Source organism: Streptomyces sp. NPDC002787 (assembly GCF_053592095.1).
This window is the reverse complement of the sequence record NZ_JBSFVC010000050.1, coordinates 1-40,723: the sequence shown is the minus strand read 5'-3', so window position 1 is coordinate 40,723 and position 40,723 is coordinate 1. Positions and strand designations below refer to the sequence as shown.

Annotated in this window: 30 protein-coding genes and 1 pseudogene; 13 read left to right on the top strand and 18 right to left on the bottom strand. The window is 69.7% G+C overall.

Features of this window, described 5'->3' with window-relative positions; translation table 11 throughout:
• Positions 1 to 298: 298 nt before the first annotated feature.
• From ACWD26_RS40795 to thyX, 3 genes are all read right to left on the bottom strand, one after another.
• On the bottom strand, positions 299 to 1,984 hold the full coding sequence (locus tag ACWD26_RS40795) for a ribonuclease J (protein ID WP_451278275.1): 1,686 nt from the start codon (positions 1,982 to 1,984) through the stop codon (positions 299 to 301).
• A 151-nt stretch (positions 1,985 to 2,135) separates the two neighbouring features.
• Complete coding sequence (gene dapA, locus ACWD26_RS40790; RefSeq protein ID WP_451278273.1) at positions 2,136 to 3,035, bottom strand: 4-hydroxy-tetrahydrodipicolinate synthase; 900 nt, start codon at positions 3,033 to 3,035, stop codon at positions 2,136 to 2,138.
• A gap of 211 nt (positions 3,036 to 3,246) precedes the next feature.
• Entirely contained in the window at positions 3,247 to 3,987 is a 741-nt protein-coding gene (thyX, locus tag ACWD26_RS40785) for an FAD-dependent thymidylate synthase (protein ID WP_451278271.1), read from the bottom strand.
• 188 nt (positions 3,988 to 4,175) lie between these two features.
• On the opposite strand from thyX, the gene ACWD26_RS40780 reads away from it, so the two are divergent.
• Positions 4,176 to 4,733 (top strand): hypothetical protein, encoded by a 558-nt coding sequence (locus tag ACWD26_RS40780; protein ID WP_451278269.1) that lies wholly within the window; start codon positions 4,176 to 4,178, stop codon positions 4,731 to 4,733.
• 69 nt (positions 4,734 to 4,802) lie between these two features.
• On the opposite strand, the gene ACWD26_RS40775 is transcribed toward ACWD26_RS40780, so the two are convergent.
• The 6 genes from ACWD26_RS40775 to eccD all read right to left on the bottom strand — a co-directional run bounded on the left by ACWD26_RS40775 (position 4,803) and on the right by eccD (position 11,996).
• The gene (locus tag ACWD26_RS40775; RefSeq protein ID WP_451278267.1) at positions 4,803 to 5,258 is read right to left on the bottom strand and encodes a hypothetical protein; all 456 of its coding nucleotides are present in this window, start codon (positions 5,256 to 5,258) and stop codon (positions 4,803 to 4,805) included.
• A 39-nt stretch (positions 5,259 to 5,297) separates the two neighbouring features.
• Positions 5,298 to 6,050, bottom strand: coding sequence for a 4-hydroxy-tetrahydrodipicolinate reductase (gene dapB, locus ACWD26_RS40770; RefSeq protein WP_451278265.1), 753 nt, complete (start codon positions 6,048 to 6,050; stop codon positions 5,298 to 5,300).
• Between the two features lie 23 nt (positions 6,051 to 6,073).
• Positions 6,074 to 7,453: a M16 family metallopeptidase gene (locus tag ACWD26_RS40765; protein WP_451278263.1), complete on the bottom strand. Its 1,380-nt coding sequence runs from the start codon at positions 7,451 to 7,453 to the stop codon at positions 6,074 to 6,076.
• Complete coding sequence (locus ACWD26_RS40760) at positions 7,450 to 9,669, bottom strand: polyribonucleotide nucleotidyltransferase (RefSeq protein ID WP_451278262.1); 2,220 nt, start codon at positions 9,667 to 9,669, stop codon at positions 7,450 to 7,452. The genes ACWD26_RS40765 and ACWD26_RS40760 overlap by 4 nt, the downstream gene beginning before the upstream one ends.
• Positions 9,670 to 10,042: 373 nt before the next feature.
• A complete protein-coding gene (gene rpsO / locus ACWD26_RS40755; RefSeq protein WP_030041128.1) occupies positions 10,043 to 10,330 on the bottom strand; it encodes a 30S ribosomal protein S15 in 288 nt (95 codons plus the stop codon).
• A 196-nt stretch (positions 10,331 to 10,526) separates the two neighbouring features.
• Positions 10,527 to 11,996 carry a type VII secretion integral membrane protein EccD gene (eccD, locus tag ACWD26_RS40750; protein ID WP_451278259.1) on the bottom strand — a complete coding sequence of 490 codons (1,470 nt, stop codon included), beginning with the start codon at positions 11,994 to 11,996 and terminating at the stop codon, positions 10,527 to 10,529.
• A gap of 163 nt (positions 11,997 to 12,159) precedes the next feature.
• Here eccD and eccCa point away from each other — a divergent pair, with 163 nt between their 5' ends.
• From eccCa to ACWD26_RS40715, 7 genes are all read left to right on the top strand, one after another.
• Positions 12,160 to 16,119 carry a type VII secretion protein EccCa gene (gene eccCa, locus ACWD26_RS40745; RefSeq protein ID WP_451278257.1) on the top strand — a complete coding sequence of 1,320 codons (3,960 nt, stop codon included), beginning with the start codon at positions 12,160 to 12,162 and terminating at the stop codon, positions 16,117 to 16,119.
• Between the two features lie 79 nt (positions 16,120 to 16,198).
• Complete coding sequence (locus tag ACWD26_RS40740) at positions 16,199 to 16,726, top strand: hypothetical protein (RefSeq protein ID WP_451278255.1); 528 nt, start codon at positions 16,199 to 16,201, stop codon at positions 16,724 to 16,726.
• Positions 16,726 to 18,252 carry a WXG100 family type VII secretion target gene (locus ACWD26_RS40735; protein ID WP_451278253.1) on the top strand — a complete coding sequence of 509 codons (1,527 nt, stop codon included), beginning with the start codon at positions 16,726 to 16,728 and terminating at the stop codon, positions 18,250 to 18,252. The genes ACWD26_RS40740 and ACWD26_RS40735 overlap by 1 nt, the downstream gene beginning before the upstream one ends.
• A 31-nt stretch (positions 18,253 to 18,283) precedes the next feature.
• Positions 18,284 to 19,699: a type VII secretion-associated serine protease mycosin gene (gene mycP / locus ACWD26_RS40730; protein WP_451278251.1), complete on the top strand. Its 1,416-nt coding sequence runs from the start codon at positions 18,284 to 18,286 to the stop codon at positions 19,697 to 19,699.
• Positions 19,700 to 19,869: 170 nt separating this feature from the next.
• Complete coding sequence (locus tag ACWD26_RS40725) at positions 19,870 to 20,190, top strand: hypothetical protein (protein WP_451278249.1); 321 nt, start codon at positions 19,870 to 19,872, stop codon at positions 20,188 to 20,190.
• Positions 20,191 to 20,195: 5 nt separating this feature from the next.
• The gene (locus ACWD26_RS40720) at positions 20,196 to 21,974 is read left to right on the top strand and encodes an alpha/beta hydrolase (protein ID WP_451278247.1); all 1,779 of its coding nucleotides are present in this window, start codon (positions 20,196 to 20,198) and stop codon (positions 21,972 to 21,974) included.
• A gap of 14 nt (positions 21,975 to 21,988) precedes the next feature.
• Positions 21,989 to 22,543, top strand: a complete 555-nt coding sequence (locus tag ACWD26_RS40715) for a hypothetical protein (protein ID WP_451278245.1) — start codon at positions 21,989 to 21,991, stop codon at positions 22,541 to 22,543.
• 70 nt (positions 22,544 to 22,613) lie between these two features.
• Here the strand turns inward: ACWD26_RS40715 and ACWD26_RS40710 are convergent, their stop codons facing one another.
• Together ACWD26_RS40710 and ACWD26_RS40705 are read right to left on the bottom strand one after the other, a co-directional pair.
• Positions 22,614 to 22,925, bottom strand: a complete 312-nt coding sequence (locus ACWD26_RS40710; RefSeq protein ID WP_451278243.1) for a WXG100 family type VII secretion target — start codon at positions 22,923 to 22,925, stop codon at positions 22,614 to 22,616.
• A gap of 19 nt (positions 22,926 to 22,944) precedes the next feature.
• Positions 22,945 to 23,334 carry a WXG100 family type VII secretion target gene (locus ACWD26_RS40705; protein ID WP_451278241.1) on the bottom strand — a complete coding sequence of 130 codons (390 nt, stop codon included), beginning with the start codon at positions 23,332 to 23,334 and terminating at the stop codon, positions 22,945 to 22,947.
• A gap of 417 nt (positions 23,335 to 23,751) precedes the next feature.
• Between ACWD26_RS40705 and ACWD26_RS40700 the strand changes: the two genes are divergently transcribed.
• Positions 23,752 to 24,072 (top strand): DUF397 domain-containing protein, encoded by a 321-nt coding sequence (locus ACWD26_RS40700; RefSeq protein ID WP_451278239.1) that lies wholly within the window; start codon positions 23,752 to 23,754, stop codon positions 24,070 to 24,072.
• 177 nt (positions 24,073 to 24,249) lie between these two features.
• On the opposite strand, the gene mycP (ACWD26_RS40695) is transcribed toward ACWD26_RS40700, so the two are convergent.
• Both mycP (ACWD26_RS40695) and eccB read right to left on the bottom strand, forming a co-directional pair.
• A complete protein-coding gene (gene mycP / locus ACWD26_RS40695) occupies positions 24,250 to 25,491 on the bottom strand; it encodes a type VII secretion-associated serine protease mycosin (protein WP_451278237.1) in 1,242 nt (413 codons plus the stop codon).
• Between the two features lie 66 nt (positions 25,492 to 25,557).
• On the bottom strand, positions 25,558 to 27,096 hold the full coding sequence (gene eccB, locus ACWD26_RS40690; RefSeq protein ID WP_451278235.1) for a type VII secretion protein EccB: 1,539 nt from the start codon (positions 27,094 to 27,096) through the stop codon (positions 25,558 to 25,560).
• A 176-nt stretch (positions 27,097 to 27,272) separates the two neighbouring features.
• Here eccB and eccE point away from each other — a divergent pair, with 176 nt between their 5' ends.
• The 4 genes and pseudogenes from eccE to ACWD26_RS40670 all read left to right on the top strand — a co-directional run bounded on the left by eccE (position 27,273) and on the right by ACWD26_RS40670 (position 33,195).
• A complete protein-coding gene (gene eccE, locus ACWD26_RS40685) occupies positions 27,273 to 28,607 on the top strand; it encodes a type VII secretion protein EccE (protein WP_451278233.1) in 1,335 nt (444 codons plus the stop codon).
• A complete protein-coding gene (locus ACWD26_RS40680; protein ID WP_451278231.1) occupies positions 28,607 to 29,407 on the top strand; it encodes a hypothetical protein in 801 nt (266 codons plus the stop codon). Before eccE ends, ACWD26_RS40680 begins: the two co-directional genes overlap by 1 nt.
• Before the next feature lie 344 nt (positions 29,408 to 29,751).
• A pseudogene (locus ACWD26_RS40675) lies at positions 29,752 to 29,835 on the top strand (SCO5717 family growth-regulating ATPase); the annotation flags it as partial.
• 588 nt (positions 29,836 to 30,423) lie between these two features.
• Positions 30,424 to 33,195 carry a nucleotide-binding protein gene (locus ACWD26_RS40670; protein ID WP_451278277.1) on the top strand — a complete coding sequence of 924 codons (2,772 nt, stop codon included), beginning with the start codon at positions 30,424 to 30,426 and terminating at the stop codon, positions 33,193 to 33,195.
• Positions 33,196 to 33,324: 129 nt separating this feature from the next.
• Here ACWD26_RS40670 and ACWD26_RS40665 read toward each other — a convergent pair whose 3' ends face one another.
• From ACWD26_RS40665 to ACWD26_RS40645, 5 genes are all read right to left on the bottom strand, one after another.
• The gene (locus ACWD26_RS40665) at positions 33,325 to 34,278 is read right to left on the bottom strand and encodes a bifunctional riboflavin kinase/FAD synthetase (protein ID WP_451278229.1); all 954 of its coding nucleotides are present in this window, start codon (positions 34,276 to 34,278) and stop codon (positions 33,325 to 33,327) included.
• A 134-nt stretch (positions 34,279 to 34,412) separates the two neighbouring features.
• The gene (locus ACWD26_RS40660; RefSeq protein ID WP_451278227.1) at positions 34,413 to 38,306 is read right to left on the bottom strand and encodes a trypsin-like peptidase domain-containing protein; all 3,894 of its coding nucleotides are present in this window, start codon (positions 38,304 to 38,306) and stop codon (positions 34,413 to 34,415) included.
• A 396-nt stretch (positions 38,307 to 38,702) separates the two neighbouring features.
• On the bottom strand, positions 38,703 to 39,617 hold the full coding sequence (gene truB / locus ACWD26_RS40655; protein WP_451278225.1) for a tRNA pseudouridine(55) synthase TruB: 915 nt from the start codon (positions 39,615 to 39,617) through the stop codon (positions 38,703 to 38,705).
• On the bottom strand, positions 39,614 to 40,063 hold the full coding sequence (gene rbfA / locus ACWD26_RS40650) for a 30S ribosome-binding factor RbfA (RefSeq protein WP_451278223.1): 450 nt from the start codon (positions 40,061 to 40,063) through the stop codon (positions 39,614 to 39,616). Before rbfA ends, truB begins: the two co-directional genes overlap by 4 nt.
• Before the next feature lie 60 nt (positions 40,064 to 40,123).
• A complete protein-coding gene (locus ACWD26_RS40645) occupies positions 40,124 to 40,417 on the bottom strand; it encodes a DUF503 domain-containing protein (protein WP_451278221.1) in 294 nt (97 codons plus the stop codon).
• Positions 40,418 to 40,723: the final 306 nt, after the last annotated feature.

The following is a 40,723-nucleotide window of genomic DNA, read 5'->3' as shown; positions in this document are numbered from 1 at the left end:
ACCCGAGTCACTCTCGGGCTTTCCTCCGGGCGCTTCCCTTCGGTCTTGCGTTTCCGACTCTATCAGATCGTTTTCCGGTCCGATTTCCTCGGTGCTTTCCAGGTTCTCGCTTTCGCGTTTCCCTTTCCGGCGGTTCCGACTTTATCAGAGGTTCTGAGTCGGAATTTCCGCCCGGTCCGGGTGGCTCCTGACGCACAGTTGCGCCGGGTTCCCCCCTGGGCGGAGCCGTAAACGTACTGGAGCGGGGCGCCCCGATGCAAATCGAGGAGCCCCGCTCCAGGCGGGCCCTGACGGGAGGTCAGACCTCAACCACGACAGGCAGGATCATCGGCCTGCGCCGGTAGGTGTCGGAGACCCACTTGCCCAGGGTGCGGCGGATGAGCTGTTGCAGCTGGTGGGGCTCGACGACCCCGTCCTGTGCCGACCGCTCCAGGACCTCGGTGATCTTCGGGGCGACCGCGCTGAAGGCGGAGTCCTCGATGCCGGAGCCTCGGGCCTGGATGTGCGGGCCGCCGGTGATCTTGCCGGTTGAGGAGTCCACGACGACGAAGACCGAGATGATGCCCTCGTCGCCCAGGATCTTCCGGTCCTTGAGGGCCGGCTCGCCGACGTCGCCGACCGAGAGGCCGTCGACGTACACGTAACCGGCCTGGACCTTGCCGGAGATCTTCGCCTTGCCCTCGATGAGATCGACGACCACGCCGTCCTCCGCGATGACGATGCGGTCGTGCGGTACGCCCGTCAGGGCGCCCAGTTCGGCGTTGGCGCGCAGGTGGCGCCATTCGCCGTGGACCGGCATCAGGTTCTTCGGGCGGCAGATGTTGTAGAAGTACAGCAGCTCGCCGGCCGAGGCGTGCCCGGAGACGTGGACCTTGGCGTTGCCCTTGTGGACGACGTTGGCGCCCCAGCGGGTCAGGCCGTTGATGACGCGGTAGACCGCGTTCTCGTTGCCGGGGATCAGGGACGAGGCCAGGATCACCGTGTCGCCCTGGACGATACGGATCTGGTGGTCCCGGTTGGCCATACGGGACAGGGCCGCCATCGGTTCGCCCTGCGATCCGGTGCACACGAGGACGATCTCGTGGTCCGGGAGGTCGTCGAGGGTCTTGACGTCCACGACGAGGCCCGGCGGGACCTTCAGGTAGCCCAGGTCCCGGGCGATGCCCATGTTGCGGACCATCGAGCGGCCGACGAAGGCGACCCGGCGGCCGTACTCGTGGGCGGCGTCGAGGATCTGCTGGATGCGGTGGATGTGGCTGGCGAAGCTGGCCACGATGATCCGCTTCCGGGCGCCCGCGAAGACCTGCCGCAGGACATTGGAGATGTCGCGCTCCGGCGGAACGAACCCCGGCACTTCGGCGTTCGTGGAGTCGGAGAGCAGGAGGTCGATCCCCTCCTCGCTCAGCCGTGCGAACGCGTGCAGGTCCGTGAGGCGGTTGTCCAGCGGGAGCTGGTCCATCTTGAAGTCGCCCGTGTGGACCACCATGCCCGCGGGAGTGCGGATGGCCACGGCGAGGGCGTCAGGGATGGAGTGGTTGACCGCGACGAACTCGCAGTCGAAGGGGCCGATGCGCTCGCGGTTCCCCTCCGCCACCTCGAGGGTGTACGGGCGGATGCGGTGCTCCTGGAGCTTGGCCTCGATGAGGGCGAGGGTCAGCTTGGAGCCGATCAGCGGGATGTCGGGCTTCTCGCGCAGCAGGTACGGGACCGCGCCGATGTGGTCCTCGTGGCCGTGCGTGAGGACGATGCCCTCGATGTCGTCGAGGCGGTCCCTGACGGACGAGAAGTCCGGCAGGATCAGGTCGATTCCGGGCTGCTCCTCCTCGGGGAACAGCACGCCGCAGTCGACGATCAGCAGGCGGCCGCCGTACTCGAAGACGGTCATGTTCCGGCCGATCTCGCCGAGACCGCCCAGTGGGGTGACCCGCAGGCCGCCTGCGGGAAGCGGCGGCGGCGGGCCGAGTTCAGGATGCGGATGACTCAAAAGACTCTCCTCACCACGCGCGCCACGTACCTCTGTGGCACGTGGCGCGCATGACGTTCGTGCAAAAGCAGTTGTGGATATGGACCGCAGGCACTTTCGTCCTGCCTATTCAGTTGTGAAGTCTGGTTGTCGCGTCGTGCGAAGTCCGGTGCTAGAGCTGTACCCCGCCGGCGCCAAGATCGATCTTGAGCTGGGCGGTCTCCTCGGGCGAAAGCTCCACCATGGGGGCGCGCAGCGGTCCGGCGGGCAGACCCTGGAGGGCGAGCGCCGCCTTGGTGGTCATCACGCCCTGGGTGCGGAACATGCCGGTGAAGACCGGGAGCAGCTTCTGGTGGATCTCGGTGGCCTTCTGGACGTCACCGGAGACGTAGGCATCGACGAGGGCGCGCAGCTCGGGGGTGACGACGTGGCCGACGACCGAGACGAAGCCGACCGCGCCCACGGAGAGCAGCGGGAGGTTGAGCATGTCGTCGCCGGAGTACCAGGCGAGGCCGGAGCGGGCGATGGCCCAGCTGGCGCGGCCGAGGTCGCCCTTGGCGTCCTTGTTGGCGACGATGCGCGGGTGCTCGGCGAGCCGGACGATCGTCTCGGTGTCGATCGGGACACCGCTGCGGCCCGGGATGTCGTAGAGCATCACCGGCAGCTCGGCGGCGTCGGCGATGGCCTTGAAGTGCCGGTACAGGCCCTCCTGCGGGGGCTTGTTGTAGTACGGCGTGACGACGAGGAGGCCGTGGGCGCCGACCTTCTCCGCGGCGCGGGCCAGCTCCATGCTGTGGTGGGTGTCGTTCGTGCCGACGCCGGCGATGATGTGCGCGCGGTCGCCGACGGCCTCGAGGACAGCTCGTACCAGGTCCGATTTCTCCGCGTCACTGGTGGTGGGGGACTCGCCGGTGGTGCCGTTGATGACCAGGCCGTCGTTGCCTGCGTCCACCAGGTGGGCGGCGAGCCGCTGCGCGCCGTCGAGGTCGAGTGCGCCGTCCGCCGTGAAGGGCGTGACCATGGCGGTGAGGACCCGCCCGAAGGGGGTCTGCGGAGTCGAGGTCGGAGCCATGGGTAACACGCTACTCGCTGCTCAGGACGCGGTCTGCCCTCGGGGGGCGGGAAAAGTCAGGACAAATGCGGAGCCCGGCACTGCCTGCTCGGGGGTTCAAGCAGTGCCGGGTCCGTTTGATCAGGCTAGATGAACTTCGCGAAATGCCGCAATACGGACACTTCGCTCGGCTGACCCGTACATCTGTGCCTGGCCGGAAGTCGGCGGTGCGCTACGGCGCCACCCGGCCGTTCGCATTGAACGCGGCATGGGTGAGCGGCATGAGCCGGGACCACTCCGCCTCCATCTTCTCGCCGACCATCTCGATCTCCCGCTGCGGGAAGGACGGGACCTTCGCGAGCTCGTGCTGGGTGCGCAGACCGAGGAAGTGCATCAGCGAGCGGGCGTTGCAGGTGGCGTACATCGAGGAGAAGAGGCCGACCGGGAGGACCGCGCGAGCGACCTCGCGGGCGACACCGGCTGCGAGCATCTCCTGGTACGCCTCGTACGCGTGTACGTACGCGTCCTCCATGACACGGCCTACCAGCTCCTGCTGGGCCTGGGTGCCCTCGACGAAGACGTACTTGCCGGGACGGCCCTCCTGCACGAGCTTGCGGGACTCGTCGGGGACGTAGAAGTGGGGCTGGAGCTCCCTGTACCGACCGGACTCCTCGTTGTAGGACCAGCCGACCCGGTGGCGCATGAACTCGCGGAAGACGAAGATCGGGGCGCTGATGAAGAAGGTCATCGAGTTGTGCTCGAAGGGGCTTCCGTGCCGGTCCCGCATCAGGTAGTTGATCAGGCCCTTGGAGCGCTCGGGGTCCTTGGTCAGCTCCTCCAGGGACTGTTCGCCGGCGGTGGAGACGCGGGCGGCCCACAGCACGTCGGAGTCGGCCGCGCTGTGCTTCACCAAGTCGACGGTGACATCGCTGCGGAAGCTGGGTTTGAGGTCGTCGGCGGGGGTGTCGGTCACGGCTCGGAGGGTCCTTCCCATCGCTGCTCTCGGGCGGCGCCCACTCTACGGCCCGACACCGACAGCGGGCCGATGGCCCGAGTCGCACCCACTTGTGCCCCCGTTGGCCCCCTGAAGGTGGTGACCGGGCATCCGGCTAGGTAGCCTCACCGGGCGAAACCCGTGCGTGGATTGAGTGAGGTTCAGCCGTGCCCCTGCCCTTCCTGACCGCCGACCGCGCCTTCGACCAGGCGGCGGACGAAGCGCTGCCGTTCGACGACCGCGACCGCTGGCGGCGTCCCTACCGGCCCGGCCCGTGGCGGGTGGGCGCGGCCGCGCTCCTGCTGCTGCTCGCGTCGTACGTGCTGGTCGCGGCGGTCATCATCGCGGCGGCCGAGACACCGCAGGCGGGCGCGGTCTTCTTCGGCGCGGCGCTGTTCGTCATCGCCTGCGCCCTGCGGCTGCTGCGGGTCGGTATCTGGGTGAGCGCGCGGGGCGTGCGCCGGGTGGGCTTCTTCAGGACACGTACGGCGTCCTGGGAGCCGACCGTCTCGGTGCGTACCGTGCAGCAGCCGGTGCGGTGGCTCGGGCTGCCGCGGTCCGTGCAGGGGCAGGCGCTGCTTCTCGTCCGCACGGACCGTGTCCAGGAGTACGTGACGCCGCTGATGACCACGCACAACGCCGACTTCCTGGCGCGTAGCGAGGCCTTCGACCGGGCGGCCGACACGATCGAGGCGTGGGCGGCGGAGTACAGGCGCGCCGCGTAGTCGAACATACGGGTGAGGGGCCGGTCCGCGGGTGCGGACCGGCCCCTCACCCGTATGCGGGATCGATGATCAGGCGGCCTGCGCCGGCTTGCCGTCGTGGAGGGCGATGGCGCGCTGCATCGCCTTGCGGGCTCGCGGGGTGTCACGGGCGTCGTGGTAGGCGACGGCGAGGCGGAACCAGGTGCGCCAGTCGTCGGGGGCGTCCTCGGTCTCCTCCTTGCGTCGTGCGAAGACCTCGTCGGCGGAGTCGCGGTCGATACGGCCGCTCGGGGTGCGCTTCAACTCGTCGACGGGGAGGCCCCCTTCGGCGTCGAGCTCGGCGGCGAGCTGGTTGGCCTTGCGGACGAACTGGGTGTTCTTCCACAGGAACCACAGCCCGATCCCCGGCAGGACGAGCACGGCGACGCCGAAGGCGATCGTGACCGGCGTGCCGGTCTCTATGAGCAGGACCCCGCGGCTGCCGACCAGGACGAAGTAGACGACCAGGACGGCTGCCGTGACGGCATAGGTGATCTTCGCGCGCATGTTCTTCCGAGTTCTCGCGGACGCCGAGGTTCTGGACGTTCAGCCCAGGTCGAGGAAGTGTTCGAGGCCGAAGGTGAGGCCCGGGGTCGTCACCACGCGGCGGGCGCCGAGCAGGATGCCCGGCATGAAGCTGCTGTGGTGGAGGGAGTCGTGACGGACCGTCAGGGTCTCGCCCTCGCCGCCGAGCAGGACCTCCTGGTGGGCGAGCAGACCGCGCAGACGTACGGCGTGGACCGGCACGCCGTCGACGTCCGCGCCGCGCGCGCCGTCCAGAGCCGTGACGGTGGCGTCCGGCGCCGGGGCCGTTCCCGCCGCGCGGCGGGCCTCGGCGATGAGCTGGGCGGTGCGCGTGGCGGTGCCGCTCGGGGCGTCGACCTTGTTCGGGTGGTGCAGTTCGACGACCTCGACGGACTCGAAGTAGGGCGCGGCGATCTGCGCGAACTTCATGGTCAGGACGGCCCCGATGGAGAAGTTGGGCGCGATGAGCACGCCGGTTTCCGGGGATCCGTCCAGCCAGCCCTTGAGCTGCGCGAGGCGGTCGTCGGTCCAGCCAGTCGTACCGACGACCGCGTGGATGCCGTGGCGTACGCAGAAGTCGAGGTTGCCCATGACCGAGGCGGGGGTGGTCAGTTCGACGGCGACCTGGGCGCCCTTCTCGGCCAGCGTCTCCAGCTTGTCGCCCCGGCTCAGGGCGGCGACCAGTTCCATGTCCTCGGCGGCCTCGACGGCCCGTACGGCCTCGGAGCCGATGCGGCCCTGGGCACCGAGGACCGCCACGCGCAGCTTGCTCATTGCTTGGTTCCTTAACTGGGGTGTTAGGCGACGGCTTCGTGCAGACGGGACGCCTGTTTGTCCTTGAGCGGGCCGATCACCGACAGGGAGGGGCGCCGGCCCAGGATCTCGCGGGCCACGGAACGGATCTCGTCCGGGGTGACCATGGCTATCCGTGTCAGCATCTCGTCGACGGACATCTGTTCGCCCCAGCACAGCTCGCTCTTGCCGATGCGGTTCATCAGCGCACCGGTGTCCTCCAGGCCGAGGACCGTGGAGCCGCGGAGCTGGCCGATGGCGCGCTCGATCTCGTCGTCCGGCAGCCCGTGCTCGGCGACCTGGTCCAGTTCGTCACGGCAGATCTTGAGCACGTCGTGCACCTGGGACGGGCGGCAGCCGGCGTACACGCCGAAGAGGCCGCAGTCGGCGAAGCCGGAGGTGTACGAGTACACGCTGTAGGCGAGGCCGCGCTTCTCCCGGACCTCCTGGAAGAGGCGGGAGGACATGCCGCCGCCCAGTGCCGTGTTGAGGACGCCGAGAGCCCAGCGGCGTTCGTCGGTGCGGGCAAGGCCGGGCATACCGAGGACGACGTGCGCCTGCTCGGTCTTGCGCCCGACCAGCTCGACACGACCGGCCGTGCGCAGGCTCCGGGTGCCCTCGCGCGGGGCGATCGGGGTGGCGTCGACGCGGGTGAGGGCGCCGGCGCTCTCGAAGGCCGCGCGGACCTGTCGTACGACCTTGTTGTGGTCGATGTTGCCGGCGCAGGCGACCACGAGGTGCGTCGGGTCGTAGTGCTTCTTGTAGAAGCGGCGGATGCGGTCGGCGGTGAGGGCGTTGACCGTGTCGACCGTGCCGAGGACCGGGCGGCCGAGAGGGGTGTCGCCGAACATCGTGTGCGCGAACAGGTCGTGCACACAGTCGCCCGGGTCGTCCTCGGTCATCGCGATCTCCTCGAGGATGGCGCCGCGTTCGACGTCGACGTCCTCCTCGCGGATGAGCGAGCCGGTGAGCATGTCGCAGACCGTGTCGATGGCCAGCGGCAGGTCGCTGTCGAGCACGCGTGCGTAGTAGCACGTGTACTCCTTCGCCGTGAACGCGTTCATCTCGCCGCCGACCGCGTCGATCGCGGAGGAGATGTCGAGCGCGCTACGGCGTGAGGTGCCCTTGAAGAGCAGGTGCTCCAGGTAGTGCGTGGCGCCGTTCAGTGCGGGCGTCTCGTCGCGGGAGCCGACGTGGGCCCAGATGCCGAAGGTGGCGGAGCGGACGGACGGCAGGGTCTCGGTGACGATGCGCAGGCCGCCCGGGAGGGTGGTCTTGCGGACCGTGCCGATGCCGTTCATGCCCTTGATCAGGGTTTGGGTACGGGCGACGGCCCGCGCCTCCGTGGAGGTGCGGGCCGTCGCCTTGGAGCTACGGGACGTCACTTGTCGCCGTCGTCCTTCGTGTCCTCGGAGCCTTCTTCGCCCTCGATCACGGGGATGAGGGAGAGCTTGCCACGGGAGTCGATCTCGGCGATCTCGACCTGGACCTTCTGGCCCACGCCGACGACGTCCTCGACGTTCTCCACGCGCTTGCCGCCGGCGAGCTTGCGGATCTGCGAGATGTGCAGCAGACCGTCCTTGCCCGGGAGCAGCGACACGAACGCGCCGAAGGTCGTCGTCTTCACGACGGTGCCCAGGTAGCGCTCGCCGACCTCCGGCATGGTCGGGTTGGCGATGCCGTTGATCGTGGCGCGAGCGGCCTCGGCGGCCGGGCCGTCGGCGGCACCGATGTAGATGGTGCCGTCGTCCTCGATCGTGATCTCGGCGCCGGTGTCCTCCTGGATCTGGTTGATCATCTTGCCCTTGGGGCCGATGACCTCGCCGATCTTGTCCACGGGGATCTTGACGGTGATGATCCGCGGGGCGTTCGGGGACATCTCGTCCGGCGTGTCGATCGCTTCCATCATCACGTCGAGGATGTGGAGGCGGGCGTCACGGGCCTGCTTCAGGGCCGCGGCCAGGACGGAGGCCGGGATGCCGTCCAGCTTGGTGTCGAGCTGGAGGGCGGTCACGAACTCCTTGGTGCCGGCGACCTTGAAGTCCATGTCGCCGAAGGCGTCCTCCGCACCGAGGATGTCGGTGAGGGTGACGTAGTGCGTCTCGCCGTCGATCTCCTGGGAGATCAGGCCCATGGCGATACCGGCGACCGGGGCCTTGAGCGGCACACCGGCGTTCAGCAGCGACATGGTGGAGGCGCAGACCGAGCCCATGGACGTCGAGCCGTTCGAGCTGAGCGCCTCGGAGACCTGGCGGATCGCGTAGGGGAACTCCTCACGCGTCGGCAGGACCGGCACGAGGGCGCGCTCGGCGAGGGCGCCGTGGCCGATCTCGCGACGCTTCGGGGAGCCGACGCGGCCGGTCTCACCGGTGGAGTACGGCGGGAAGTTGTAGTTGTGCATGTAGCGCTTGCGCGTCACCGGCGACAGCGTGTCGAGCTGCTGCTCCATGCGGAGCATGTTGAGGGTGGTGACGCCCAGGATCTGGGTCTCGCCACGCTCGAACACCGCGGAACCGTGCACGCGCGGAATGGCCTCGACCTCGGCGGCGAGCGTACGGATGTCCGTGACGCCGCGGCCGTCGATGCGCTTCTTCTCCTTGATCACGCGCTCGCGGACCAGCTGCTTGGTGAGCGAGCGGTACGCGGCGGAGATCTCCTTCTCGCGGCCCTCGAACTGCGGGATCAGCTTCTCGGCGGCGAGCGCCTTGACACGGTCCAGCTCGGTCTCGCGCTCCTGCTTGCCGGCGATGGTGAGCGCCTGGGCGAGCTCGTCCTTGACGGCGGCCGTGAGGGCCTCCAGGACGTCGTCCTGGTAGTCGAGGAAGATCGGGAACTCGCCGGTCGGCTTGGCGGCCTTCGACGCGAGGTCGGCCTGCGCCTTGCAGAGGACCTTGATGAAGGGCTTCGCGGCGTCCAGACCGGCGGCGACGACCTCCTCGGTGGGCGCCTCGGCGCCGCCCTTGACCAGCTGGATGGTCTTCTCGGTGGCCTCGGCCTCGACCATCATGATCGCGACGTCGCCGTCCTCCAGGACGCGACCGGCGACGACCATGTCGAAGACGGCGTCCTCGAGCTCGGAGTGCGTCGGGAAGGCCACCCACTGGCCGTTGATCAGCGCGACGCGGACGCCGCCGATCGGGCCTGAGAAGGGCAGGCCGGCCAGCTGCGTGGACGCGGACGCGGCGTTGATCGCCACGACGTCGTACAGGTGGTCGGGGTTGAGCGCCATGATCGTGGCGACGACCTGGATCTCGTTGCGCAGGCCCTTCTTGAAGGACGGGCGCAGCGGACGGTCGATCAGCCGGCAGGTGAGGATGGCGTCCTCGGAGGGACGGCCCTCACGGCGGAAGAAGCTGCCGGGGATCTTGCCGGCGGCGTACATCCGCTCCTCAACGTCCACCGTGAGGGGGAAGAAGTCGAGCTGGTCCTTGGGGTTCTTGGAGGCGGTGGTGGCCGACAGCACCATGGTGTCGTCGTCCAGGTACGCCACGGCGGAGCCGGCGGCCTGCTTGGCCAGACGGCCCGTCTCGAAACGGATGGTGCGGGTGCCGAAGGAGCCGTTGTCGATGACGGCCTCGGCGTAGTGGGTCTCGTTCTCCACTAGCAAATTCTCCTCGTCTTCGTCCCTGGTCCCGCCCGTGTGGCAGGGGGACGGTGGCGGAGAAGCGCGCCGTCTGGTGCGGGCCGGTCTTCGATCGAAGCCCTCGGGGTTCGCAATCCCCCGGGGGCCACTACCGAGGACCGGCGGCGGCGAGGTGCGCTTCTCCTCGTTCGGTGTGCGTGGTGTTCTGTGTGCGTGCGGCGACCGTGTCCCGGTGCCCTCACGCTGTGTCCTGCGTATTGCGTTGTGCTACCACACTACAAAGGGGTGGTGACACTCCGCACGTTTCCGCCCGTACGTCCCGCCTGCGGAGGCGCACGTACAACAAAAGGAGCGGTCCCCATGTCCCGGGAACCGCTCCCCTCACGGCGTCTTACTTGGCGCCCGCCGCACCGCGGCGGATGCCGAGGCGGTCGACCAGCGCACGGAAGCGCTGGATGTCCTTCTTGGCGAGGTACTGCAGCAGACGGCGGCGCTGACCGACCAGGATCAGCAGACCACGACGGGAGTGGTGGTCGTGCTTGTGGGTCTTGAGGTGCTCGGTCAGGTCCGAGATGCGGCGGGAGAGCATCGCGACCTGGACCTCGGGGGAGCCGGTGTCGCCCTCCTTGGTACCGAACTCGCTGATGATCTGCTTCTTCGTAGCGGCGTCGAGCGACACGCGATACTCCTCATAGTCTCATTGATGCCACCGAGTGCCCCTGGTCTTCGTCTCAGGGGGGCTTCTGTGACTCGGGTGACGGGGTCCGTCGGCGCTGCCTCCGGGGTCTTTGGGGAGCCCGGGGTGCGTACACAGACGGCCAGCAGACAGGATACCAGGCTGGTGAGACGCGCTGGGCCGACGGTCGGGGCGTCCCTCAGCCGGTCAGCGACCGGACCGTCGTGAGGACGCCCAGGACCGCCAGGCACAGCGGGATCAGGGTGAGCAGCACGAACGCCTCGGCGATGTCGAGGAGGCGGCCCCAGAAGGGGGAGAGGCCCTTCTGGGGGATGATCAGACCGATCGCGGTGAGCAGCGCGGCTCCGGCGGTGACGGCGGCCGTGAGCCAGATGGTGCGCAGGTCCAGGGCTCCCCGGTCGGCGTGGAGCGTGAACTCTGTCAGGGCCTCGGCCGGCGGGTTGAGCGCGAGGCCGATCAGCAGGAGGGCGAGGGCCGCGACACCGGCGACGAGGGCGCAGACCACCTGCGAGGTGTAGCGGAACAGGCGGGCGCGGATCAGCATGGCGAGGCCGGCGGCGAGGCCCAGGAGCCGGCCCCACAGGTCGTCCGAGAAGCCGAGGACGGCGGTGGAGGCGACCACCACGGCGGAGGTGCCGCCGACGAGGCCCAGCAGCATCTCGTGCCCGCGCCGGGCCTGGGCGGCGATGCGCTCGGCGTCGAGGGGCTCGGTGTCCGGGCCCTGGGAGGAGTCCAGGTCGAAGTCCTCGTACGCGGCGGAGCGCGGGGAGGCGTAACCGATCGGCAGCCGGGCGAAGCGAGCCGACAGGCCGGGGAGGAAGGCGACCAGGCCGATGGCGGCCGGGGCGCACACCGCGGCGATGTCGGTCGCGGAGGCGTCGGCGAGGATCGCCACGAAGGTGGCCACGGCACCGACCGCCGCCGCGAAGGTGGTGGCCACGAAGGCCGCGTCCCCGCTGGGGGCGAGCGCGACGAGGGCGACGGAGGCGACCAGCACCGCCACACAGCCCAGCATGAACTGCAGCTTGCCCGGCCCCTGTCCGGCCGCCGGGTCGATGATTCCGGAGCCCGCGAGGAGGAGCAGGGGCAGGGCGGCGAGACCGATGGCCGCGGCGCCTACGCGGTCGGCGTACACACGTGCGCGTACGGCCGCGTAGGCGGTCAGGAGTACGCCCAGGCCACCCGCGATGATGCCGGGCAGGCCGTTCATGTCGTGGTGGATCGGGTCGGCGTTCCAGAGCACGAACGCGACGAGCAGCAGGAGCAGGGCGCCGCCGAGCAGCCCGGCGACGCGCAGCAGGTCGTCGCTCCACAGGTGGCGGTCGCGAACGACCGCGGAGGCGACCGCGTCGGAGACGTCGTCGTGGACGGCCGGTGGCAGCGACTCGGCGAAGGGGCGCAGGCTGAGCACTTCGCCGTCGAGCACCCGTTCGTCGGCGAGCGAGCGGGCGCCGTCGAGGGCGCTGCCGTCGCGGCGCACCAGGTGGTAGCCCGTCGGGGCGCCGACCGGCTGGGTCTGGCCCGTCAGGCGCAGGATCTCCGGGTAGATGTCGGCGATGGTGATGTCCACCGGGAGGGCAACGTCGATGCGGCTGTCGGGTGCCACGACAGTGACTCGGCAGAACCCGGTCGTCGCGGTCGTACTCACCTTTACTGACCCCCTGCTTCGCGGATGCGTACGCTGCGGGCGTCACCCTACCGGTAGGTGCCGTCAGTGGTGACAAGTAGGATCCCCGCCTAGCGGAGGGCGACCGTCACCACGGGGGTGCCGGTAGGAAACTGCTCATCCGTATAGGGGGATTGATGCACCGGTGAGCCAGATCGTCATCAAGCGCCCACCGCGTTCCCTGCCGCCCGAAGTGCCCACCGATGAGCTGCGTCTGGAGGCTCCTCCGGAGCTGCCGCGGGGTCAGCAGGAGGGCATGCTGATGCAGATCCTGCCGACGCTCGGCATGGGCTCGTCGGTGGTGTTCTACTTCGCCTCCCCGAACGCCCATCCGTTCATGCGGATCATGGGTGTGGTGATGCTCGTGTCGACGGCCGCGATGGTGATCGCGCAGATCGTCCGACACCGTCGCGGTACGCAGGGGCAAATGGCCGATGTGCGTCGGGACTACCTCAAATACCTCGCGCAGACCCGGCGTACGGTGCGCAGGACCGGCTTGAAGCAGCGCGACGCGCAGTTGTATCTGCACCCCTCTCCCGAGCAGTTGTGGTCGGTGGTCGCCGAGGGCAGCCGGGTGTGGGAGCGCCGCGTCGGGGACGCGGACTTCGGGCAGGCGCGGATCGGTCTGGGACCGCAGCAGCTGGCCTCTCCCCTGGTGGCTCCCGAGACCGCGCCCGTGGACGAGCTCGAACCCCTGTGCGCCGGCGCCATGCAGCGGTTCCTCGCCGTGCACGGTCAGTTGGACGGGCTGCCGGTCGCGGTGTCGATGCGCGCCTTCTACCACGTGACGGTGTCCGGCGAGCCGGAGCGCGCCCAGGCCGCGGCGCGCGCGCTGGTCGCCCAACTCACCACCCTGCACTCCCCCGACGATCTGCTGCTGGCCGTGGTCGCCGCCCCGAACGCGGTCGGCCGCTGGGACTGGACCAAGTGGCTGCCGCACAGCCAGTTGACCGGGCAGTTCGACGGCGCCGGCACCCGGCGGCTGTTCGGTGACGACCTCGGTGAGCTGGAACAGCTGCTGTCCGCCCGCCTCGAAGGCCGCCCGCGTTTCAGCCGGGATGGCCAGCCGGTACTGGACCAGCCGCACATCGTCGTCGTCCTCGACGGCGGAATCGTGCCCCCGACCTCCGCATTCGCGGCCGCCGAGGGACTTCAGGGCGTGACGATCATCGAGGTGGTCCCGGGCGAGCTCGACCAGCCCCGGGGCGGCCTCTCCATCGTCGTACGACCGGACCGGCTGTGGCTGGACACGGGTGCCCCGGTCGCCTACGAGGGCACCCCCGACGGGCTGTCCCTGCCCGCCGCCGAGGCGCTCGCCCGACAGCTGGCCCCCCTGCGCATGGGCGGCGGGAACGACGACGAACCGCTGCTCGCCAACCTGGACTTCACCGATCTACTGGGCCTCGGCGACGCCGCCTCCGTGGAGGTCACCCGCACCTGGCGGCCGCGGTCGACGCCGGAGCGCCTGCGGGTGCCCATCGGTGTCGGCGAGGACGGCCGGCCCGTGATGCTGGACCTCAAGGAGGCCGCGCAGGACGGTATGGGCCCGCACGGCCTGTGTGTGGGCGCGACCGGCTCCGGCAAGTCGGAGCTGCTGCGCACGCTGGTACTCGGCCTCGCGGTCACCCACTCCTCGGAAACGCTGAACTTCGTCCTCGCGGACTTCAAGGGCGGCGCCACCTTCGCCGGCATGTCCCAGATGCCGCACGTCGCCGCCGTCATCACCAACCTCTCCGACGACCTGACCCTCGTCGACCGCATGGGCGACGCGATCCGCGGCGAACTCCAGCGCCGCCAGGAGCTGCTGCGCTCGGCGGGCAACTACGCCAACATCCACGACTACGAGAAGGCGCGGGCCGCGGGTGCTCCGCTGGAGCCGCTGGCCTCGCTCGTCCTGGTGATCGACGAGTTCAGCGAACTCCTCACGGCCAAGCCCGACTTCATCGACATGTTCATCCAGATCGGCCGCATCGGCCGCTCCCTGGGTGTGCATCTGCTGCTGGCCTCGCAACGCCTGGAGGAGGGCCGTCTGCGCGGTCTGGACACCTATCTGTCGTACCGGATCGGTCTGCGGACGTTCTCCGCCGCGGAGTCGCGTGCGGCGCTGGGCGTTCCGGACGCCTACCACCTGCCGTCCGTGCCCGGTTCCGGGTATCTGAAGTTCGGCACGGACGAGATGACCCGCTTCAAGGCGGCGTACGTGTCGGGTGCGTACCGCTCCGGTGGCCCCGAGGTCTCCGGGGACCGGACACCGATCGAGCGCCGGCCCGCGCTGTTCACGGCGGCTCAGGTGCCGGTCACGTACGCGGCTCCGGACCCGGCTCAGACTCAAGCCCCCGCGCGCCAGGAGGACGACGCCTTGGCGGACACGGTCCTCGACGTCATCGTGCAGCGGCTGGAGGGCCAGGGTGTGCCCGCCCATCAGGTATGGCTGCCGCCGCTGGACCAGGCGCCGACGCTGGATCAGTTGCTGCCACCGCTCGCCTCGACGGCCGAACGGGGCCTGCAGGCCGCCGAGTACACGCGACTGGGCGGGCTGACGGTCCCCCTCGGTCTGATCGACAAGCCGTTCGAGCAAAAGCGCGAGGTGCTCTACCGGGACTTCTCCGGCGCGGCGGGCCACATGATGGTCGTCGGTGGCCCTCAGTCCGGCAAGTCCACGCTGCTGCGTACGTTGATCGGTTCGTTCGCCGTGACCCACACACCGCACGAGGTGCAGTTCTACTGCCTGGACTTCGGCGGTGGCGGCCTGTCGTCCCTGTCGGACCTGCCGCATGTGGGCGGAGTCGCCTCCCGGCTGGACCCCGAGCGGGTCCGGCGTACGGTCGCGGAGGTGGCGGGCATCCTCAACCGCCGCGAGCAGTTCTTCCGCGCGAACGGCATCGACTCGATCGGCACGTACCGTCGACGGCGCGCGGCCGGCGAGCTGCCCGGTGAGGCCTGGGGCGACGTCTTCCTGGTCGTCGACGGCTGGGGCAACTTCAAGGGCGACTACGAGGGTCTCGAAGGCATCGTCCACGACATCGCGGGCCGCGGCCTCGGTTACGGCATCCACGTCGTCCTCTCCGCCTCTCGCTACATGGAGGTGCGGTCCGCGCTCAAGGACCAGATCCTGGGCCGGCTGGAGCTGCGCCTCGGTGACGTCATGGACTCCGAGTTCGACCGCAGGGTCGCGGCGAACGTGCCGGCGGGTGTGCCGGGCCGTGGCCAGGTCCCGGAGAAGCTGCACTTCATGACGGCACTGCCGCGTATCGACTCCTCGTCGGACGCGGACGGTCTGTCGGATGCCACGGCGCAGCTGGTGCAGGCGGTGAAGGGCAACTGGCAGGGCCCGGCGGCCCCGACAGTGCGCCTGCTGCCCCGCAAGTTGCCCGCCGACCAGTTGCCCAAGGGCTTCGAGTTCCCGCAGCACGGCATCGCGATCGGCATCGACGAGGCCAACCTCGAACCGGTCTTCATCGACTTCGAGACGGACCCCTTCTTCCTGGTCTTCGGGGAGAGCGAGTCGGGCAAGACGAACCTGCTGCGACTGATCGCGAAGCAGATCGCCGAGCGCTACACGCCCTCGGAGGCCCGGATCGTCGTCGGCGACTACCGCAGGACGATGCTGGAGGCGGTCTCCGAGGAGCATTTGCTGGAGTACGCGCCGATGGCGTCCGCGATGAACGTCCACATGGACGCCATCCGGCAGTTCATGGAGATGCGCGCGCCCAAGCCCGACATCACGCCGCAGCAGTTGCGCGACCGCAGCTGGTGGAGCGGCCCGCAGCTGTTCATCATCGTCGACGACTACGAGCTGGTCGCCACGAACTCCGGGAACCCGCTGTCGGCCCTCGTCGAGCATCTGCCCTTCGCGCGTGACGTGGGCGTCAAGTTCATCATCGCCCGCAACGCGGCGGGCGCCTCGCGCTCCATGTACGAGTCGTTCATGCAGCGGGTGAAGGAGCTCGGCGCGCAGGGGCTCGTCCTTTCCGGCGACCCCATGGAGGGCGACATCCTCGGCAACGTCCGGGCACGTCCCATGCCACCGGGGCGGGGCACATTCGTGTCACGGAAGCGCGGGGCCCCTCTTATCCAGGTGGGCTTGCTTCCGCAACGCCATTAGAGTGATGAAGAGTGACCAACAGTGTTGATTGAAGCCTTGGTTGACTTGGGCGAACGGGGAGAACGGGGAGGCGGCTGACGTGAGTTCGGACGGGGGCGGCAGCGGTGGTGGGGGCGCGCCGGACACCGGCAAGTCCTTCGACAGCTTGTACGGCGTGAACCCTCAGATGGCGCTGGACATCCAGCACGACGCCATGAAGGACTTCAAGAAGCGTGTCGACAACCTCCTCGTCGAACTCGGCAAGTCCGAGGCCGCCCCCGACAAAGTGGGCCAGGACCGCCTGTCCCGCGCCCAACTGGGATCGGCCGACTTCAAGGAAGCACAGTTCCTCTACGAGTCGTACGCCATCGTCCATGACGAGTTGGAGAACCTCTCGAAGGCGCTCAGCGCCCAGATCGAGGGGGTGGGACTGGCTGTGCACGCGTCACGGGTGGGCTTCGAGAACCTGGACGAGGACATCAAGGCGCGGATGCGGGAGGTCAATGCGGAGGTCGACAAGTACTACGACGTCGACCGTGACCCGTACGCCCAGCGGCAGGCCGAGCAGCAGGGCAAGCACCAGGGCGAGCCGGTCGCGGAGGTCACCGACGGGGAGAAGGGCCTGTAATGAGCGAGCAGCCCAATCGGAAGCAACCCACCCCCCAGCACACGGACTTCGAGTCCATGACCCACGCGCAGCTGGTGGCGATGCTCGACTCCGCCAACGCCGAGGGCGCCTACGACCTCGCGGCGAAACTCTCCAAGGCCGCCTCGACGATCACCAAGATCGGCGACGACCTCATGACGTACGTCAAGGGCCTGGAATGGCAGGGCGAGGCCGGCGACACCTTCCGTGAGTGGGGCGGGCAGACGGCGAGCGCCACGCTTCACCTCGGCGAGTACGCCGAGGTGGCGTCCCGGTGGATGGGCATCGTCTCCCAGGCGATCGCGGAGGCGAAGGCGGTCATGCCGGACACCTCCGAGACCACGGCCGCGCAGGCGGACCTCCGCACCGCGGAGAAGTCCCTCGCCGCGACCAAGGAGCCCGGCGCCCGCAACGACCCCGACTCCCGAAAGCTGGCCCAGACCGCCCAGTCCGACGCGACGGCGGCCCAGGGGCGGATCGACGCGGCTCGGTACGAGGCCGTGCAGCAGATGCGGAAGCTGGCGCAGGCTTATCAGCAGTCGGCTGCGCAGGTTAATTCTGTGGAGCCGCCTACGTTTGTGCCGCCGGCTAGGAGCATGGACCCAGACAAGTGGGTTGGCGGTCGCGATCAATATGAGTCGATCACTGTTCTGTCTGGTGGAAGTGGCAATGGGACAGGTTCGTCCACCGCTTCCGGACTCAACGGCCGCGAACGCGAAATCACTTCGCACTCGATCCCGACAGTGCCCGGAAAGGGGCGAACTTCTCATTCCGACCCGGTCACCATGGGTCTTGACGGCCTGAACACCCTCCCGAAATCTCCAGGGCCAGACCTCATCCACCCCCCGACTGTTCCCGGCGGCTCAGAGCGTCCCGACCCACGTCTTCCCTCGCAACCGGTCGGGATCCCGCCCTTCAACGGCAACAGAAGCGGCACTGGTCCGACTGCCCCCGGCCGTGTTCCGTCGGCCACTCGGGCACCGTTCCTGCCCGGTCAGGGCATGGCCAACGGCAGTGCTCGCATGCCGCGCGAGACCGGGATCGTCGGAGGCCGACCCGTGCCTCCCGCCTCAGGCCGTCCGACTGGGTCCCTTCCGAGGGGGACCGTCATCGGTGAAGGCACGCAGGGGCGTACGGCGATGGGGCGTGGCATCACCCCCGGCATGCCTGTCGGAGGCAATTCCGGTGGCGGGCACAGCAATGCTGCACCTACCGGCCGACGTCTGGCATCCGAGACCGGCGGAATGATCGGCAACCGTCCGAATCAGCCTGGCAATGGCGGAGCCCGTCCCTTCACCCCAGGAGGAACGGGTCTCACTCGGCATGCTGGCGGCGCCGCGCCGGCACAGGCCTCCACGCAGCGCCGCGATGGGGCCACTGCACACGCAGCCAATTCGCCATCACCGCGACGCGATCCCCGTCAAAGCGATCGACCCGACTACCTGACCGAGGACGAGGAGACCTGGCAGCGCGCCAACCGTCGCCCGCTGCCGCCGGTTGTGGACTGACTCCTCCTTCGGTTGCGACCCTGGAAGGCACATGCGAACCAGCAGTAAGCAAACATTGCGACCCGCGTCGGCAGTCGCAGGCGCCCTCGGCCTGCTGCTGGTGGGCATCACCGCAACTCCTGCGCATGCTGACTCGATTCGCTCCCGGCAATGGCACCTTGATGCCATGCACGCTGATGAGATGTGGAAGACCAGTACCGGGCGTGGACTGACTGTCGCCGTCATCGACTCCGGAGTCGATGACGGTTTGGCCGATCTCAAGGGCCAGGTTCTTGAAGGTAAGGACTACTCGAATCAGTCCGGCGACGAACACACAGACCTTGAAGGGCATGGCACCGGCGTGGCCGCGCTCATCGCGGCCACGGGTGCACGGGGAGAGCTCAACGGCTCCTACGGCCTCGCCCCCGGCGTGAAGATCCTCCCCATCCGTATGAAGTACGGCACCGAAGATTATGGAAAAGTGGATACAGGAGCCGAGTACTCCAGAAAGATGACGGAGGCCATCCGATTCGCGGCAGATTCCAAGGCACAGATCATCAACATTTCCATGGCCAGTGCCGACAGCCCAGGGATGCAGAACGTCGGTACCAAGGAACTCGCCGCAGCCGCAAAGTACGCCCTCGACAAGGGTAAGTTGATTTTCGCTGGTGTCGGCAACCGCGGAGACAAAGACAATCAGCCCATGTACCCAGCGGCTACACCTGGTGTCGTTGGTGTGGGATCGATCGATGAGGACATCGAACGAAGCTCCTTCTCCCAGTGGGGATCACAAGTAGACATCGCCGCCCCTGGTGAGAAGATGGTCCATGCGTGCCTCGGCGGCACTCAAGTCTGCAACTCCGACGGAACCAGCTACGCCACCGCCATCGCCTCCGCGTCCGCCGCCCTCATCTGGTCGAAGCACCCCACCTGGACGAACAACCAGGTCCTGCGTGTCCTGATCAACACGATGAAGGGCAACGAGAAGAAGTGGACCTGGAACAACGCCATCGGCTACGGCATTGTGCGTCCACGAATCGCGCTGCAAAACCCAGGCGATCCTGGGCCCGCCGACAAGTGGCCCCTCTCGGACCTCGCCGCAGCCGCAGCCGCAGAGTCAGCTTCTCCTTCTCCTGAAGCCTCGAAGTCAAGCGATTCTTTTGACGCTGCCGAGAAGGCCAAGGAGGACGAGCGAACTACTGGTACGACGCCCTCGGACGAAGACGACGCAGCCCTTTGGATCACTTTGGGCATCAGCGCGGCCGCACTGCTCGGCTCAGCGATCGCCGTACCGATAATCGTCGCACGTCGCCGACGCTCCGCCCTCCCACCGATCCCACCGCCCCCTGCCGGTTACGTGCCTCCCGCTTCGCAACTCCACGAGGCCTCTGGCATCTACGGCCCGCCCTCAGGGCCTCCGAACTCCCCGTACGGGCCGCAACCTCCTGGGCCCGGCCCGCTCTCCTGAACGCTCCGTCCGAGCAGACGTCGAACCAACCGGCCCAATTAGGCACTGTTGTCACCAAAGAGGTCTCTGTGTCCTTCGAAGAACAGTGGTCATCAGCCCGCGCTCAGGCAACGACCAACAGTAGTGCGTCCGCTGCCGCCGATTCGGGTCAAGGGGAGGCAGGTGGGCGCATGGTCTTTATCGACTTCCCGTGGCTCAAGGGCGCCAGGGTTCTCACTGAATTGCGCACAACCACGGCATCCGGCGTGACGCAACTCGGTGGCGATGGCAGCACCTTTTCCGCAAGCGCCAAAACATTGGCAACAGTGTTGGCCATGGACGCCGTCCGTGACTCATGGCATCGCCGTTTGAAGGCGGTCCGGGACGAGTGCGAGAACCTTGATTCGCCGATGCGTCAGGTAGCTCGGGACCAGGGAGAGAACGAGGCCGCACTTACGTCAGCCATCGCCAGTGAACGCATGTCGGCGCCACAGTTTTCGGGCGGGAAGTAAGAACTTTGCTATCTCTACAAGAGCTCAAGGGTCTCAAGCTCACGGAGCTTGTCGATGCCGCCCGAGGTTGGTCCGAGATAAGCAAAAAAGCCTACTCCTCCCGCGATCGAGTCAACAACGAGATCGTTGCCACCCTGACAGACACACAAGAGAATATGTCAGCGGTCGAGGCTGTCATACGCCTGGGACGACTCGCACGGAACTACCAGTACATCCATACGGAGTGCGGCTTGGTGAGTGCTGCTCTAAATGGCCTCGCCGAAGAACTGGCTGGTCCACAGCGTAGCCTCCTCGAGGCTCTCGCAGAGGCCGAGAGTATGAAGTTCGAGGTGTTCGATGACGGCTCAGTGCGCTATCCGCCAGCCACATCGAGCGACACAGAACTACCCGGTGACACAGTGTCGGGGGCTGATGACTTCTTTTCCCGGGCTCTTCGGACCACAGCAGCCGCAGCCACCTTGAATCCGAACGCGGCACTCGCTCAAGGAATCGCCAACAGAATCGCTACCGCGTTGAGTGAGGCAAACTCGATTGACGAACAATATTCCGTGGCAGTCGGCAAACTGAAGGCCGCAGAAGGGCTTGAGGTCACCGATGCGACATGGGCAGATGTGAACGCTGATGCCTCCGCCGTTCACGGAGCTGTCGACGATGTTTTCAAGGACGACATTCCCACAGACAAATCTGCAGCAGAACGGAAGGAATGGTGGGACGGCCTCAGTGAGGATGACCGCATCGCCTACATGGCAATCTACCCAGACACCATTGGCAATCTGGACGGCATCCCAGCAGACGCCCGAGACGAAGCCAACCGCACCTACCTGCCGCAGCTCATGGGAAAGTTGGAATCTCAAGGCGGTGAGGATGCTCAGACAAAGCTCGATGGTCTGCGTAAGATCGACGAGCAACTGCGGGCGGGAAGCGAACCTCCCATGTATCTCCTCGGAATCGGAGACGAGGGACAGGGTCGCGCGATCGTTTCTTACGGGAATCCCGACACGTCGAAGAATGTATCCGCCTACGTTCCCGGCTTGAGCACAAAACTTGACAGTGAGTTCGCTGATGGCACGTTGAAACGGGCACGTGATACTGCTATCGGCGCTCGTGAACTCGATCGGTCGAGTGCCTCCATCATCTGGCTCGGGTACGACGCCCCGCTGGGCGCTGACGTAGCCGTCACGGGCGACGCCGAAAGAGGTGCCCCCGCCTACCAGGAATTCATGAGCGGTATCGCGGCGACGAATGATCACAGCGATCCCCATGTCACCGCGATCGGCCACTCGTACGGTTCCTTGACGGTGGGTACAGCCAGCCAGCAACCCGGCGGTATGCCCGACGTCGACGACTACATACTGCTCGGCAGCCCAGGCGTGGGTGTAGATCGGGCCGAAGATCTCGGTGTTGGCAGAGATCACGTTTTTGTCGGCGCAGCAGGGAATGACCTCGTCACACACGCACCGTCCACAGGTTCGGTCGTCGGAGGAGCCATCGGAGCGGGGGCGGGTTGGGCTTTGGGGGGACCCATCGGTGGCGGCGTGGGCCTCGTTGTGGGCGCCGACGTGGGAGACCCCGGTGACGATGATAACTGGTTCGGAAGGGACCCTGTGAGTGAGGAGTTTGGTGCTATTCGTATGCGAACCGACGACGGTCCTCCTGCCTGGACCAATGGTTTCGAAGCACACTCCAATTACTTCAACCCGGAAAAAGATCAAGTGTCTGCAGACAACATCGCGAAAATCGTTGCCGGCAATCCGGACTCGATCGTACGGGAGGATCATCGATGAGGGTCCGTCTCGGATTGACCGCGCTGATCGTCGCGCTCGTCTCGGGTTGCGGCTTGGTAGGTGACAACGGCGACGAAGGGCAAGATGTGTCCGACATGACCATGCAGCAGGCCGCAGAGCGAGCGGACAACCTTCTGGTCAGCACCCTGAATTCGATCAGGCCTCAGGTGAAGTGGGTGCACGGGCTGTCCTCGGACCTGACCTGCTCGGTGTCACGCAGGGCCGCTGTGACCACCATCATTTCTCCGGAGCGCAGGGGAAACTTCCTGGGCATCGTGGAACGCCACTGGCAGAAGGAGGGATTCACCCACCGCGAGGCGAGTGACGACGCCACGAACCCGGCAACCTACTTCCTGACTCCGGATCAATTCCAGATCCGACTGCTCTTCGGCGATCAGGGCCAAGCGCTCTTCGAGGTGACGACTCCTTGCGTCCAGAAATCCGCAGTTTCGGCGCCCAAGTCGGTTCCCGGCGTTCCCGACTATGACGGGAGCGAACCGCCACTGCCCAGCGAGGCGTCCGACTTCTGGTCGGCCAACACCCCGATCCCATCGACCTCAAGTTCGTGAGAGGGAGGAACCGGCAGATAGCGCAGGGGGAGGCGAGAACTCGTGTCGCCTCCCCCTGTCGTGGTCGCCTTCAGCCCATCAACATGCGGATGCGCTTCGCGCCGTCCAGGTCTGTGCCCTGGTAGCCGACGACCGACCGGTCCAGGAGGCTGGCGATGAGATTGAGCTGCTGGGTCATGGCCTGCATCTCGGTGGTGTTCTTGCGCTGGATGTCTCCGTACGCCGTCTTCGCCTCGCCCTCCCAGGTCTCGGCGACGCGCTTCACCTCCTGCATGAGGGCTTCGAGTTCCTGCGTGAGGTCCGTTGCGGTCTTACGGACGTCACTCGCCGCCTGGGTGACCGTGGCGTAGTTGATCGCTGTGCGGTCGAAACCGGTGCTCATCGTGGGTCTCCTCCGTGGCTCAGGCGAGGCTGGTGATGCGGTCGGTGGTGTACGTCTGGCCCCTCATGCCGGCGTCGGCCTGGGCCTGGGACTCGGCGGAGTTGTCCACCTTCCGGATCTCCGCGATGCGCTCCTGCTCGTGGTCCTCGAACCCGTTGACGGCCATGCGCATGACGTCTTCCAGGTCGACGAGGTTGTCCTGGAGCTTCTTGAGGTGGACGTTCACCTCGCGCTGCACCCTGTCGTACTCCTGACTGGCCGCGCCCTGCCAGCCGCCCTGAATCATGTCCACGACCGTGTTGAGTGACGTCACACGACGGCTCACCTCAACGTGGAAGTTCTGGATTTTGTTGGCCAGCGCGATGAGTTGGTCGTTCTCGCGTTTCTGGTCCGCCGTGATGTCACTCACAGGTTCTCCACCCTCCTCTTGATGTGACGGCGGTATCGACCGCCGCGACGCGTCCATCGAGGCCCGACGCCCAGATGGTCCAGGCGGGCAAGAATCACCGTGATCGCCGCGCGACGCGCGGCCACAGCGTTACACCGCCCCCGTGCCGTACCACCCACGTGATACCGCATATCACTCTAGTCACCTGACGTGACGCTTCCAACTGCAAAGCCATAACGGGGGAGTTCAGGGGCGGCTCAGAGGTCGGGCAGGTAGCGGGGCCAGAGTCGCACGAGGAGCACGGATCGCCAACGGGGGGTGAGGTGAGGATCGCGGGGTGTGACGCGGTGCTGTTCCGTTTGTCGGTCATGGGTGTGCCTGTACACAAGTACTGTGAGTCCGTAGCTCGTTCGTACGTCGGGAAGGGACCGCGCCGTCATGGCCGATGGGCTGGACAAGGACGCCGAGAAGGCACTCAAGGAACGCAAAGAGCGCGAGAAGGACGAGCTGTACGCGCTCGACATCTCGGGGGTGGAGTGGCACAGCGCGCCGGGTACCGAGGAGCATGAGGAGCGGGTGGAGATCGCGTACCTGCCCGAGGGTGCCGTGGCCATGAGGTCGTCGCTCGATCCGGACACGGTTCTGCGGTACACCGAAGCCGAGTGGCGGGCCTTCGTGCTCGGGGCTCGGGACGGGGAGTTCGATCTGGAACCGGCGCCTCACAACGGCGGGCTCGACCAAGGGGTCGACGCCACGTAGCGAGAGCCCAGCGGAGAGGCGGAGCGAGGACTGCAGTGATCGCCGTCTGGGGGCCGCGCTGCGTCGTAGCCGTCCTCCCGGAACCGAGGCCCGGTGCTCGACGCGCCAGGCCCCGCGCACTCACCTCTTCGTCCGGGCGCCTGGTGCGGTGTCGTGTCGGCGGGCCAGAGGTCATGCTCAGGCGTCGTTTCCTCGGTACCGGCGGCGGCGCAGATCGCGGAGTACGACCGCCGTGCCGGCGATGACCGTGACCAGGGCCGCGGTGATGCCGAGGGCGTACGTGGCGTAGCGCTCGTCGCGTTCGTGCGGGGTCTCGGCGAGGGTGAAGCGGGCGGTGTCGGGGGCCGGGGCCTTGGACACACCTGGGTCCGGGGTCGGCGACGAGGGCGGGTCGGCGAGGTCGGAGTCCTGGACGGCGCGAACCGGGTCCACGACTCCCCAGCCGACGAAGTTGTCGTGGCCGTTGACGGAGCGTTCGGCGGTCTGCTCGATCCGGGTCACGATCTGGGCGGTCGACCAGTCCTCGTGCTTCTCCTTGAGGAGTGCGGCGACGCCGGCGACGAACGGGGCGGAGAAGCTGGTGCCGTTGTCCGTGCACTGGCCGCCGCCCGGGACCGTGGACACGATGTCGACGCCGGGGGCCGCCACGCCCACGAACTCACCTGCCTGGGAGAAGGAGGCCCGTTCGTTGTTGCGGTCGGAGGACGCCACGGCGAGGACGCCGGGGAATGCGGCCGGGTAGGTGTTCTTGTAGGTGCCGTCGAGGCCGTCGTTGCCGGCGGAGGCGACCACGACGACGTCCTGGGCGATGGCGGCGCGTACCGCCTGCGCGAGCCTGGACGTGCCGGACAGGGGCTTCGTCGTGTCCTGGGAGATGTTGATGACATCGGCGCCCTGGGACACGGCGTAGGTGATCGCCTCCGCCATGGAGTCCGAGTCGCCGCTGTTCTCGGCGTCGTTCTGGCGGATGGGGATGATCGTGGCGTTGGGGGCGAGGCCCACGAAGCCCGTGCCGTCGTGTGGACGGGCCGCGATGATGCCCGCGACCTTCGTCCCGTGTCCCTCGCGGTCGTTCGTCGGGTCGGCGCCCTTGCCCTTGGCCAGGAAGTCGCGGCCGGCCGCCTTGTCGACCGCCGTCTTCAACTGCGGGTTACTGTCGTCGACTCCGGTGTCGATGACCGCCACCCGAATGCCCTTGCCCTTGTCGGTGCCCTGCCAGAGCTCGTCGAGGAGCACCCGCTGCAGCGCCCAGGGAGTGCCCTTGATCTGCTTGGCGGGGAACGTGCACTCACCACTGCCGTCGAGCCGCACACGCGCGGTGAACGCATCGGACGCGCCGAGCCCGGCCCCGGGCGGGGCGGTGCTCAGCGCTGTCAGCAGTACGGCCGTGGCCGGCAGAGTTGTCTTCTTCGGCGACACCTGTACGTCGCTCCCGTCCTTCTGTGGTGTGGAGCCGCTGCGGGGGTGGTGCGCAGGCGCTCGCGTTCACGAACCCTGCGGCTGGCGGGCGCTGTTGGTGTCGAGGCGGGGGCCCTTGGCCAGGAACTCCGACCAGACCAGCGGGACCTTCGCCGGCCGGACGTTCTCGTAGCCGAGCTTCACCTGGGCCTCGCTCGGCTCCGGCGTCCCGTCCGACGTCTTCTGCTTGCCGTCCGTGCCCACACCGGAACGCTCGCTGTCGCTGTCGCCGTTCGCCTGGACGGCGTACCTGAGGCCGGTGTCCGTCACGAGAAAGAGCGATCCCGAGTCGCTGTCGGTGCCCTGGATCTGTGTGTAGAGCAGTCCCGTGCCCGGGGTGACGTACGTGCTCGTGCCGCCCGCGGCGATCTCGGCGGGGTACTCGGCGCCCGCCCAGGTCTGGAGCGTCGTGTCGTTGTCGTCGTCCACGTCTCGCAGGACACTGCACACGGTGTTGCGTCCGGAGTCCGCGGAGGCGGAGTTGACCATGGAGGCGCGCCGCGTCGGCCAGTCCGCCGGCTGGCCGGCGAAGGGGGCGCTGTCGGCGGTGAAGTCCTGGAGGCCCACCCTGGCGGCCTCACCGTTCATGTTGAGGACGGCGGTCCGGGGCGAGTTGATCAGCAGCCAGGCGGTGAACTCGCTGATGGGCTTCACCTGGCCCGGCAGTACGACGTAGTACTTCTCGCCCTCGCCCGTCTCCGTCACGAGCACCATGCCGACCCTGTTCTCGTCGTCGGAGAGCTGGCCCTGGACCCCGGCGGGGGAGCCGATGCCGGCGGGGAGTTCGGGGAACGAGATCGGATCGCCCTTGTGCAGGGTGTCGATCCATTCCTTCGTGACGAGCTGCGGTTGCTTGGAGCCCACGAGCGCGTCCGTCAGCTTCCGGTCGTCCTCTTCGGTCGCCGCGCCTGCGACGGCGTACGCCTTCCCGGCGGCGTCCACCAGATAGCGTTCCCCCGTACGGGTCTTGACGTACAGGACCTCGCCGCCGGAGAGGCGTTCGGAGCCGTCCGTCTTCTTCACGTCCCGGTCGGCCAGGACGAACGTCGCCTCCTGGACCGTGCTTCCCTCGCCGCCGGGCTGCTCGCAGACCGCCCACCGCTTGGCCTTGCCCGCCTCGTCGGCGGTCGGCAGCCGGTCCGGCGCGTAGGGGATGCCGAGGATCGGGCCACGGGGCGGCTTGCCCGAGTCGAGGATCTTGTCGCTGATCTGGACGACCTGGTAATCGGCGCCGTTCATGAGCAGACGGGCGGAGGCCAGATTGAGGACGGGGTGCAGGCGGGTCGTCCCCTCCGTCTTGAGGACGACATAGCGCGTCGTGGACTGCTTGCCCACGATGACCCGGGTGCCCGGCTGGTTCCAGTCCTTGGGCGCGGTGGGCTGGAACATGCCCCAGGCGCCGAAGACGCCCAGGACGAGGGCGCCGGCGATCAGGCTGGGCACGACGGCCCGCAACGGCTTGGGAGCCCCTTCTTCCGAACCCCACGGGGACGGCTGCAGAAAGGCCGCGAGAGTGCGTCGCTTCGCGAACGTGTAGGCGTTGAGTTCGTCCCGCCGTGATGCCATGAGTGCCTGTTTCTCCCCGTACCGCGCCCGGGGGGCCGACGCCCCCGCCCTCCGCTGTCAGACCGGCCCCTACTATGCCTGTTGAGCCACTGCGCATGTGGGGCGGGTAGGGTTCGTTCCACATCGAGGCCGCCGTCGAGCAGGGCGTTTCAGGTGACTACGGGGGGTTTGCAGCAATGGCTTCCGCAAGCCGGACGCGATCACGATCGCGTACAGAAGCGGCCGACCCGCGTTCCACTCCTTCCGCCGTGCCCCCGGTCTCGCCCGCGGTGACGACGCCCGCTCCTGGTCCGTTCGCACCGCATCTCAAAGCGGGTTCCGGGCACTTCGGGGCATTCCGGTTGCAGCAGGTGCTCCTCGTCGAAGCAGCCGCCGCTGTACTGCTCGTCGGCTGGGCCGTACACCCCCTCGCTCTCGTGCCCGCGGCCGTCGCCGCGATCCTGCTGGTGCTGCTCGCCGTTGTACGTCGCCGGGGGCGCTCGCTGCCCGAATGGCTGGCCACGGCACGGGCGTTGAAGGCGCGGCAGCGCAAGGCGGCCGACACGGTGATACCGCCCGGGACCGAGCCGGGGCTCGCGCCCGCGGTGGAGTGCGACCCGACTCTGCGGACCTACGCGTACGGCGGACGGGACCGGCGCAGCGTCGGGATCATCGGGGACGGCACGTTCGTCAGCGCCGTGTTGCAGGTGGAGGCGGACGCGACGGCGCTGCGGGCCGACAGGAGCCGCCAGCCGTTGCCGCTGGGTCTGGTGCGGGACGCGCTGGAGGTGGACGGGATCCGGCTGGAGGGGGCACAGATCGTGCTGCACACCCAGCCGGCGCCCGCGATCCAGTTGCCCCAGCAGTCAGTGGCCGTCAGCAACTACGCGCCGCTGCAGGCCCAGACGGGTACGCCGGCCATCCGGATCACCTGGATCGCGCTGAAGCTCGACCCGGAGCTGTGCCCGGAAGCCGTGGCCGCGCGTGGGGGTGGGCTCCCGGGGGCGCAGAAGTGCGTGGTGCGGGTCGCGGACCATCTGGCCAGCAGGCTGACCGGGGCCGGGTTCCGTACGACCGTGCTCGACGAGCAGGAGCTGATCGCCGCCGTCGCCACCTCCGCCTGCGCCAATCCCCTGGTGACGGCCGAGGCGGGGCGTACGGAGACTCCGCAGCGGCGGACCGAGGAGTCCGGGCGCAACTGGCGGTGCGACAACCGCCGGCACACGACGTACTGGGTGCGGCGGTGGCCGCAGTTGGGCGGTCGGGGTCCCATGCTTCCGCAGCTCGTGGGGCAGCTGACGGCCGTGCCCGCGCTCGCCACGACGTTCAGTCTGACCGTGGCACGCGGAGTGCGGCAGGAGGTGACGGTCACCGGGCATGTGCGGGTGACGGGGCGCAGCGACGACGAACTCGTGGCGGCTCGGCGCGCGTTGGAGCACGCGGCCCGGCAGGCCGGGACCGGGCTCGCGCGGCTCGACCGTGAACAGCTGCCGGGTGTCCTCGCCACGCTGCCCCTCGGAGGTGTCCGCTGATGACCATGACCGGTACGGGCCCCTACGCGCCCGATTCCAGCGCCGCCGACCCCGGTTCCGCCGCCCCGGCGGCCCACCTGGGTGAGCGGATGCGCGAGCGGCTGCGTTCCGGGTTCGGGCTGATCGGGCCCCGGCACGGACGGCACGCGCTGTCGGTCGAGCAGTTCGACTCGCTCGCGCTGCCCGTCGGGGACGACGGCGTCGTCATCGGCGTCGACGCCGAGAGCCGGCCCGCCGTCCTCGGGATCAACCGCCCCACGCCCTACGACGTCGTCCTGATCGGCGGACTGTGGACCGCCCAGGTGCTCGCCCTGCGGGCGGCGGCCACCGGGGCACGGGTCGCCGTGGAGACCGGGCGGGCACAGTCCTGGATACAGTTGGTGCACGCCATGGGCGGCGGCCAGAACGGTCTGGCCGTGTACGACGTCGGGCGGGTGCCGCCGCAGGGTGCGTCGGCCGCCGGTCCCGTGCTGGTCGTGCGTGACTGCGGTATGCGTCCGCCGCGCGGACGGGTCGTCGCCGGGCCCTGGCAGTCCGTACTGACGCTGTTGCCGTACCTCAGTCCGGTCGCACCCCGGCTCATCCGGCAGGCGCGGCTCGTCGGAGTGCAGCGGGTCTCGCCCGACGAGGCGGCGGAGTTGGGGCGCACGATGGCTCTGCCCCGGCCGGACGTCGATTCGTTGCCGACGCTCGCAGACGGTGTCACCCTTTGGTGCGCCGACCGTGACCGGCAGTACGTGATGACCCAGCCGACCGACGCCGAGACCGGATTGCTGGGTACGCCTCGGCGGATGGACTGACGGGTGTTCCAGGTCCGACCGCTGGCACGAGCAGTCCGCCGGGTGCCGTCGGAGGCACGGCGTCGGTGAGCGCGTGTTGTCGGTCGGCCACTCTCCCCTTTCGAGTTGTTCACCTGTAATGACCGGTTTGTTCGCACTCGTTGGGGATACGTGCGCCATCTCAGGGCAGGGTGTGACGGAGCGGGCGGGCGCGGAGGGGCGGACGGGCCTGCCGTCGTGGCGCTCGTGGTGATTAGGCTGGGACCGGGGGCGCACATCACGACGTCACGACGACACGACTCGAACGACCAGAACGGTCGGCCCCGGCACGGCTTTGAGGGTGCTCGACCACACCAGGAGGAATTGTGAACAGCGATCGGGACGGGATCCGCGGGGGCTGGGCCACACCCGGCGATGACCAGTCCGACGCGGAGTCCGCCGTCGAGACGACGGGCGAGTTCACCATCGACTACGCGCCGCCTGCCTGGTACACGCAGAACGCCTCGTCGGGAGGGGCGGGTTCGGAATCGGGTTCGGGTGCTGACGCGGAGTCGGGCGCGGGGAGCGTTCCTCCGGCCGTCGGGTCCGTGACGCCTCCGCCCGCGCCGCCGGCCGCTCCTCCCGTCAGTCCGCCCGTCGGTCCGCCCGTCGACATGCCCGGCGCATCCGGGGCCGCTTCGGGTGGCACGTTTCCGCCTCCCTGGCCTCCGGTGGCCCCCGCGGTGTCCCAGGCCGACGTCGGCAGCGGGGACAAGGGAGACAACGGGGACATCGAGAGCGGCGCGACCATGCGGATTTCCGCTACCGCGTTGAAGCGTGAGATCGCGGATGCGGCTGCGGCCAAGGGTGCCTCCGACATGCCCGCCGATGCGGGTGCGGGTGCTGGGCCGGGTGCGGGTGAAGGCGTTGCTTCCCGTGGTGAAGCGGGCGCCGGTGACTTCGCGTTGAACGCGCCGCAGGGAGCGGAAGGCACCTCGGGGGGTCCCGCCGGGTCCGACACGGGGTCCGTTGACGGTGATGCGGCTGGCGCCGACGTAGTGGCAGAGGCTGATGCGGCCGTCGCCGAGTCACCGGTCGAGGAGCAGGGGCAGGACGGCAACGGGGCCACCGGGGCCACTGCCGCCGAGACCGCCGCGCAGCCTGGTGATGCCGCATCGTCCGGCGAAGAGCAGAACGCGCAGGACACGCAGGACACGCAGGACAGCAACGGTCAGAGCGGCGAAGGCGTGGTGAGCGCCGAGGTTTCGGCTGCCACGGACGCGGTCGGCGATGCCGGTGCCGCCGAGGGCGAGCAGGCCGGCGGCACCGAGAACTCGGATGCCGTCTCCGGCGGAGCCGAGTCGACGGATGCCGCCGCTCCCGAGGGCTCCGTCCCGCAGGACGGAGCCTTGAACGCCGCCGAGCCTGCCGCCGACGCCGGCACCGCCGCGCCCCAGCCCGGCTCGCCTCAGGACCCCGCGCCCGCCGCGGCCGCCACGCCCGCTCAGGACGCCCCCGGGGGCGTGCCCCAGGCGCCTCCCGCCTGGACGCCTCCGCCGGCGCCCCAGGGTGGGCTTCCGCCGTTGCCGCCCTCGTACCAGCCCGCCTCACCCGCCTCGCCCACCGCGCCTGCTCCCGCGGCGCAGTGGCCCACGTCCGCACCGGCCGCGTCGGCCACGCCGGGGTTCCCCGATATGCCCGGTCAGCAGCCGCCTGCGGCCGCGCAGGGCGAGCCGACCGTGCCGCCGCAGCAGCCGTTCCACCCGCAAGCGCCTCAGGGCGCGCCCTCGGCCTGGGGCAACCCGGTTGACGCCGCTTCCGGCGTACCTGGTGCCCCCGGCGTGCCCGGCTCGCCTGGCACCCCCGGTGCCCCTACGCCGCCCGGCGCTTCCGACGCCCCCGGTACGCCAGCGGCCCCGGCTCCCGGCCCGACGCCCCCGCAGGCCCCCGGTGCCCCCTCCCCCGCCGGCTACGGCTTCCCGCACCCCGCCGGCCCCGTGCCTCCGCAGACCCCCATCCCCCAGCAGGGCGGCTACGGCTTCCCCCAGCCTCCCGGCCAACACGGCCACTCGGGCCAGCCGGGTCACCCCGGCACCCCCGCCCCCACGACACCCCCGGCCCAGCCCACGCCCGGTTACGGCTTCCCGCACCCCGGCGCACCCGTACCCCCGCAGGCCCCCATCCCCCAGCAGGGTGGCTACGGCTTCCCCCAGTCCCCGCCCCAGCCGGGCCCGCCCAACTCTCCGGCCCCCCAGGCCGGCTATGGCTTCCCGCCCTCCGGAGCGCCCGACGCGCCTGGGGCCCCCGGTGCACCTGGCGCGCCCGGCGCCCCGACCCCCCAAGCCGCCACGCCCAACGCCCCCATCCCCCAGAGCGGCTACGGCTTCCCCCAGCCCCCCGCTCAGCCCGGCCACCCGGAGCACCCGGGCCAACCGCAACCCCCGTTCCCCGGCCAGCCCGGACACCCGGCCCAGCCGGCCCAGCCCGGTCAGCCGGGCCAGCCCGGTCAGCCCGCGAACGCCGCTCACCCGGGTCAGCCCGGTCAGCCCGGCGGTCACGCCCAGCCCCCCGCCCCCATCGACCCCCGCACCGGTGCCGCCTGGCCGCAGCCCGTGCAGCACGACCACCGGCAGCCCACCAATCCGGGTGTGGCGCCGCTCGGTTACACCGCGGCCGTCGAGCTGTCCTCCGACCGGCTGCTGAACAGCAAGAAGCAGAAGACGAAGAGCAGCCGTCCGGGGTCGGGCGGTGGGCTGTTCAAGCTCGGTGGGAAGAAGGAGGAGGCCGAGCGGCAGCGGAAGCTGGAGTTGATCAGGACGCCGGTGCTGTCCTGCTACCGCATCGCGGTCATCAGCCTCAAGGGCGGCGTCGGCAAGACCACGACCACCACGGCCCTCGGCTCCACGCTCGCCACCGAGCGGCAGGACAAGATCCTCGCGATCGACGCCAACCCGGACGCCGGCACGCTCGGCCGTCGCGTGCGGCGCGAGACCGGGGCGACCATCCGCGACCTCGTCCAGGCGATCCCGTACCTCAACTCGTACATGGACATCCGGCGGTTCACCTCGCAGGCGGCCTCCGGGCTGGAGATCATCGCCAACGATGTCGACCCGGCCGTCTCCACGACGTTCAACGACGAGGACTACCGGCGCGCGATCGACATCCTCGGCAAGCAGTACCCGATCATCCTGACCGACTCGGGTACGGGTCTGCTCTACAGCGCGATGCGCGGCGTGCTCGACCTCGCCGATCAGCTCATCATCATCTCCACGCCGTCGGTGGACGGTGCGAGCAGTGCCAGCACGACGCTGGACTGGCTCTCCGCGCACGGGTACCAGGACCTGGTGGCACGTTCCATCACGGTCATCTCCGGGGTGCGGGAGACCGGAAAGATGATCAAGGTGGAGGACATCGTCTCCCACTTCGAGACGCGCTGCCGCGGCGTCGTCGTCGTGCCCTTCGACGAACACCTCTCCGCCGGCGCCGAGTTGGATCTCGACATGATGCGGCCGAAGGTGCGGGAGGCGTACTTCACGCTCGCCGCGATGGTCGCCGAGGACATCGCCCGCCACCAGCAGTCGCACGGCCTGTGGACGTCGGACGGCAACCCGCCGCCGGTGGCCGCCCCGCCCATGCCCGGCCATCAGACGCCGGGTCAGCAGACGCCGGGCCAGCAGCCGTATCCGCCGCAGCAGCCGGGCCAGCCGTACCCCGGCCAGCCCGGCCCCGGCCAGGCCCCGCAGCCCTACGGTCACCCCGGCCAGCCGGCGCCGGGCCAGCCGTACCCGCAGCAGGGCCAGCCCTACCCGCCGGCACCACCTCAGCAGTAAGCAGCAGAAGTAACCAGCAGCAGTCGGACACGGCAAAGGGCCCGTACCGTTCACGCGATCGACGAACGGTACGGGCCCTCCACGCATCCCTGCGTATCCAGGCCTGTCCATGTGTCCAGGCCTCGGTGGCTACTCCCCCTCGTACGCCCCGATCAGCTCCCGGCACCTCTTCACGTCGTCCCTCATCGCCACGAGCAGCGCTTCCAGCGAGTCGAACTTCGCCTGTCCGCGCACGAAGGCGAGGAAGTCGACGGCGACATGGAGGCCGTAGAGGTCGAGTCCGACGCGGTCGATGGCGTACGCCTCGACCGTGCGCTCGGTGCCGTCGAACTGCGGGTTCGTGCCTACGGAGATCGCGGCGGGCATGGCCTCTCCGTCGACGTGCAGCCAGCCGGCGTAGACGCCGTCGGCGGGGATCGCGGTGTGCGGGAGAGTCTCGACGTTGGCCGTCGGGAAGCCCAGCTCGCGGCCGCGCTGGGCGCCGCGTACGACGACGCCCTCGACGCGGTGGGGGCGGCCGAGGATCTCGCGCGCGCCCTCTACGTCGCCCTCGGCGACCAGACGCCGGGTCAGGGTCGAGGAGAAGGGCCTGCCACCGCCCGCCTCGCCGGTGACGAACAGGTCGACGATCTCGACGTCGAAGTCGTACGTCTTGCCCTGCTCGGCCAGGAACGCCACGTCTCCGGCGGCCTTGTGGCCGAAGCGGAAGTTGGGGCCCTCGACGACCGCCTTGGCGTGCAGCTTGTCGACCAGGACCTTGACGACGAAGTCGGCCGGGGACAACCGCGAGAACTCTGTCGTGAAGGGCAGGATCAGGACCGCGTCCACGCCCAGTTCGGCCATCAGCTCGGCGCGGCGGTGGTGCGGGGCGAGCAGTGGAGGATGGGTGCCGGGGCGCACGACCTCGCTGGGGTGCGGGTCGAACGTGACGGCGACGGAGGGAACGCCCAGCTCACGTGCGCGTTCCACGGCGTGCCGGAGGATGAGCTGGTGCCCGCGGTGCACCCCGTCGTAGGAACCGATGGTGACGACGCTGCGCCCCCAGTCCTCGGGGATGTCCTCCAAGCCACGCCAGCGCTGCACTGTGACCGCTCCTCGTCGAACCCGTGTCCGTATTGACGCCTAACCCTTGCGCAGGTCTAAGGGTGCCATGCCCGGTGCCCTTGGCCCGCATCGGCATCCGGGCTGTGACCCGGAGCACGGGACGCGACCCCGCCTCACGCGGGCACCCGCACCGTCGGCACCCCCGCCAGGTTCTCGATCATCCGGCGTGTGCTCGGCCCGACCACCCCCGCCCACTCCTGGGGCTGGCCGCTCAGCCAGCCGGCCACGAGCCCCGCGAAACCGGGTTCGTGGCGGGCCAGGTCGACGAGCGCCCAGTCGAAACGGGTGGCCCCCTCGGGCGTACGGACGAGCAACATCCCGACCCGGTGCACCAGCACCCGGGTGGCCGCACCATAGTCCCCCGCATCCCCCGCATTCCCCATGTCCCCGGCCTCCGTCGTCGCTCCGCGCGCGGCGACCGCCCGCAGCAGCACGTCCAGGACGGACGGGTCGCGTTCGGTCGCCATCAGCAGGTCGAGCAGTTCGCGCCGCAGCGGGCCGGAGGCCGGGGTGCCCGGCTCGGCGAAGACCGGCGCGAGGGCGGCGCGGACCTGTACGGGACCGTCGACGATCAGGTCGCTGACCAGCGGGAACAGTACGGCACGGGTGCCCGGCCCCTGCTCCAGCCGCCGGTCGACGTACGCGGCCACGTGCCCGGCCACCTCGGGGCGCAGCTCGACGACCTCCCGTACGAGCGTGGTGACGCGGCGCGCGAGACCGGGTGGGGTGACCTCGGCGAGCGTGCGCAGGGCCGCCCCGTCGGAGCCGTCGGCGCCCGGGGTCCGCAGCCGGGTGCGGAAGGCGTCCAGGACCGGGTCCGGGTGGGTGGCGAGGGCGGTGACCAGGGCGCTCGGGGGCAGCTGCGGATCACCGGCCGCGAAGCGTTCCAGCGCCTGCGGCAGATAACGGGACCTGGTCCGTGGGTCGCGTACGAGCAGGGCGAGCGCGCCGCTGTGCAGGGTGACGTCGGCCGGGCGGCCCAGGAGGGCGAGGGCCGCGGAGCGGAGCAGGTCGCGGTCGGCGTCCGTGCGCACCTGGGGAGCGGTCCGCAGACCGTACGCGAGCGCCGCGACCCGGCGCGCCGGGCGCTCGTCGCGGGCCCACCGGTCGACGGCCCGACACACCGTCGAGGGCTCCTCCTCGGACAGTACGGCGAGGAGTTCGTCGCCCCGCCGGTGCGCGCTGTCGGCCAGTGCCTCGGTCAGGTCGTCCAGGGCGCGCCGCCGATGGGTGTACAGCAGCGCCTGCGCGGCCGTGGCCACGGTGGCGTCGGGGGTGGCGACCAGCGGGGTGTCGTCGTCGAACCAGCGGGTGAGGAGGGGCTGTACGGCGGTGGGGGCGTCGGCGAGGAGGCGGGAGACCACGTCCAGATAGCGGAGCCCCTCGCCGGTGGGCGGGTCGGCGACGACGAGGCGCCGCAGCAGGTCGAACCGTTCCGCCTCGGGCAGCGGCAGCGACGCCCAGAAGTCCGGCCCGAACTCCCCCGGTACGCCGCGGCCCTGGGCCCGCCAGGCCCCGATCCGCTCGGTGAGGAACCGCAGCACGCGCGTGTACGGCGTCGCGTCGGGAACCCTCAGCAGCACCTCGGCCAGGAGGCGGGTGGCCCACCAGGTCGGGTCCTCGGGTGCCGGGGCGCCCGGCGGCAGCAGCGCGTCCAGCGCGTCGAGCAACTCCTCCAGGCGCCCGGCGAGTTCGTTGGGGCCCTGCTGCCGGCCGAGGAGGAGCAGGGCGTGGACGACGGGTCCGATGCGGTGGCGCGGTACGGGAAGGTTGTGGGTGGCCCGGCGGGCCTGCCGGCGGACGCGGGCCTCCGACGGCATCGTGCCCCAGCCGCGCCGCGCCTCGGCCTGTGCGACCCAGCCACGGTGCACCAGTGCGTGCAGCGCGGCGTCGAGGTCCAGGTGCGCGCCCTGGATCCAGTCGGCCAGTTCCTCGTGGGCGAAGCGGTACCCGTCGCCCGCGGGGACGAGCAACCCTTCGGTGAGCACGGCCGAGGCCCAGCCGGTGGTGCCGCCGAGCCGCCGCCCGAGCACCGGCCCCCAGGGAAACACCGCCTCGAACGAGGCCCGGTCCAGCTCGCCCTGTCCGGGCCCGAGACACCGCCGCGCCGCCTCGTGGACCTGTCCGGACACCTGCACCGCGAGCCGCCGTACGGCCGTGCCCCGTACCCCGTTCACCGCGGCGAGCCGCACGGCGACGCGCAGGCACATCAGGTCCAGGTAGGCGGCCAGCACCTCGTCCCGGCCGGGCCGACCGGGGGCCCCGGCCGGAGATGCCGCCGCACCGGCGGAGGCCGCCCTCGCGCCGGAGGAGGGCCCCGCCGTACCGGAGAACGACGATTCCCCACCGGCACCCCCTCCCGGAGCCCCCTCGGCACCCCCTCCCGATGCCCCCTCGGCATCCACACCCGAAGCCCACGGCCCATGCGGCACCGACTGACTGCCCCCGGCCTCGCCCCCGCCGGGCGGTCCGGCGAAGGCGCCATCCTCGCCGGACCGCCAGTCCGGGCCCTCCGGCAGCGCGGCCCGCACCTCGGACAGCAGCCGCAGGGTGAGCGGATGCCGGGCGTCAGCGGCGGAGAGCGCGTGCTCGGGGATCCCGTACCGCAGCCGGGCCCGCCGGGCCTCGCCCTCCGTCAGATCGCCCAGCCGCACGCAGGCGGGCAGCGACTGCCCCCCTTCGCCGGGCACCTCCCCGTGCAGCAGGTCCGCCGGGAACTGCGCCCCTGCCCGCTCCCAGTACTCGGCACGGCAGGCCACCACGAGCCGCGCGCCGTTCTCCCGCAGCCACTCGACCGTCCCGGCGGTCCACTCGGCCAACCGGTGCGCGAGCGTCGGCGGCATCTCCTCGGGCCCGTCGAGCAGTAACAGCATCGGCCGCCCCGCCGCCCCCGCGAGCCGGGCGAGGTGCCCCGGCCGGATGTCGCCCAACTCCCCGACGTACCGCCCGGCCTGCGCCGACGCCTCCCCGACGGCCGGACTCTCCCCGGGCACGCCCGACGCCGCCACGATCCGCCCCGCCCGCTCCAGCGCGCGGCGCGCCGCGTCCGCCACGCCCTGGTCGTCGGAGAGGAGGTCTGCGCCGCGCAGCCACAGCGTGGGGGCGGGCTCGGACCCCCGGCCGCGCCTCGCGGCCAGGGCGGCCAGCTCTGTCGTACGGCCGCTGCCGGGTGGGCCGACCAGGCCGAGGACGGTGGCCGGGCCGTCGGCGAAGGCGGTGAACTCCCTGACGACATCGACGCGTTCGACGGGGTCGGTACCGGTCGCCGTGAGGGCGCCGACGCTCGCCGCCGGCCCGTCCGACCCCACGGTGGTGGCCGTGAGCTCCAGCACCCCGGCCAGATTCAGATCGGTGCCGTACGCGGGCACGGTCGCCGCGTTGCGTGCGAGCAGCTCGGCCAGCGGCGGCTCGGCCCGCCATCCACGCAGGGGTACAGCGAAGCCGGTGGCCCGGTGCTGTGCCTCCAGGGCCGTGCCGAGGACGCCCACCACGGCTCCGGTGGTCATGTCGAGGACGGGGCCCCCGGCCGCGCCCCCGCCCAGCCGCAGCGCCTCGGTCCCCGCCGTGCCGATGGCCAACTCCAGGACGCCGCACAGCAGATGGAAACCGTCGGTCGCGGTGTAGGTGACATCGGCCGTGCCCAGGACGCGGGCCTCGCGCCAGCCGCCGGCCGCGATGCGGACGTACGCCCCCGTCCCGACCTCGTCGCGCGGGGCGAAGGGCAGTGGGTCCACGCACAGGCCCTCGGTGCGGATGAGTGCGAGATCGAGGGCGGGCAGCGGGGTCACCGCGTCGGAGGTCACCACACAGACCCGGTCGCCGGAGGCGTGCACCACGATCCGGGCCAGCCCGTCCACCGCCTCGTGGCTGGTGACGACCGTACCGTGGTGATCGGCCACGAAGCCCGTGCCACGCGGTCGTCCCCCCAGATCGCCGACCCGCACCAGGACTTCGTCCCGCGCCGGCCGACGGCCGTCGTCGGTTGCCCGACGGCCCCGTACCGCCATGTCCTGACCTCCCCGTCGTACCTGTGTTCCGACGGTAGGCATGTGAAGATCAGCAGGACAGGGCGCTCGGCGAACGCGCCCCCTTCCGCTCCCTCGGTTCACTCCGAGCGCCTGCACGAAGGGGTGAATAGCCCCGAGCAGATGGATACACCTCTGGGTGGGGGAACCGAGGGGGGACCGTGGAGCGGCGGGAAACAGTCCCGCCGCTCCGCTGGGTCGAGTGGGTGGCGTCGGGTGCCTGGGGCACCGGCCGGGTCAGGGGCTGCGCCCCTGGGACCCCCGCTTGAGCGCTCGGGGGTTGCGGAGAGCTTGGCGGGTGCGGCGGGTTGGGATGTGGTTGATCGCGCAGTTCCCCGCGCCCCGCAGTCCGCGGTGCCGACGCCCGAAAGGGCGCCTTCAGCCGAAGACCGCCAGGCTCTTGGCCTTGCCCTTCTGGCTTTCCACGAGCACCAGGAAGCGCCCGGCCGGGTCGAAGACGGCCACGGCGCCCCGGCCCGCGTACTCCTCGGGCATCTCGAGCCGGACCCCGTTCAGCAGGAGCCGCGCGCGCTTGTCGTCCACGTCCCAGCGGGGGAACGCGGCTGCGGCGGCCTCGGCGACCGGCATCACGGTCAGCTCCTCCTGGAGCTGGTCGAGGGTCCGCGCGGAGTCCAGCTTGTACGGCCCGACGCGCGTCCGGCGCAGTGCGGTGAGGTGGCCTCCTACGCCCAGATCGGCGCCCAGGTCGCGGGCGAGGGCCCGGATGTACGTCCCGGAGGAGCACACCACCGACACCACCAGGTCCAGCACCGGGGTGCCGTCCTCGGCGACGGCGTCCCGGACGTCGTACACGGCGAAGGACGAGATGGTGACGGGCCTGGCGGGGATCTCGAAGTCCTCGCCGTCCCTGGCCCGCTTGTACGAGCGCACGCCGTCGATCTTGATGGCGCTGACCTTGGACGGCACCTGCATGATCTCGCCGGTCAGCTTGGCGACGCCGGCGTCGACGGCGTCGCGGGTGACCTTCGACGCGTCGACCGACGCCGTGATCTCGCCCTCGGCGTCGTCGGTGAGCGTCGTCTGTCCGAGCCGGATGGTCCCCAGGTACTCCTTCTCGGTGAGCGCGAGGTGACCGAGCAGCTTGGTCGCCTTCTCCACGCCGAGGACGAGCACACCGGTGGCCATGGGGTCGAGCGTGCCCGCGTGCCCGACCCGCCGGGTGCGGGCGATGCCGCGCATCTTGGCGACGACGTCGTGCGAAGTGAAGCCCGACGGCTTGTCGACGATGACAAGGCCGTCGGGCGTGGTGGTCTTCTGGCGCTGCTGGGTCATTCGGAGGCGTCGTCCTCGTCGTCCTCGCCCGGCTTGCGGTACGGGTCCGCATCACCGGCGTACTTCGCCCCCGAGGCGCTCTCGCGCACCGCGGCGTCCGAGGTCCGCGCCTTGTCGAGGAGGTCCTCGATGGTCTTGGCGGTGTCGGGGAGGGCGTCGGCCACGAAGGTGAGGGTCGGCGTGAACTTCACACCCGCGGCGCGACCGACCTCGGAGCGGAGGATGCCCTTGGCACTCTCCAGTCCCGCGGCGGCGGCCGCCCGCTCCTCGTCGTCCCCGTACACCGTGTAGAAGACGGTCGCCTCCCGCAGGTCCCCGGTCACCCGGGTGTCCGTGATGGTGACGTGTGAGCCGAGCCGCGGGTCCTTGATCCCGCGCAGCAGCTTCTGGGCCACCACCTCTCGGATGAGGTCCGCCAGCCTCTTGGCACGCGCGTTGTCGGCCACTGGTCCGTCTCCTAGCTCGTTCTGCGTTACCGCTGTTTCCTTGATTGTCCCTGCGGCCGGTCAGTCGTCGTCACCGTGCAGGCGGCGTCTGACCGAGAGCAGTTCCACCTCCGGGCGACCGGCGACCAGCCGCTCGCACCGGTCCAGCACATCGCTCAGATGTCCTGTGTCCCCGGACACCATGGCCACGCCGATGACGGCGCGGCGATGCAGATCCATGTGGTCGACCTCCGCCACACTCACCGCGAACTTGCGTTGGAGTTCCGCGACGATCGGGCGGACGACGGAGCGCTTCTCCTTCAGCGACCGTACGTCGCCGAGCAGGAGATCGAAGGACAGAGTCCCCACGTACATGTATGTATCCGGTTCACCCGCCGGTACGGGATAGATGGCCCGCCTCGTGTGACCGGGCGGGAACATCAGAACCGTACAACGAACCCGGCGGGCGGCTCGACGGGATTGTTTCGCCCCCGCCGCCCCTACCCGTCCCTCCCCACCAGGGGCTGCGCCCTTTCGACCCCCGGGTGCGTTTCTTCGGGTGCGGGTGGGTGGGGGCTGGTCGCGCAGTTCCCCGCGCCCCTAAAAGATCTAGGCCCTGCGGGCCTGCACGGGGCGCAGCCCCTGCTTTTCAGGGGCGCGGGGAACTGCGCGACCAGCCAC

What these genes read in the sequence shown, in the direction of transcription:
- ACWD26_RS40680 (WP_451278231.1), top strand. Translation starts at nt 28,607, where the DNA reads ATGACCATGACCGGTACGGGCCCCTACGCGCCCGATTCCAGCGCCGCC.
- ACWD26_RS40645 (WP_451278221.1), bottom strand. Translation starts at nt 40,417, where the DNA reads ATGTACGTGGGGACTCTGTCCTTCGATCTCCTGCTCGGCGACGTACGG.
- ACWD26_RS40700 (WP_451278239.1), top strand. Translation starts at nt 23,752, where the DNA reads ATGGCCGATGGGCTGGACAAGGACGCCGAGAAGGCACTCAAGGAACGC.
- truB (WP_451278225.1), bottom strand. Translation starts at nt 39,617, where the DNA reads ATGACCCAGCAGCGCCAGAAGACCACCACGCCCGACGGCCTTGTCATC.
- ACWD26_RS40710 (WP_451278243.1), bottom strand. Translation starts at nt 22,925, where the DNA reads ATGAGCACCGGTTTCGACCGCACAGCGATCAACTACGCCACGGTCACC.
- ACWD26_RS40725 (WP_451278249.1), top strand. Translation starts at nt 19,870, where the DNA reads ATGGTCTTTATCGACTTCCCGTGGCTCAAGGGCGCCAGGGTTCTCACT.
- mycP (WP_451278251.1), top strand. Translation starts at nt 18,284, where the DNA reads ATGCGAACCAGCAGTAAGCAAACATTGCGACCCGCGTCGGCAGTCGCA.
- ACWD26_RS40775 (WP_451278267.1), bottom strand. Translation starts at nt 5,258, where the DNA reads ATGCGCGCGAAGATCACCTATGCCGTCACGGCAGCCGTCCTGGTCGTC.
- ACWD26_RS40660 (WP_451278227.1), bottom strand. Translation starts at nt 38,306, where the DNA reads ATGGCGGTACGGGGCCGTCGGGCAACCGACGACGGCCGTCGGCCGGCG.
- dapA (WP_451278273.1), bottom strand. Translation starts at nt 3,035, where the DNA reads ATGGCTCCGACCTCGACTCCGCAGACCCCCTTCGGGCGGGTCCTCACC.
- eccE (WP_451278233.1), top strand. Translation starts at nt 27,273, where the DNA reads ATGGCTTCCGCAAGCCGGACGCGATCACGATCGCGTACAGAAGCGGCC.
- ACWD26_RS40735 (WP_451278253.1), top strand. Translation starts at nt 16,726, where the DNA reads ATGAGCGAGCAGCCCAATCGGAAGCAACCCACCCCCCAGCACACGGAC.
- dapB (WP_451278265.1), bottom strand. Translation starts at nt 6,050, where the DNA reads ATGAGCAAGCTGCGCGTGGCGGTCCTCGGTGCCCAGGGCCGCATCGGC.
- eccB (WP_451278235.1), bottom strand. Translation starts at nt 27,096, where the DNA reads ATGGCATCACGGCGGGACGAACTCAACGCCTACACGTTCGCGAAGCGA.